This is a genomic window from Candidatus Thiothrix phosphatis, from assembly GCF_035668035.1.
GTDB classification, from domain to species: Bacteria; Pseudomonadota; Gammaproteobacteria; order Thiotrichales; family Thiotrichaceae; genus Thiothrix; species Thiothrix phosphatis.
The window spans coordinates 1-57,343 of sequence record NZ_JAYMYJ010000122.1; the positions used below are offsets into that span (position 1 = coordinate 1).

General features: G+C 54.5%; 55 protein-coding genes, 1 tRNA gene, 1 other RNA gene and 1 pseudogene. 12 read left to right on the plus strand and 46 right to left on the minus strand.

From position 1 onward, the window contains the following. Window positions 1-227 precede the first annotated feature (227 nt). From rplS to ffh, 9 genes are all read right to left on the minus strand, one after another. Window positions 228-572 (minus strand): 50S ribosomal protein L19, encoded by a 345-nt coding sequence (gene rplS / locus VSS37_RS13815; protein WP_324696153.1) that lies wholly within the window; start codon window positions 570-572, stop codon window positions 228-230. Window positions 573-581: 9 nt separating this feature from the next. Further along, window positions 582-1,331, minus strand: a complete 750-nt coding sequence (gene trmD / locus VSS37_RS13820) for a tRNA (guanosine(37)-N1)-methyltransferase TrmD (protein ID WP_324696155.1) — start codon at window positions 1,329-1,331, stop codon at window positions 582-584. A gap of 5 nt (window positions 1,332-1,336) precedes the next feature. Continuing rightward, on the minus strand, window positions 1,337-1,843 hold the full coding sequence (rimM, locus tag VSS37_RS13825; RefSeq protein WP_324696156.1) for a ribosome maturation factor RimM: 507 nt from the start codon (window positions 1,841-1,843) through the stop codon (window positions 1,337-1,339). A gap of 6 nt (window positions 1,844-1,849) precedes the next feature. After that, window positions 1,850-2,104, minus strand: a complete 255-nt coding sequence (gene rpsP, locus VSS37_RS13830) for a 30S ribosomal protein S16 (protein ID WP_324696158.1) — start codon at window positions 2,102-2,104, stop codon at window positions 1,850-1,852. Window positions 2,105-2,273: 169 nt separating this feature from the next. After that, on the minus strand, window positions 2,274-2,987 hold the full coding sequence (locus VSS37_RS13835) for a DUF1287 domain-containing protein (protein WP_324696159.1): 714 nt from the start codon (window positions 2,985-2,987) through the stop codon (window positions 2,274-2,276). A 125-nt stretch (window positions 2,988-3,112) separates the two neighbouring features. Further along, window positions 3,113-4,447: a hypothetical protein gene (locus VSS37_RS13840; protein ID WP_324696160.1), complete on the minus strand. Its 1,335-nt coding sequence runs from the start codon at window positions 4,445-4,447 to the stop codon at window positions 3,113-3,115. 140 nt (window positions 4,448-4,587) lie between these two features. Further along, the gene (locus tag VSS37_RS13845) at window positions 4,588-4,962 is read right to left on the minus strand and encodes a hypothetical protein (protein ID WP_324696162.1); all 375 of its coding nucleotides are present in this window, start codon (window positions 4,960-4,962) and stop codon (window positions 4,588-4,590) included. Window positions 4,963-5,247: 285 nt separating this feature from the next. Beyond that, window positions 5,248-5,628, minus strand: coding sequence for a hypothetical protein (locus VSS37_RS13850; RefSeq protein WP_324696163.1), 381 nt, complete (start codon window positions 5,626-5,628; stop codon window positions 5,248-5,250). An 83-nt stretch (window positions 5,629-5,711) separates the two neighbouring features. Beyond that, window positions 5,712-7,094 (minus strand): signal recognition particle protein, encoded by a 1,383-nt coding sequence (gene ffh / locus VSS37_RS13855; RefSeq protein ID WP_324696165.1) that lies wholly within the window; start codon window positions 7,092-7,094, stop codon window positions 5,712-5,714. Between the two features lie 137 nt (window positions 7,095-7,231). On the opposite strand from ffh, the gene VSS37_RS13860 reads away from it, so the two are divergent. The 5 genes from VSS37_RS13860 to VSS37_RS13880 all read left to right on the plus strand — a co-directional run bounded on the left by VSS37_RS13860 (window position 7,232) and on the right by VSS37_RS13880 (window position 12,676). Continuing rightward, on the plus strand, window positions 7,232-8,041 hold the full coding sequence (locus tag VSS37_RS13860; RefSeq protein ID WP_324696166.1) for a cytochrome C assembly family protein: 810 nt from the start codon (window positions 7,232-7,234) through the stop codon (window positions 8,039-8,041). Then, window positions 8,038-9,327, plus strand: a complete 1,290-nt coding sequence (locus VSS37_RS13865; protein ID WP_324696168.1) for an HlyC/CorC family transporter — start codon at window positions 8,038-8,040, stop codon at window positions 9,325-9,327. Before VSS37_RS13860 ends, VSS37_RS13865 begins: the two co-directional genes overlap by 4 nt. After that, entirely contained in the window at window positions 9,320-10,681 is a 1,362-nt protein-coding gene (radA, locus tag VSS37_RS13870) for a DNA repair protein RadA (RefSeq protein ID WP_324696169.1), read from the plus strand. Before VSS37_RS13865 ends, radA begins: the two co-directional genes overlap by 8 nt. Window positions 10,682-10,882: 201 nt before the next feature. Then, on the plus strand, window positions 10,883-12,457 hold the full coding sequence (locus VSS37_RS13875; RefSeq protein ID WP_324696171.1) for a DEAD/DEAH box helicase: 1,575 nt from the start codon (window positions 10,883-10,885) through the stop codon (window positions 12,455-12,457). Window positions 12,458-12,472: 15 nt separating this feature from the next. After that, on the plus strand, window positions 12,473-12,676 hold the full coding sequence (locus VSS37_RS13880) for a YdcH family protein (protein ID WP_324696172.1): 204 nt from the start codon (window positions 12,473-12,475) through the stop codon (window positions 12,674-12,676). On the opposite strand, the gene VSS37_RS13885 is transcribed toward VSS37_RS13880, so the two are convergent. The 4 genes from VSS37_RS13885 to VSS37_RS13900 form a co-directional block, all read right to left on the minus strand. Beyond that, window positions 12,677-13,642, minus strand: coding sequence for a Nudix family hydrolase (locus tag VSS37_RS13885; protein ID WP_324696174.1), 966 nt, complete (start codon window positions 13,640-13,642; stop codon window positions 12,677-12,679). Continuing rightward, window positions 13,623-14,831, minus strand: coding sequence for a bifunctional glutamate N-acetyltransferase/amino-acid acetyltransferase ArgJ (argJ, locus tag VSS37_RS13890; RefSeq protein ID WP_324696176.1), 1,209 nt, complete (start codon window positions 14,829-14,831; stop codon window positions 13,623-13,625). Before argJ ends, VSS37_RS13885 begins: the two co-directional genes overlap by 20 nt. Before the next feature lie 37 nt (window positions 14,832-14,868). Further along, window positions 14,869-17,571 carry a preprotein translocase subunit SecA gene (gene secA, locus VSS37_RS13895; protein ID WP_324696177.1) on the minus strand — a complete coding sequence of 901 codons (2,703 nt, stop codon included), beginning with the start codon at window positions 17,569-17,571 and terminating at the stop codon, window positions 14,869-14,871. A gap of 115 nt (window positions 17,572-17,686) precedes the next feature. After that, complete coding sequence (locus tag VSS37_RS13900) at window positions 17,687-18,502, minus strand: peptidoglycan DD-metalloendopeptidase family protein (protein WP_324696179.1); 816 nt, start codon at window positions 18,500-18,502, stop codon at window positions 17,687-17,689. Window positions 18,503-18,742: 240 nt separating this feature from the next. Here VSS37_RS13900 and VSS37_RS13905 point away from each other — a divergent pair, with 240 nt between their 5' ends. Next, the gene (locus VSS37_RS13905; RefSeq protein ID WP_324696181.1) at window positions 18,743-19,168 is read left to right on the plus strand and encodes a hypothetical protein; all 426 of its coding nucleotides are present in this window, start codon (window positions 18,743-18,745) and stop codon (window positions 19,166-19,168) included. On the opposite strand, the gene lpxC is transcribed toward VSS37_RS13905, so the two are convergent. From lpxC to VSS37_RS13995, 18 genes are all read right to left on the minus strand, one after another. Then, window positions 19,165-20,082 (minus strand): UDP-3-O-acyl-N-acetylglucosamine deacetylase, encoded by a 918-nt coding sequence (gene lpxC / locus VSS37_RS13910; RefSeq protein ID WP_324696183.1) that lies wholly within the window; start codon window positions 20,080-20,082, stop codon window positions 19,165-19,167. The genes VSS37_RS13905 and lpxC overlap by 4 nt on opposite strands. 246 nt (window positions 20,083-20,328) lie before the next feature. After that, window positions 20,329-21,486, minus strand: a complete 1,158-nt coding sequence (gene ftsZ / locus VSS37_RS13915) for a cell division protein FtsZ (RefSeq protein WP_324696185.1) — start codon at window positions 21,484-21,486, stop codon at window positions 20,329-20,331. Window positions 21,487-21,504: 18 nt separating this feature from the next. Then, window positions 21,505-22,749, minus strand: a complete 1,245-nt coding sequence (ftsA, locus tag VSS37_RS13920) for a cell division protein FtsA (RefSeq protein ID WP_324696186.1) — start codon at window positions 22,747-22,749, stop codon at window positions 21,505-21,507. Next, window positions 22,730-23,554: a cell division protein FtsQ/DivIB gene (locus tag VSS37_RS13925; protein WP_324696188.1), complete on the minus strand. Its 825-nt coding sequence runs from the start codon at window positions 23,552-23,554 to the stop codon at window positions 22,730-22,732. The genes ftsA and VSS37_RS13925 overlap by 20 nt, the downstream gene beginning before the upstream one ends. Beyond that, window positions 23,554-24,474 (minus strand): D-alanine--D-alanine ligase, encoded by a 921-nt coding sequence (locus VSS37_RS13930; protein WP_324696189.1) that lies wholly within the window; start codon window positions 24,472-24,474, stop codon window positions 23,554-23,556. Before VSS37_RS13930 ends, VSS37_RS13925 begins: the two co-directional genes overlap by 1 nt. Next, the gene (gene murC, locus VSS37_RS13935) at window positions 24,471-25,907 is read right to left on the minus strand and encodes a UDP-N-acetylmuramate--L-alanine ligase (protein ID WP_324696191.1); all 1,437 of its coding nucleotides are present in this window, start codon (window positions 25,905-25,907) and stop codon (window positions 24,471-24,473) included. Before murC ends, VSS37_RS13930 begins: the two co-directional genes overlap by 4 nt. Further along, window positions 25,908-27,029, minus strand: a complete 1,122-nt coding sequence (murG, locus tag VSS37_RS13940) for an undecaprenyldiphospho-muramoylpentapeptide beta-N-acetylglucosaminyltransferase (RefSeq protein ID WP_324696193.1) — start codon at window positions 27,027-27,029, stop codon at window positions 25,908-25,910. It lies immediately after the preceding gene. Continuing rightward, window positions 27,022-28,251 carry a putative lipid II flippase FtsW gene (ftsW, locus tag VSS37_RS13945; RefSeq protein ID WP_324696194.1) on the minus strand — a complete coding sequence of 410 codons (1,230 nt, stop codon included), beginning with the start codon at window positions 28,249-28,251 and terminating at the stop codon, window positions 27,022-27,024. The genes murG and ftsW overlap by 8 nt, the downstream gene beginning before the upstream one ends. Next, window positions 28,248-29,585: a UDP-N-acetylmuramoyl-L-alanine--D-glutamate ligase gene (murD, locus tag VSS37_RS13950; protein ID WP_324696196.1), complete on the minus strand. Its 1,338-nt coding sequence runs from the start codon at window positions 29,583-29,585 to the stop codon at window positions 28,248-28,250. The genes ftsW and murD overlap by 4 nt, the downstream gene beginning before the upstream one ends. Window positions 29,586-29,601: 16 nt before the next feature. Then, window positions 29,602-30,681: a phospho-N-acetylmuramoyl-pentapeptide-transferase gene (mraY, locus tag VSS37_RS13955; protein ID WP_324696197.1), complete on the minus strand. Its 1,080-nt coding sequence runs from the start codon at window positions 30,679-30,681 to the stop codon at window positions 29,602-29,604. After that, window positions 30,681-32,027, minus strand: coding sequence for a UDP-N-acetylmuramoyl-tripeptide--D-alanyl-D-alanine ligase (locus VSS37_RS13960; protein WP_324696201.1), 1,347 nt, complete (start codon window positions 32,025-32,027; stop codon window positions 30,681-30,683). The genes mraY and VSS37_RS13960 overlap by 1 nt, the downstream gene beginning before the upstream one ends. Further along, the gene (locus VSS37_RS13965; protein WP_324696203.1) at window positions 32,024-33,517 is read right to left on the minus strand and encodes a UDP-N-acetylmuramoyl-L-alanyl-D-glutamate--2,6-diaminopimelate ligase; all 1,494 of its coding nucleotides are present in this window, start codon (window positions 33,515-33,517) and stop codon (window positions 32,024-32,026) included. Before VSS37_RS13965 ends, VSS37_RS13960 begins: the two co-directional genes overlap by 4 nt. Then, window positions 33,518-35,377: a peptidoglycan D,D-transpeptidase FtsI family protein gene (locus VSS37_RS13970; protein ID WP_324696204.1), complete on the minus strand. Its 1,860-nt coding sequence runs from the start codon at window positions 35,375-35,377 to the stop codon at window positions 33,518-33,520. Continuing rightward, the gene (gene ftsL, locus VSS37_RS13975; RefSeq protein WP_324696205.1) at window positions 35,374-35,646 is read right to left on the minus strand and encodes a cell division protein FtsL; all 273 of its coding nucleotides are present in this window, start codon (window positions 35,644-35,646) and stop codon (window positions 35,374-35,376) included. Before ftsL ends, VSS37_RS13970 begins: the two co-directional genes overlap by 4 nt. Continuing rightward, window positions 35,643-36,578 carry a 16S rRNA (cytosine(1402)-N(4))-methyltransferase RsmH gene (gene rsmH / locus VSS37_RS13980; RefSeq protein WP_324696206.1) on the minus strand — a complete coding sequence of 312 codons (936 nt, stop codon included), beginning with the start codon at window positions 36,576-36,578 and terminating at the stop codon, window positions 35,643-35,645. Before rsmH ends, ftsL begins: the two co-directional genes overlap by 4 nt. A gap of 12 nt (window positions 36,579-36,590) precedes the next feature. Continuing rightward, window positions 36,591-37,046: a division/cell wall cluster transcriptional repressor MraZ gene (gene mraZ / locus VSS37_RS13985; RefSeq protein ID WP_324696208.1), complete on the minus strand. Its 456-nt coding sequence runs from the start codon at window positions 37,044-37,046 to the stop codon at window positions 36,591-36,593. 275 nt (window positions 37,047-37,321) lie between these two features. After that, window positions 37,322-37,676: RNase P RNA component class A (rnpB, locus tag VSS37_RS13990), an RNA gene on the minus strand. 308 nt (window positions 37,677-37,984) lie between these two features. Further along, a tRNA-Leu gene (locus tag VSS37_RS13995) sits at window positions 37,985-38,069 on the minus strand. Between the two features lie 139 nt (window positions 38,070-38,208). Between VSS37_RS13995 and rnr the strand changes: the two genes are divergently transcribed. Next, window positions 38,209-40,536, plus strand: coding sequence for a ribonuclease R (gene rnr, locus VSS37_RS14000; protein WP_324696209.1), 2,328 nt, complete (start codon window positions 38,209-38,211; stop codon window positions 40,534-40,536). Continuing rightward, a complete protein-coding gene (gene rlmB / locus VSS37_RS14005) occupies window positions 40,536-41,282 on the plus strand; it encodes a 23S rRNA (guanosine(2251)-2'-O)-methyltransferase RlmB (protein ID WP_324696211.1) in 747 nt (248 codons plus the stop codon). Before rnr ends, rlmB begins: the two co-directional genes overlap by 1 nt. A 19-nt stretch (window positions 41,283-41,301) precedes the next feature. Here the strand turns inward: rlmB and VSS37_RS14010 are convergent, their stop codons facing one another. From VSS37_RS14010 to gph, 4 genes are read right to left on the minus strand one after another with little or no spacing between them, the layout of a single operon-like run. After that, window positions 41,302-42,261 carry a hypothetical protein gene (locus tag VSS37_RS14010; RefSeq protein ID WP_324696212.1) on the minus strand — a complete coding sequence of 320 codons (960 nt, stop codon included), beginning with the start codon at window positions 42,259-42,261 and terminating at the stop codon, window positions 41,302-41,304. Then, window positions 42,258-43,196, minus strand: coding sequence for a hypothetical protein (locus VSS37_RS14015; protein WP_324696213.1), 939 nt, complete (start codon window positions 43,194-43,196; stop codon window positions 42,258-42,260). The genes VSS37_RS14010 and VSS37_RS14015 overlap by 4 nt, the downstream gene beginning before the upstream one ends. Further along, the gene (locus VSS37_RS14020) at window positions 43,180-44,490 is read right to left on the minus strand and encodes a DNA recombination protein RmuC (RefSeq protein ID WP_324696215.1); all 1,311 of its coding nucleotides are present in this window, start codon (window positions 44,488-44,490) and stop codon (window positions 43,180-43,182) included. Before VSS37_RS14020 ends, VSS37_RS14015 begins: the two co-directional genes overlap by 17 nt. Then, a complete protein-coding gene (gene gph / locus VSS37_RS14025) occupies window positions 44,490-45,125 on the minus strand; it encodes a phosphoglycolate phosphatase (RefSeq protein WP_324696217.1) in 636 nt (211 codons plus the stop codon). The genes VSS37_RS14020 and gph overlap by 1 nt, the downstream gene beginning before the upstream one ends. A 104-nt stretch (window positions 45,126-45,229) precedes the next feature. On the opposite strand from gph, the gene VSS37_RS14030 reads away from it, so the two are divergent. Further along, the gene (locus VSS37_RS14030; RefSeq protein ID WP_324696218.1) at window positions 45,230-45,739 is read left to right on the plus strand and encodes a TlpA family protein disulfide reductase; all 510 of its coding nucleotides are present in this window, start codon (window positions 45,230-45,232) and stop codon (window positions 45,737-45,739) included. 30 nt (window positions 45,740-45,769) lie between these two features. Here VSS37_RS14030 and minE read toward each other — a convergent pair whose 3' ends face one another. The 3 genes from minE to minC form a co-directional block, all read right to left on the minus strand. Further along, window positions 45,770-46,027, minus strand: coding sequence for a cell division topological specificity factor MinE (gene minE / locus VSS37_RS14035; protein ID WP_324696219.1), 258 nt, complete (start codon window positions 46,025-46,027; stop codon window positions 45,770-45,772). A 3-nt stretch (window positions 46,028-46,030) separates the two neighbouring features. Further along, a complete protein-coding gene (minD, locus tag VSS37_RS14040) occupies window positions 46,031-46,840 on the minus strand; it encodes a septum site-determining protein MinD (protein WP_324696221.1) in 810 nt (269 codons plus the stop codon). 103 nt (window positions 46,841-46,943) lie between these two features. After that, entirely contained in the window at window positions 46,944-47,654 is a 711-nt protein-coding gene (gene minC, locus VSS37_RS14045; RefSeq protein WP_324696222.1) for a septum site-determining protein MinC, read from the minus strand. A 242-nt stretch (window positions 47,655-47,896) separates the two neighbouring features. Between minC and VSS37_RS14050 the strand changes: the two genes are divergently transcribed. The 3 genes from VSS37_RS14050 to VSS37_RS14060 all read left to right on the plus strand — a co-directional run bounded on the left by VSS37_RS14050 (window position 47,897) and on the right by VSS37_RS14060 (window position 52,964). Further along, a complete protein-coding gene (locus VSS37_RS14050; RefSeq protein ID WP_324696224.1) occupies window positions 47,897-49,216 on the plus strand; it encodes an SEL1-like repeat protein in 1,320 nt (439 codons plus the stop codon). 33 nt (window positions 49,217-49,249) lie between these two features. Then, window positions 49,250-52,681, plus strand: a complete 3,432-nt coding sequence (gene mfd / locus VSS37_RS14055) for a transcription-repair coupling factor (protein ID WP_324696225.1) — start codon at window positions 49,250-49,252, stop codon at window positions 52,679-52,681. A 112-nt stretch (window positions 52,682-52,793) separates the two neighbouring features. After that, window positions 52,794-52,964, plus strand: a complete 171-nt coding sequence (locus VSS37_RS14060; protein WP_324696227.1) for a hypothetical protein — start codon at window positions 52,794-52,796, stop codon at window positions 52,962-52,964. Window positions 52,965-52,988: 24 nt separating this feature from the next. Here the strand turns inward: VSS37_RS14060 and VSS37_RS14065 are convergent, their stop codons facing one another. The 8 genes and pseudogenes from VSS37_RS14065 to VSS37_RS14100 form a co-directional block, all read right to left on the minus strand. Beyond that, the gene (locus tag VSS37_RS14065) at window positions 52,989-53,261 is read right to left on the minus strand and encodes a hypothetical protein (RefSeq protein ID WP_324696229.1); all 273 of its coding nucleotides are present in this window, start codon (window positions 53,259-53,261) and stop codon (window positions 52,989-52,991) included. 47 nt (window positions 53,262-53,308) lie between these two features. Beyond that, window positions 53,309-53,782 carry a S1 RNA-binding domain-containing protein gene (locus VSS37_RS14070; protein WP_324696231.1) on the minus strand — a complete coding sequence of 158 codons (474 nt, stop codon included), beginning with the start codon at window positions 53,780-53,782 and terminating at the stop codon, window positions 53,309-53,311. 35 nt (window positions 53,783-53,817) lie between these two features. Continuing rightward, window positions 53,818-54,273 carry a hypothetical protein gene (locus VSS37_RS14075; protein WP_324696233.1) on the minus strand — a complete coding sequence of 152 codons (456 nt, stop codon included), beginning with the start codon at window positions 54,271-54,273 and terminating at the stop codon, window positions 53,818-53,820. A gap of 30 nt (window positions 54,274-54,303) precedes the next feature. After that, window positions 54,304-55,521: pseudogene (locus VSS37_RS14080) on the minus strand (RHS repeat-associated core domain-containing protein); the annotation flags it as partial. A gap of 21 nt (window positions 55,522-55,542) precedes the next feature. After that, the gene (locus VSS37_RS14085) at window positions 55,543-55,950 is read right to left on the minus strand and encodes a hypothetical protein (RefSeq protein ID WP_324696235.1); all 408 of its coding nucleotides are present in this window, start codon (window positions 55,948-55,950) and stop codon (window positions 55,543-55,545) included. Window positions 55,951-55,953: 3 nt separating this feature from the next. Continuing rightward, window positions 55,954-56,451: a hypothetical protein gene (locus tag VSS37_RS14090; RefSeq protein WP_324696237.1), complete on the minus strand. Its 498-nt coding sequence runs from the start codon at window positions 56,449-56,451 to the stop codon at window positions 55,954-55,956. Between the two features lie 48 nt (window positions 56,452-56,499). After that, window positions 56,500-56,943 (minus strand): IS200/IS605 family transposase, encoded by a 444-nt coding sequence (tnpA, locus tag VSS37_RS14095; RefSeq protein ID WP_324696239.1) that lies wholly within the window; start codon window positions 56,941-56,943, stop codon window positions 56,500-56,502. Further along, window positions 56,940-57,343: SH3 domain-containing protein (locus tag VSS37_RS14100; RefSeq protein WP_324696241.1), on the minus strand; the 404-nt coding region annotated here is incomplete at its 5' end. The genes tnpA and VSS37_RS14100, both read right to left, overlap by 4 nt.

Sequence of the window (57,343 nt, forward strand, 5' to 3'; positions counted from 1 at the left end):
AAAACTATTGAATTTATTTGTTAATCAATAAGTTAATATTTTGGAATAATGTCTACTTTTTATAAACTATAATTTCGGTGCTAAATAGTAGGCTTATAAGCCACTGCCTGTACAGTTTTAGCGATGAAGTGATTCGGGGAAAGGCCGTCAGACCTACAAACAATGGGCGCAAAAAAACCACCTGCATCTATAGATGCAGGTGGATCATTAAATCCAAAAATAAAGGATTAGACTTTTTCTTTAATGCGAGCTGACTTACCGGTACGGCCACGCAAGTAATACAGCTTGGCACGGCGCACATCACCACGGCGCTTCACTTCAATGCCAGCAATGCTGTTGCTGAACGTTTGGAAAACACGCTCAACACCTTCACCGTAAGAGATTTTACGCACCGTAAAAGAAGAGTTCAGACCACGATTTTTCTTCGCAATCACAACCCCTTCATAAGCCTGTTGACGTTCTTTGTCACCTTCCTTGACCCGTACCTGAACGATGACAGTATCGCCAGGACTGAATTCAGGAATGGCTTTGCTCATTTGCTCTTGTTCAAGTTGTTGAATAATCGTACTCATGATAATCCTCTAATACAGCTTTTTACTGCTTTCAAACTCATTTATATACTCGTCAAGCAATACACGCTCACTGCTTGTCAACTGCCGCGCCTGTAACAACTCCGGCCTGCATCGCCATGTTTTTCCTAACGCCTGTTTCTTGCGCCAGCGGGCAATCTCCGCATGATTACCACTTTTTAAGACCATCGGCACTTCATACCCTTCCAAAATATCAGGGCGTGTATAGTGCGGACAGTCCAATAATCCGTCAAAAAAGGAATCCTGCGCGGCTGACTCGTGGTGCCCTAACGCCCCCGGCAATAAGCGGGTCAGCACATCAATCAGCACCATCGCCCCCAACTCGCCACCGCTGAGAACATAATCACCAATCGAGCACTCCATATCCACTTCTAGCTTAATGACCCGTTCGTCAATACCTTCATACCGGCCACACAGTAGAATCAGGCTATTCTCAATCAGCAAATCATGAGCCAATGATTGGCTCAAAGGCAAACCTTGAGGGCTCAGGTAAACTACCTTGCCCGGATTCTTTTGACGAGCAGCGCGTATTGCCTGCAACAGGCATTCACCTGTCATGACCATACCCGGCCCACCGCCATAGGGACGACCATCTACAGTGCGGTGCACATCAACCGCATAGTCGCGTGGATTCCACAATTCCAGTGAAATGAGACCACGCTCCGCAGCCCGTCCAGTAATACCGCATCTGACTACAGCATCAACCAGTTCCGGGAACAATGTAACAACATCGAATTGCATGGCGACTAGAAATCCACATCCCAATCAACCACAATAAGCCTGTTAGCCAATGAAACTGACTTGATGACGTGATCCATCACCCAGGGCAGCAAACGTTCCCGTTCCCCCTCAATGACCAAAACATCATTAGCACCAGTTTCAAATAAGTGGTTTACCTTGCCCAGACAGATACCGGTAGTTGTTACAACTTCCATGCCTATCAGATCAATCCAGTAATACTCACCCGCTTCCAGCTCATGCAACTGTTCTCGTGGAATGGCAATATCACAACCTATTAGCTTTTCTGCAGCTGTCCGGTCTGTTATCCCTTCCAACAAAGCAACGATACCCTTCCCTTGTGCTTTCCCCTCAATGACTTTATAAGCCTTCCAATCACCAGCAACCTGCAGGAACCATGGTGTGTATTTTAAGATTCCTGCAAACTGAGCAGTATGGGAAAACACCTTGACCCAACCCTTGATGCCAAACGCGCCAGAAACCCTTCCCAGCGAAATCATCTCAGACTGGACCATACTGAATTAAGCCGCAGCAGTTTCCGCTGTTTCTTTCAGCAATTTAGCGACACGATCACTCGGTTGCGCACCACAACCCAACCAATAAGCAACACGATCCTGCTCAATGTGCAGACGCACTTCTTGGCCACGCGCCACAGGGTTGAAATAACCGATACGCTCAATATAACCACTGTCACGTGGCTTGCGTTTGTCGCTAACAACGATATGATAAAATGGACGCTTTTTCGCGCCACCTCTTGCCAGACGAATATTGACCATTATAGAACCTTACAAAAAACAGTTAACATAGGGCAAACCAAGCCTGCCCGAAGTAAACGCGCAATTCTACGTTAATTTCAGAAAAAGTGAAGCATTGATTAACTGCTTAACAACAAAAAGCCCCTGAGTTCAGGGGCTTTTTGTTAAATTGCTGAATTAGTACCGTTTTTTACTCAACAGAGGCATATTTTGTCCCTGCCCCCATACCTCCAGGAAAATAACGGAAATGGCCGGTGATAGGCATGGCGAACAAGACGTCCTCCATTTTTTCCCCTTCACCAATATTATGCACAATCATGTAGCGATTGGGGTCAGCAGGAGACTTACGGTTTACCACAACCCCAATATGCTCCTGCCCTTCCCCTAGGTTCCAGGTAACAAGATCACCAGGACGATAATCCGTAGCATTGCCTGTTATAGGGAGATTGGCACCATGCCGGACAAAAAACGCCTTCAAATTATATACCCGACGATGGTCAATATTACTATCGGGCCCGCTTAATCCCCACTTTGCCAAATTGGGGTAAGCATAAAAATTGCGTGCCATATCTTCATGCACTAGCCGCTGAAGATCTATCCCCAGCTTCCTATAGGAGCGGATTACTGTATCCGTACATACCCCAACATTGGCTGGCACATCACCATTCGGGTAAGAAATCTGAAAATAGCGGCCATCGTACACCACATGATGACGCAGCCGATCAAGTGCTGCATACGATAACCGATCCGGCGTCGCCACATTGTTCCGGGCAGTGCCCGAACGCTTTACATCAGCCACCTGCTGTGTTGAGCACCCGGCCAATCCAGAGACCAACACAACCCCCAACAACAAAACCGCCCCGTACACACGTGAGCGCCCCACTACACTGAAAACACTACTCATTTACCCCACTCCTGTTCCGCATGTATTGAGTAATACAGACTCCTTCATAAATTAAATATTCTAATATTTATTCACAATAATTAATATAAGAATTCCAGATTAACTCGGCATAAGAGTACCCAAGCTTAATAGGCCGGGCACCCTGAATTAAATGGCGCTTTTGTGATGCCCCAACGGAATGGCAACGGCGCATGAGGATCTGAAACCAACGCTCCCGCATCCACATTCTGGCGCAGCTCCCGCAAGGTCATGTAATACTCTTCCCCTAATGTCAGCTGTACCATGCAAAAATTATTCAGGCTCTGCATTTCCTGCGGCGGGGGTTGATCATTGGAGAATACAGCTTTCGCCCACCGCGCTGGCTGTGAACGTGGATCAAACCGGCCGACATGATCCAAATGGCGACGGATAGAATCAAAGAACATCTTCAAACGCTTGTCGCGCCCCGGCGTCGAATGGTCATCGTATTCCTTTGCATTCATGCAATGCCGCCCGTCGTTACGAATTTTCTGCAAATACCACAATGCGTCATACACATAAACCGCCCGGTCATTGGCATACATGCATAAGGCCAGCAACAAACGCTGAGTTTTTTCATCAGCGGTTTCCGGACGCTTGGCCAATTTATGGGAAATAATATCGGTAAAAGCAACATAATCGTAATTTAGATCAGCCGCCAATTGAAATTGTTCCTCACTGTAGCCAGGTTGCTGATTAGCTGGCTTCTGGATATTTTGAGGCTCCTTGAACCGTCGGTAACCATCACCCAACGTCTTGCTTTCCGGCACATAAAAAGGAAATGAAGGGGTACGCAACAAATAGCGCGCCTGTTTCGGCGTAGTGGACGCCATTACCTCTGCAATACCAGCATCCGTCACATCTGCAATCTGGTAAGAATGTACGCCAGGAGCCACATAAATATCGCCTGGCTTGATGTCATTCAACGCAATGGGATAAGTGTCATGCGGCAAGGATGCGCTACTCGTCATATCAGCGACATAATCCAGGAATTGGCGGACACGCTGCGGCGGCGGCAAATTATCCCATGTAGACATATTATTGCTGATCACCCCCCCTGCTTTGTCACGGTTATTGATGGCAAACGGCAAGCGATTCTCAAATGAGAAAATAAGGCGCATGGCATATACCGCATCCGCACAGTCATTCTCAAACTTGTAATAGATAGGCTTGGCGGGGTCCATGAAAATATCATCCTTCCAGTTAGTGCGCACCCACTGGCGATAACGATCTTCCCATGTGTCATTCCACTCATTCTCATTCGGCCAGACACTAGCAGACGCCATAGAAGGCAAAAACGAGACGACGGCAAACAACAATGCCAAAGCAGATATTTTTTTCATGAAATCCACAACTTGGTTCGGTTGATCAGAAAGAACACTGGATAGTATAAGCGCCCATTTGGCTTTCCCCTGCCTTGGATGACAGGAAAAAACACCCATAAGTTCCCGAAGGTTGCTAGACTAGTTCGACTTATTGAGAATTTCAACAAAAAACTGCCCTGTTACGTCGTAACAGGGCAGCTATTCCCTAGCCATTGATAATATGGACTCAACAGCCTATGGCCACCAGCAAACAGAAATTATTTCTGATATTGCTGCATAACCTCTTTGGAAGACTGATCCATCATGATAGGCCCTTTATAGTTACCTTTGGCTTTAACATGAGGAATCATTGGGCGTTGACCGCCTTTGCAGCCATAAGTGTGAGTATGGTTAGGATTGGTATATGGATGGCTATGCGTAATAGAATTGGTGCAACCAGGAATAGGTGGATGAGTGTGGCACCATTTGTCGCTCTTATCGCATGCTCCAGTTTGTGCTGGAGTTGTTGTAGCGGCTTCTGTAGTAGAGGCTGTAGCTTGTTGAGCAGTTTGTTGGCTCATTTGTTGGCAGCCAGTAGCAAACATGCCCGCAACAATCAGGGTTGCAAGTGTCAGTTGAGATTTAATTTTCATCGTCTTGGTCTCTTTCATTGTTTAAGGGAAAGCACTCAGATTGTAGCAAAGAATCATGCATTTCTTTACTAGAAATCAAGCAAATTTAACATGAATCAATACCCTGCAGCTTAAGCCGCAAATCTGTTAATAGGTTGCAGCAAATTCAGGAAAGGTTCAAACCAAGCCGGAACCACACAATCTATAAATAATTTTTATTTAAAAACCCAATAAAAAAGCCTCTTGCATTAACAAGAGGCTTTTCGAACATCTCATCCTGAGACAGGATGTTTTTCAGCCCAGCAATTACTTCTGATACTGCTGCATGGTAGCTGCAGAAGCTGGATCCATCATGACAGGACCTTTGTAGTTGCCCTTTGCCTTAACATGAGGAACAACTGGGACTGGAGCTGGAGCTGGAACAACTGGAGCCGGAGCTGGAACGACCGGAGCTGGAGCTGGAGCTGGCTCAGATACTTGCTGGCCACCAGTAGATTGCTGTTGGCTACAACCAGTTGCCAGCAGGCCAGCGAACAGCAGACCAGCGATAACCACTTGAGATTTCATTTTCATAGTAGTAAAACTCTCTAAACAATTGATTTGGAAAGGGAAATCTTTATCTCGCCCATACTGGCGCCGATACAGACCATAATCCAGACCATGATACCTCTGGATGAAGCGCATCATACAACCAGACAATTCACTAGGCAAACCCATCTTATCGTAAAAATCCAGTGAGCATCATAAAAAATGCAACAAGTTATACCAGATCAACCAGGAAAGCCCCCCATGGGAGGAAAGCCGCCGCCCATCGGTGCCTTGCCCTTCAGCCCTCCCATCAGTTTGCGTAGCCCCCCTTTAGAAAACTGCTTCATCACACGACTCATCTGCAAATGCTGTTTGAGCAAACGGTTCACATCTTGCACTTGCAAGCCACAACCTGCAGCAATTCTCCGTTTGCGGGAGGCTTTGATAATGTCAGGGTTACGGCGTTCCTCCAATGTCATGGAGTTGATAATAGCGATCATACGCCGAATCTCCTTGTCATTCGCCTGTTCTTTGAGATTCGCAGGAAGGCTACCCGCACCTGGCAACTTATCAAGCAACCCAGCCATACCCCCCATTTTCAACATTTGCTGCATCTGGTCACGCAAATCCTCAAAATCGAAGGACTTGCCCTTGTTCAATTTCTTAGCCAGTTGCTGGGCTTTCTTGTGGTCGACCTTACGTTGGGCATCTTCAATCAGGCTGAGCACATCCCCCATACCGAGAATGCGCGAAGCCATCCTGTCAGGATGGAATGGCTCCAACGCGTCAAGCTTTTCTCCTATCCCGATAAACTTGATCGGCTTACCCGTAATTTGGCGCACGGAAAGCGCAGCCCCGCCCCGCGCATCGCCATCAGCTTTGGTCAACACCACCCCAGTCAGTGGGAGCGCATCGCCAAAAGCCTTCGCGGTGTTAGCGGCGTCTTGGCCTGTCATGCTGTCCACTACAAACAGGGTTTCAACCGGCGTCACTGCTGCATGAATATCCTGAATCTCGGCCATCATCTCAGCATCAATATGCAAACGTCCTGCCGTATCGATAATCAGCACATCAGCATATTTACGCTTCGCCTGTTCCAAAGCGGCACGGGCAATATCCACCGGCTTCTGTGACGGTTCACTGGGAAAGAAAATCCCACCTGTCTGCCCAGCAATGGTTTCAAGCTGCTTGATCGCCGCCGGGCGGTAAACATCACAACTGGCCACCATCACGGATTTGTTCTGGCGTTCCTTCAGAAAACGGGTCAGTTTGCCCACAGTAGTGGTTTTACCCGCCCCTTGCAACCCAGCCATCAAAACGACCGCTGGCGGCTGGGCGTTCAGTGACAGATTCTCATTGGCCCGCCCCATGATGGTGATAAGCTCGTCATTTACCACCTTGATCAAGGCCTGCCCTGGACTTAGGCTTTCCAGCACTTCCTGCCCAACAGCCCGCTCACGCACCCGGTTAGTAAACTCACGCACCACCGGCAGCGCGACATCCGCCTCCAACAAGGCCATCCGCACATCACGCAGAGCGTCCTTGATATTGTCATCCGTCAGACGCGCTTGGCCACGTAATTTTTTTACTGTCTGCGAGAGACGTTCACTCAAATTCTCAAACATGATTGACTTCTTTCTAGTCCCATCTGGACACAAGTTGCTATCATAGCATTAAAGTTTAACGCAAAAGTGAATGCCTTCTTCAAGGAAGGGCACTTAAATATTGATTTTTTAGTTAACCAGACGAAACCTGTTTGAGAATGACAATAACGATCAACCTGCTGGCGACACTGGCATGGCTGGCGACATGGCTGTTGATTGGTGTGCGCTTGCGTAACCGATTGGGGGCAAAACCACCACAATACCGGCATATGCTGATTGTGGCCTGGATATTGGCGTTGGGGATGCATGGCTGGACAATTCTGCATAATATCTGGCAGCCAGATGAAATTTCCATCAACTTTACGGCTGCTGGTTCCATTGTCATGTGGTTATCCAATTTATTGCTGTTTGTGGCAATGTTAAGCCGTCCACTGGAAACGCTGGGGATTTTTGCAACGCCGTTCACCCTCACAGCCATGCTGTTGCCATTATTGGACTCCAATCACACAGCGGCAATCCACCTGAACAATGGGTTGGGCGTACATATTTTCACATCCCTGCTAGCCTATAGCATGCTGACACTGGCCGCGTTACAGGCATTGCTGCTGGCATGGCAAAACCGACATCTGCACAATCATCATCCTGGCGGATTGATTCGCACCCTTCCGCCCTTACTGGATATGGAATCACTGCTGTTCAAGCTGATCCTGCTGGGCGTCATCCTGCTATCATTCGGACTTTTGAGCGGCGCGTTATATATTGACAACTTGTTTAGCCAACACTTGGTGCATAAAACAGTCCTCTCGATTGTGGCATGGATTGTGTTCGCCGCCCTGCTGCTCGGGCATTGGTTTTATGGGTGGCGCGGGCGTATTGCCATCCGTTGGACCCTAAGCGGTTTTTTTCTTTTGATGCTGGCGTTTTTTGGCAGCAAGTTTGTACTGGAATTCTTGGTTAAACCAACGTGAAACTCGACGACATACCGTTAAGCATCCTGCTTCTATTTCTGCTGGTTCTGTTCATGTTATCAGCATTCTTCTCCGGTTCAGAAACAGCCTTGATGTCACTGAACCGTTACAAGCTGCGCCATCAAGCGGACAAAGGCCATGCAGGGGCAAAGCTTGCCCAAAAACTGCTGGACAAGCCTGACCGGCTGATCAGTTTGATTTTGTTATGCAACAACTTTGTCAACATCCTGATCACCCAAATTTCCACTCTCCTAGGTTATCAGATGTTCGGGGACGCAGGCCTCGCGGCCGCAACCGGCTTTCTGACTTTTATATTATTGATTTTTGGGGAAATCACACCAAAAACACTGGCTGCCATGCGGCCGGAGAAAATTGCCTTTGTGTCCTCGCACATTTACGTCGTCCTGATGAAAATCATGTGGCCTTTCATCTGGTTGCTGAACCTGATCACCAACAATCTGTTGCGCCTGCTGGGGGCTCACAGCGATGACAGCAGCCGGGTGGCCTTGAGCCACGAAGAATTACGCAGCGTGGTCAGCTCTGCCGGAACCCATATTCCGCAGAACCATCTGGACATGCTGCTGCGCGTCATGGACTTGGAAAGCACCACAGTCGAAGACATCATGATCCCGCGCAGCCAACTCGTCGGGCTTGACCTGGATGATGACTGGAATGAACTGGAAGAGCAGATTGTCAACAGCAATTTCACCCGCCTGCTGGCATATCGGGAAAACCTCGACAACGTGCTCGGTTTTGTCCACTTGCGCAAGCTACTGCCCCTGTTCCGTGACGGCCACCTTGAGCGGGAACGTTTTGAAGCCAGTATTCGCCCTGCCTATTTCATTCCAGAAAGCACCACCCTGCCCCAGCAACTGTTAAATTTTCAGAAAGAAAATCGCCGCATAGCCTTGGTTGTGGATGAATACGGTGAAATTCTCGGCCTGATAGCCCTGGAAGATATTCTGGAGGAAATAGTCGGCGAGTTCTCCACCGTCCCTTCCAACCAAACGCGCGAAATCCGTCAAATGGAAGATGGTGGTTATTGGGTGGATGGCTCCATACCCATCCGCGACATCAACCGCGAATTGGGCAGCAATTTCTCAGCCGAAGAGGCAAAAACCATCAACGGCCTGATCCTGGAATACCTGGAATCCATTCCTGTTCCGGGTATGACCGTACTGATCGACGATTACCCAATGGAAATCCGCAAAACCCGCAACAATGCGGTCAAAACCTTGATTATCCATCCCAAAATCCAGCGTATACGGCCAGAACCGGATGAGTAAGGCCAAACTCCAGTACTATTGCACCGCCTGCGGCAGCCTGCACAGCAAATGGAGCGGGCAATGCGGCGATTGCGGCGCATGGAACACGTTGGAAGAAAGCGTCACCCTCACTGCCGCCAAACATCCACACAACCGCACTGGCGGGTATGCTGGCGAGCAAGCCGTGATCCGCTCATTGAATGACGTTAGCCTGAGCGAAGACCCACGCATCCCGACCCACCAGCCAGAATTGGATCGGGTGCTGGGCGGCGGTCTGGTCGCTGGGTCTGTCGTGCTGATTGGTGGCGACCCCGGCATTGGCAAGTCCACTATCCTGTTGCAAACACTCGCCACCCTGACGGAATTAAAAAGCTTGTATGTCACCGGCGAAGAATCCCTTCAGCAGGTTGGCCTGCGCGCCCGGCGGCTGGGTTTGCCCACGGATAACCTGCGCCTGCTGACGGAAACCTGCGTGGAAAGCATCCTATCACTGGCGACTCAGGAACAACCCGGCTTGATGGTCATTGACTCCATCCAAACCATTTTCACCGACAATTTGCAATCCGCACCCGGCTCCGTCAGCCAGATCCGTGAATCCGCCGCCAAGTTGGTGCGTTTCGCCAAACAAACCCAAACCGCCATGTTCCTGGTCGGCCATGTCACCAAGGAAGGCACACTAGCCGGTCCGCGGGTGCTTGAGCATATGGTGGACACCGTATTGTATTTTGAGGGCGACCCTGGTGGACGTTACCGCATTTTGCGCGCCGTCAAAAACCGTTTTGGCGCTGTCAACGAACTTGGTGTCTTCGCCATGACTGAGCAAGGGCTGAAAGGCGTCAGCAACCCTTCGGCCATTTTTCTCTCCCGACACGAAGGGCCAGTCTCTGGCAGCGTCATCATGGTCACACGCGAAGGCACACGCCCGTTGATGGTGGAAGTGCAGGCGCTGGTGGATGAAAGCCATGGCTCGGCGCCCCGCCGGGTCACCCTTGGATTGGAACAAAACCGCCTCGCCATGCTGCTGGCGGTATTACATCGGCATGGCGGAATTTCAATGTTTGACCAAGACGTATTCATAAATGTTGTCGGTGGTGTTAAGATTTCAGAAACCGCAGCCGATTTATCATTGTTGCTGGCGGCGCTCTCAAGTTTTCGCAACCGTCCTCTGCCTGCTGATCTGGTGGTTTTCGGAGAGGTTGGGCTGGCTGGCGAAATTCGCCCCGTTCCAAACGGCGAGGAGCGTTTGCGTGAAGCCGCCAAACACGGTTTTAAACAGGCGATCGTGGCGAAAGGAAATAAACCACGTCATCCGATTGAAGGCATAAAGGTAGTAGCCATTGCAAGGTTGGAGAAAGCAATCGAAATTGTGATGTAAATGCACGACAATAACGTACATAATCGTTGACTCCCCGCAACAGATATAATAATTTTATTATCGGTTCGGGCCGCAATTTACGTTACAAATACGGGTTACGGGCAACAATTGAGGGCACGTTTTGCTGGCTTCCTCTCTCCATTTCGACAGTATTTATTTTTTATTACTCTCACCCACATCCATAGACGGGGAGTATGTGTCTTGTCTTTTTCAGAATTAGGCTTAAATCCAGAGTTTGCAGCCAAAATCAAGGCTGCCGGGTACGAAAACCCGACTGAACTGCAAAAACAGTTGATTCCACTGATGGCCCAGAACAAAAGCGTTATCGTCTGGACCCAATCAGCTTCTGGCAAAACCGGGGCATTCCTGATACCTGCCATTGATTACGTGATGACCCACCCGCTGGAAGAGCACCGACATACACGCATTCTGGTTTTGACTTCACGCCGCGACCGGGTCAATCAAATCAACTATACAATCAAGCGCCTGACAGGGGATGAGCAGCAAATTCGTTCTGGTTTCATCGTCAGTGGCCGCCCTTACCAGCCACAAATGCGCCTGCTACGCCGTCCGCTTGACCTGATGATCGCCACCCCTGGCCGCCTGAATGACTTGGTTGACAACAACAAAGCAGACTTTTCCAAGCTGGAAATGCTGGTTATTGATGATTTGAGCGCCATTTACCACAAGGGCTTGCATGGCCTGATCAATAAAATCCTGTCGGAACGCTCCACCGCCTGCCCTGTTATTGCATTTGTGCGCCAGGAAGACGAAATCGCCACTTATGCCAGGGCAGTATTGGCCGGTGCCGCAGAACTGGAAGTGGAAGACGACCGCAACCCATTGCTGCAAATACCGCAAGTCGTGCATCTGGCCGATGACTACACCCACAAGATTGCACTGATGGATCATTTGTTGGATGAATTTTCCGGCGAACCAACCATCATTTTCACCATTAGCGCCAAAACCGCCAAGGCGTTGGCCGAAAGCCTCGCCAACCATGGACATAGCGCAGAAATCGCCGCTGACCTACCAGCAGAAGAACGCAACGGCTCATCTTGCCCCATTTTGATTTACGCGGATCAAGATGGCCTGCTGCCAAATTTGCATGGCGAAGAACATATCATCAACTTCGAGCTCCCCCCCAAAGTGGAGGACTATGAAGCCCGCCTGCAAGGCATTTCAGCTGACTCCCGCGAAGAATCCGTCATTGCCATTGTGCTGCCGCGTGAACGTGAAAACCTGAAAAAGATTGAAGACTTTCTCGGCGACTCCATTGAACAATGCACACTGCCTGGCTTGGCTCCCTTGGAACATACTTCCGGGTTTACGCCAGCCGTCCGTTCCCCGCGCTCCAACAATGGCAAGCAACAGCATAAGAAAAACGGCTACAGCCAGCAATCCCAGCCGGGTGGCAAAAGCAAGCACCAGCAAAGCCAACCTCATGCCGCAGGGCAAAACAAGGGGCGCAACCCAAATGCCCAACGAGGGAGCAGCGGCAAAAACGAGCCGCCACAACAACCCACACCAGAGCAACAACGCCAGCGCAAAGGGCCTTATGGCCGCCTTAATGGCGGGGCGCAGCGCAAACGTGATGGCAACGGCAGTGCCCCACATTCAACTTTCAATCCTGCTGCCCGCCGTGATAACGGTGGCTCTTATGAAATCGGTAGTTGGGAAAAAGCAGACTATATGCCGCAACAGAATGACAAACCTAAAGAAAAACAGGTTGTTATTCGCTACAAGGAAAAGAAGCGCCGTATTTTGACCAAATAAACGCCAAAGAAACCCATGCATTTAGACACGGAAGCATTGCATAGCAAACTGGCGGCGCTCACTCAGGAGCATAGGGAGCTTGACGCAGCGATTAGCGCCTTAATGCAGGAATCAAGTTATGACCAATTCAGGGTTTCTCGCATGAAAAAGCGCAAGTTGCTGATCAAGGACATGATTTCACGCATCAACAGCCAATTGATACCTGATCTTAACGCTTGATTACTGTCCTTCCTCAAACCATAAGCTGCGAATAGCCGCTATGCCCTGCCCACCGTATCGGCGCGCCATCAACGCATCGCGCCGAGCCATTCCGCCTAAAGCGTAAACTGGGAAATTAACCCCTTCCACAGCCTCAGCGAATGCGTCCCAGCCCAAGCCAGCCGCCTCCGGATGTGACAGAGTGGGCAATACCGGCGACAGCAACGCAAAATCCACGCCCACCTCCGCCGCCCGACGCAACTCCTGCCCATTGTGGCAGGAAGCCGACAGCCATTGTCCATTCTGGCGCAGGAAAGCAGGCATTTGCCACAACTGACGGCTAGTCAGATGCAGGCCATTTGCCTCCTTCAGCATCACCGGCGGGGAATTCAACATAATTTTGGCAGTGAATGATTGGGCCAAGCTGACAGCGTCTTGGGCTAACGCCAGATAGCTGTCAGCAGACAATGTCTTTGCCCGAAACTGCACCAAACGGACGCCAGACCGCAACGCCCTCTCCAACTGCTGCAGGAACGCAGCATGACCTTCCACAGGCTCAGGGGTGATCAGGCAATGTGCGGGTAAGCGGGCGGCGGTGATGATAGGATAATTAGCGGGAGGAAACTCCAGCATTGGCAACTGTTCAGGCTCAAGCCATGCAACCGGCTGCCCTTCACGCCCATGCGGATCACCGGAAAACGCCGTCACTTCCCAAACATCCAGCAACACAGCCCGCTCAGGGTATACATGCCTGACCTTGATCAAGGGCTTGGCTTGCAAAACCGTGATGCCAAGCTCTTCCTCCAGTTCACGGTTTAAAGCCTGTGCAGGAGCCTCACCAACTTCCAACTTGCCGCCGGGAAACTCCCACTTGCCACCCTGATGTTTGTTGGCCGGACGTTGCGCCAACAGGATATTGCCAACTTCATCCCGGATGACTGCCGCCACGACGTGCAGGTAGCCCGCATCAGGAACGGTATTCGGCATTAATCTTGACGTAATCGTAGGAAAAATCACATGTCCAGGTCGTGGCGCAGGCGTCACCACGCCCCAAGTGGATGCGGATGTTAATTTCATCACGCCCCATCTCAACCTGACCCAACTCCTCATGATAGCTGGCAGCAGGTTCGCCATTCTCAATCAGCAAGGTTTCACCCAACCAGATGCTGATACGGCTGACATCCAGCATATCAACAGGGCTGCGCCCAACAGCAGCCAAAATCCGCCCCCAATTGGGGTCGCTGGCGAACAGCGCAGTCTTGACCAGCGGGGATAAAGCGACGGTGTTGCCAACAGTGCGCGCTTCCGCACGGGTAGATGCCCCATCCACTTCAATGCCAATGAACTTGGTTGCCCCCTCGCCATCACGCACAATTGCCTGCGCCAGATACAGGCAAACATCCAACAGCGCCTGCCGGAACGCCGCCAGACCATCACCGCCCACATAGACGCCAGAACTGCCTGTCGCAACTACGACCAGCGAATCATTGGTGGATGTATCGCCATCAACAGTGATGCAATTGAAAGTTTCTTCCACCACCTCATCCAACAGCCTTTGCAGGACAGCCGTCTCCACCAGCGCATCCGTGGCCACAAACGCCAACATGGTCGCCATATTGGGGTGGATCATACCGGCACCTTTGGCAATCCCCGTAATGGTGACAGTCTCACCAAAAATTTTCGCTTGGCGGCTGATGGCCTTGGCGACCGTATCGGTGGTCATGATGGTGCGGGAAGCTTCCAACCAACCATTTTCCTCGAGCTTGGCGAAAGCGTCCGGCAAAGCGGCGGAAATCTTTTCCACCGGCAGTTGCATGCCGATCACGCCGGTAGAAAACGGCAACACCTGCTCCGCCCAACACGCCCCCTGCTGGGCAACCTGCTCACAACAACCGCGCGCCGCTTGCATTCCCTGCTCACCCGTGCCCGCGTTGGCGTTGCCTGCATTGACCAGCAGGTAACGGGGATTGGAATGTTGCAGGTTATACCGGCACACATGCACCGGCGCGGCACAAAAAGCGTTGCGCGTAAAAACGGCGGCAGTATGGCTGCCCGGCTCAAGCTCAATCAAGAGCAAATCGTTACGGTTTTTATAGCGGATGCCCGCATCAACCGACGCCAGCCGCACACCGGCTACAGGCAATAGGGTTTCAGGCGTATGTAAGTTGACAGCCATGTTGCTTACTCCTACAGAAACCGTTGAATAATATTGCTTAACTCAACTTGCCGTGGCACTGCTTGTATTTCTTGCCAGAACCACAAGGGCAAGGATCGTTGCGCCCCACCTTGGCTTCTTCCCGTTGGTAAGTGTCGCCGCCCACAACAGCGTCCACGACTTCTTCCTCAGATTCAAAGCTGTTGGCATCAGGATGGGAAAACTCCATCGGCTGCTCCGGACGCTCCTCCAGATCCGCCATGGCTTTTTGTGGCTCCTGCAACTGGATGCGCATCAGGAAGGCGACCACATCATGCTTGATGCGCTCCAACAGCTGTTCGAACATTTCGAAAGCTTCGCGCTTGTATTCCTGCTTGGGATTTTTTTGCGCATATCCACGCAGGCCAACGCTCTGGCGCAAATAATCCATTGCCACCAGATGTTCCTTCCATTCGGTATCCAGCACATGCAACATGACATCGCGTTCCAGCCGACGCATGTTGGGCGCACCAATCATGTCCTCTTTCTGCTTGAGTGCTGCGGCGGTTTTTTCCTGGATACGGTCACGCAGGGATTCCTCATACAGGCTCCGGTCTTCCGCCAGCCAAGCCTTGATCGGCAAATCCAAGCCGAAGTCGGTGTACAGTTGTTTGTAGAGGCCATCCAGATCCCATTGTTCGTCAACACTCCCCGGCGGGATATGAAAAGCAAACGCGGTGTCAATCACATCCTCACGGATGGCATCGATGGTTTCCTTAATGTCTTCCGCCTCCAGCAAATCATTGCGTTGGGCGTAAATCACCTTGCGCTGGTCATTGGCGACATCATCGTATTCCAGCAAGTGCTTGCGGATGTCATAGTTATGCGCTTCCACCTTGCGTTGGGCATTTTCGATGGACTTGGACACCAGCCCGGCCTCAATCGCCTGGCCTTGCTCCATCCCCAGCTTCTGCATCATGCTCTTGACCCGGTCGGATGCAAAAATACGCATCAAGTTGTCTTCCAACGACAGGAAGAAACGTGAAGAGCCAGGGTCACCCTGACGTCCGGAACGGCCACGCAACTGGTTGTCGATACGGCGGGATTCATGGCGCTCGGTGCCGAGAATATGCAAACCGCCGGATTCAACCACTGCGTCATGACGTTTTTGCCACAAGGCACGGATTTTGGCGACCGCATCAGGATCTGGATTTTCACCCAGTTGGTGAATTTCCTCATCAACACTGCCACCCAGCACAATGTCAGTGCCCCGCCCCGCCATATTGGTGGCGATCGTGACGGCGCATGGGCGACCTGCATTGGCGACAATATGTGCCTCGCGTTCATGCTGTTTGGCATTGAGGACTTCATGCGGAATCCGTAACGCTTTCAGCTTGTTGGAAACCAGCTCAGAGGTTTCGATGGAGGCAGTGCCCACCAGCACCGGCCTGTTCTTGCCGACCTGCTCCTGGATTTCCTGGATAATGGCTTCGTATTTTTCCTCCGCCGTCAGATAGACCAAATCGTTGGAATCGATCCGGATCATCGAACGGTGGGTTGGAATGACAACAACCTCCAAGCCATAGATTTGCTGCAACTCATAAGCTTCCGTGTCAGCAGTGCCCGTCATCCCTGAAAGCTTTTCGTACAAACGGAAGTAGTTCTGGAACGTGATGGATGCCAGCGTCTGGTTTTCCGCCTGAATTTCCACCTGCTCCTTGGCTTCGATCGCTTGATGCAGCCCTTCTGACCAACGCCGACCCGGCATAGTCCGCCCGGTGAATTCATCGACAATAATGATCTTGCCATCACGCACGATGTAATCAACATTGCGCTGGAACAAGGCATGGGCACGCAACGCCGCATTCAGGTGATGGAGAATGCTGATGCTGACAGTATCGTATAAGCCCTGCCCTTCCGGCAGAACGCCCGCTGTCTGCAACAACTGCTCCGCGCGTTCCTGACCTGCCTCGGTCAAATAAACCTGACGGGCTTTTTCATCTACGGAATAATCACCAGGCCCATCCTCTTGCTGCTGTTTTGTCAGTTCGGGAATCAGCTTGTCAATGGCGATGTACAATTGGGAGGCATCGTGGCTGGGGCCGGAGATGATCAGCGGAGTACGCGCCTCATCAATCAGGATTGAGTCCACTTCGTCCACAATCGCATAATTCAACGGACGCTGCACACGGTCTTCCTTGCGGAAGGCCATATTGTCACGCAGATAGTCGAAGCCAAATTCGTTGTTTGTGCCATAGGTAATGTCGGCTGCGTAAGCAACGCGGCGTTCTTCTGAATTCAAGCTATTCGTGATGACGCCGGTGGACATGCCCAAAAAGCCATACACCTTACCCATTTGCGCAGCGTCGCGCTGGGCAAGGTAATCATTGACAGTGATGACATGCATCCCTTTACCGGGCAGCGCATTCAGATAAGCCGCAAGCGTTGCCACCAAGGTTTTGCCTTCACCCGTTTTCATCTCGGCGATCTTGCCGTCATTCAACACCATGCCGCCAATCATCTGCACATCATAATGGCGCATCCCCAACACCCGTTGGCTGGCCTCACGCACAACGGCAAAGGCTTCAGGCAGCAGGTTATCCAACGGCTCGTCCTGTTGCAGGCGGTTACGGAACTCAGTGGTTTTTGCAGCTAATTGGACATTTGACAGGGATTTGTATTGCTCTTCCAGAGCATTGATTTTTTTGACTGTTTTGGAATAAGACTTGACCAGGCGGTCATTGCGGCTGCCAAAAATCTTTTTGGCTACAGAACCCAGCATACGTTTCTCTCTATATCCTTTCCAAATAGAAAGTCCGGTGCAGCACCACTTGGGCTTAGGCGCTACACCGGACGGCTTAATCCATTATATACGGATTAACTGGCTGTACGGTGAATTATTCTTCGTACCCAAGGTATTCGCGTGGATTGACTTGCTCACCATTTTTCAGCACTTCCAAATGCAGGTGAGGGCCGGTGGAGCGGCCAGTATTTCCCATCCAGGCAATCATGTCGCCTTTTTTAACAACCTGCCCAGCCTTGGCCTTAGTAGAACTCAGGTGAGCGTAACGGCTGATGAGGCCATCACCATGGTCAATTTCCACCACATTGCCATAACCATTTTTGGGGCCAACATAGGAAACAACGCCCGCCCCGACAGCGTAAATGTCCGTACCAACCGGCCCGGCGAAATCAATGCCCTTGTGCAAACGCCGGTATCCATTGAAAGGGTCGCGCCTGAAACCGAATTCAGACGAAATGTACCCACTGTGTACTGGACGCCCAGATGGCATGACCTCCGCCTGTAGGGTCAACCCCTCCAGAATCTGGTCCAGTGTCGCCAGCATGCCCTTTTCCCTATCGACCCTACTTTCAGCTGTCTGAAAAGCCATCAACAATTCATTTGATGAGATTTTCTGCCGCAGCACACCTGGGTCATCCAGATCCACACCGCCCCGCCCTGGTTCCGCATCCAGGGAAAACTCTTTTGGATCAAGCTTCGCCTTATTTGCAACCCGTTTCGCCAACGCGTTCAGGCGCGCAATTTCGGCCTCCAGCGTACCCAAGCGGACAGAGAGGGTGTCAACATCAACGGTATAGTTGGCATACGCCTTTTTGATCTGGTCGACTGTTGAAATCTGCTGCTCCAGCGCCGACAACAGCTTGCCTGCATCATTCCGGGAAATATCGGCGTTCTGCGGTGTTGAATCCAAACGGTACAAACCTAGCATTTGGTTAATGGAAAGACCCAACAGCAGCAAAGCAATAACACCCGCTGGAATGATCAAATGTTGCCATGGTTGTAGAATGAAAGAGGTACGGCGCGAACCATCATCACTTAGACAGATTACCTGCATGGTAGAAAATCTCTCAGATTCCTTGTAAGTTCAAAAAATGCGATCATCGGTTCTCAATGATAGTAGGGGGCAGCAACGTTGGGAGAGAAAAACAGCATGAAAAGAGTTAATCAACTGATTAATAAAGATATTGATGAAAGACTCCATCAACTTGATGAACTGACTGAAGTAATTGCTCACTTCTTTTCCATCCCCGCTGAAAACCGCTTTTGGCCTTTACTAAAAAACCAGCGCATAACACTACTGACCGATGACCCTCATTTTGCGACACAGGCCCGCTTCCAGCAGAACCTGTTGTGTAAACATTTAAGCAAATACTTAAACACTAAAATTCGCAATGCCGATATTAAGGTGATCGGCTTACCCGTTGCAAGTTTTGAACAAGAAATGGGCAAATTTAGATTTTCAAGCAACACTGCAAACATTGTGCAAAGCATTGCCCAAAGCATTGATGATAAAGAGCTTCAAACAGCTATTCGACAGTTGGCTAGAACTGCCAGCCGTCTGCCCCCCGATGCCTAGATTCCTGCGAAAACATAACTGTCGACAAAAATGGCCTGTTCTTTTTGTTTGGCTGCCAGTGTCACCATCTCCCATGCATCTTGCTGCTGCAACAAGGCGCGAACCAGCAGATTATTAATTGCATGGCCTGATTTATGACCCTGATAAGCACCGATAATTCCATGCCCCAACGTATACAGATCGCCGATAGCGTCCAGGATTTTGTGGCGGATAAATTCATCCGCATAGCGCAACCCATCCTGATTCAACACCCTGAACTCATCCAGCACGATAGCGTTTTCCAAACTACCGCCCAACCCCAGATTGCGGGAACGCAGCATTTCCACATCACGCATGAAACCGAACGTGCGGGCTCGGGCTATTTCACTGGCATAGGCCTGACGGGAAAAATCGATTTCCAACGATTGGGCCGTCGCGCTAACCGCAGGATGGTCAAATTCAATTTCGAAACTAGCTTTAAACCCTTCATAAGGAAGCAACTTTGCCCAAGCATCCCCCTTGCCTGCCTCAATGGGTTGTTTGATACGGATGAAACGTTTGGGCGCTTTAAGCTCTTCAATGCCAACTGACAATAGCAGGTACAGAAACGGCGCGGCACTGCCATCCATGATAGGAATTTCCGCCGCATCCAAATCGACGTACAGGTTGTCGATGCCCAAACCCGCCAAAGCTGACAACAAATGCTCGACAGTCGCCACCTTCATCTCCCCGTCGACCAAGGCGGTGCACAGCATGGTTTCGCCTACCCGTTCAGGATGCAATTCAAGCAAGGTTGGAGGGTTCATGTCGACCCGGCGGAATACAATGCCGGTGTTAGAAGAAGCAGGGCGTAAGGTCATGGAAACCTTCTTTCCTGAGTGCAGGCCGATACCCACTGTTGATACCGTTGCCTTCAATGTCCGTTGCCTTAACAAGGTATACTCCCTTTCGTTGTTGGCGCATTATTTTTTTAGAATGTTCCGGATTCCAGAATTCTAGCCAATATGACCAGCCGGAATCTGAACGACTATAGCCCAAAAACGAAAAATCGCCTGAAAATCGACTTATGGAGGTGGATTTTCGGCTGATCCTGTCAGCAACACTGCTCGAATAACGGCCAGAACATCGCTGCCCTGGCCGTTAGGGGCATGTTTATTCTTCAAACGCAGCTCCGATAGAGCCTAGTCTGCCTGTTTACGCAGGAAGGCTGGGATATCCAAGTTGTTTTCGCTGCTCTGACGCACATAGGTTGGAATATCCAGCACATTTTCGTATCGGCCTCTTCCTCCGACCGCAACTTTTTGCACGGGTTCCAACTGCACCGACTGCAACTTGGCGACACGCGGCTGTTCAACGGGCTTTTTTGGCATTGCCGCCGTGCCAGTTTCTTCAAGGCCAGTCGCCACGATAGTGACACGGATCTTGTCGCCCAACGTCTCATCCATGGTCGTGCCAATAATGACGTTGGCGTCATCTGATGCAAACTGGCTAATAACGGCACCCACTTCTTCAAATTCGTGCATGGTCATATCCATGCCGCCGCTGATGCTGACCAAAATGCCGCTGGATCCATCCAAACGAATATCTTCCAACAATGGGCTGGAAATCGCCATCGTAGCCGCTTTGGAAGCCCGGTCTTCACCCTGGGCTTCACCGGTTCCCATCATCGTGACGCCGCCATTAGACATAACTGCTTTCACGTCGGCAAAGTCCACATTGATCAGGCCAGGGCTGGTGATCAGCTCAGAAATGCCCTGCACCGCATTCAGCAACACGTCATTAGCTGCTGCAAATGCGGCCTGCATGGATACATTCTTGCCCAGTGAAGTCAGCAGTTTCTGGTTTGGGATAGTGATCAATGAATCGACAAACTTGCCCAACTCCCCAATGCCGTAGTCCGCTGATTGTTTACGACGCAAACCTTCCAGCATGAACGGGCGGGTCACGACCGCCACCGTCAGGATACCCATATCCCGCGCGATTTCAGCAATCACTGGGGCAGCGCCAGTGCCGGTGCCACCACCCATGCCTGCGGTGATGAACAGCATATCCGTGCCACTGATCAGTTCACGGATACGGTCACGATCTTCTATAGCTGCCTCCCGTCCGATATCCGGCTTGGCTCCTGCGCCCAACCCTTTGGTCAGCGAAGCGCCCAATTGCAAAACACTTTTGATGCCCATTCCCTGCAACGCTTGGGCGTCAGTATTGGCGCAAATATATTCAACGCCTTCGATCCCGGACTCAGCCATGTGCTTGACGGCATTTCCGCCGCCTCCGCCCACCCCGATCACCTTGATTACAGCACCTTTTGCTGCGCTATCCATTAATTCAAACATGCCCGTACTCTCCGACTGTTAAAAATTACCGTTAAACCAGTTCCTCAAACGTCCCCACCAGCCATCTTCCGTTGATATGATGCTTGCAGTGGATGGACCGTGTTTGATTCCGTAAGCCTGCTGCGCCATCCCGTACAGCAGTAACCCTACCCCAGTGGAATGGATAGGATTTTCGACTTCACCCCGCAAACCGCCGACATTTCGCGGCATGCCGATGCGCACAGGCATATGGAACACCTCTTCGGCCAACTCGCGCACCCCTTTCATCTTAGAGGAGCCACCTGTCAGCACGATGCCTGCACCAATCCGTTCTTCATAACCGCTACGACGCAGTTCCTGCAGAACGAGTGAAAACAGTTCTTCATAGCGGGGTTCAATGACCGACGCAAGAGTCTGGACAGACAGACTGCGCGGTTCACGCTCCCCGACACCCGGCACTTCGATCAGCTCGTCATCATCGACCAGCTGACGCAACGCCCGGCCATATTTGATCTTGATTTCTTCTGCATATTGGGTAGGCGTCCGCACCGCCACCGCGATGTCATTGGTCACCTGGTCACCTGCAATGGGAATGACCGCAGTATGGTGAATGGAGCCATTCATAAAAACTGCAATGTCACTAGTGCCCCCGCCGAGGTCGACCAAACAGACGCCCAACTCCTTTTCATCCTCTTCCAATACAGCATAGCTAGACGCCACCTGCTCCAGAATGATGTCTTCGACATTCAAGCCGCAGCGCTCCACGCACTTGACCAAGTTTTGGGCGGCACTATGGGCGGCTGTCACCAGATGCACCCGCGCCTCCAAGCGCACCCCCGACATGCCGACCGGCTCACGAATGCCTTCCTGCTGGTCAATCACGTATTCCTGCGGCAACACATGCAGAATACGCTGGTCAGCAGGAATCGCCACCGCCCGCGCGGCATCCATCACCCGCTCGACATCGTTGTTGGTCACTTCCTTGTCCTTGATCGCCACAATGCCGTGGGAGTTAAGGCTACGCACATGGCTGCCAGCAATTCCGACGTAGACCGAACGGATCTGTACGCCCGCCATCAACTCGGCCTCTTCCACCGCCCGCTGAATAGACTGGATAGTGGATTCGATGTTGACCACCACGCCTTTTTTCATGCCACGGGAAGGATATGAACCAATTCCGATGATTTCCAGGCGTCCTGCGTCATTGATTTCACCAACCAAGGCAACCACCTTCGAGGTGCCCAAGTCCAGTGCGACAATCACGTTATGCTCTTTCTTTGACATCTCTCACTCCTGCGACTCCGCCTGTTGAACCCCGCGAACCGATTGGGGATTGCTTCCATTCCACTGCAAAACCGTTGGTATAGCGCAGATCCACCCGCCGCAGATTGCCAAGTTTGCTGGCCAATTCCCGCTGAAAACCAACCTTGAACCGTTCAATCCGGCGCTCCTGATTTTCGTTGCCAATAAGGACTTCCGGCCCCCCCTTGATCTTTAACCGCCAAGAGCCGCCTTCATCTTCTGTCAGTTCCGAAATTTCCAGCGGCAAACCCTTCAGCCATCCCTTGACTTGGATATATCGCTCACCCATTTCCCGGCCTTTGTCTTCCGGACTGTAGAGAGTTGGAAAAATACCACGCATGGCGGGTAGGTCAGCAGCGAACAGTTCGCCATACTGGTTCATCAGCCGTTCTTTTCCCCAAAAAGCCACCGGGTGTTGCTCTTCGACGGACACGATCAACTGATCTGGCCATGCTTTGCGCAAATTAACCGCACGAACCCATGGTAACGTTTCAAGATCAGCTTCCAGGGCGTCGGTATCCAGAAGATACAGGTTGGTATGCGTGTATTTTTCAATAACTGCCTGTAATTCCGTATCTTTAATAAACTTTCTCTCGCCTTGAACATCAACCCGACTAATGGATAAATTTTCTGGATTATTCAGGAACGCCCGGGCTCCCAGTACAGCGCCCAACAACACCAACGCCAGCGCAAACACAGTGACCAGCCGTAACAGACGTGGGGAAACCTCCGTCAACCGGAAATCTGGTCGAGAATGTTTGGCCGTCTTTCGGCGTGGTTTCGCCATTACAACGTGGTCTCCAGTATGCGCATGACCAGCGCGTTGAAATCCATCCCCGCAACGCGGGCTCCCATTGGCACCAAGCTATGGTCAGTCATGCCAGGATTGGTGTTGACCTCAATCAACCATGCATTGCCAGCGGCGTCACGCATCATGTCGACCCGCCCCCAGCCACGCCCACCGACCACATCGAACGCCTGCCTGGCCAGTTGCTGCATGGCCTGCTCTTCTGCAGCGTCCAACCCGCACGGACAGAAATAGCGGGTGTCATCTGACAAGTATTTGGCTTCGTAATCGTAAAACTCACCCGGCACTTCCAACCTGATCAACGGCAGGGACTCACCTGCAACGATTCCAGCCGTATATTCCGCTCCCGTAACCCATTGCTCAACCAGCACTGCGGAACTGCATTCCGCAGCCTTGCGGTAGGCACCTTCCAGTTCGCCCGCAACTTTCACCTTGCTCATACCGATGCTGGAGCCTTCGGTGGCGGGCTTCACCATCAGCGGCAGGCCGAGTTCCGCCACCACGCCATCGAAATCGGCATCCGCCGTCAACACCCGGTAAGCAGGGGTCGGCAAGCCAGCGCCCGCCCATAACCGCTTGGTCATGAGCTTATCCATACTGATGGCCGAGGCCATCACACCGCAGCCTGTGTACGGCAAGCCAAGAATTTCCAGCGCCCCTTGCAACACGCCATCCTCACCGCCTGCGCCATGCAGAATGTTGAATACACGGTCGAATTTGCCTGCCTGCAACACACTGATGATATTGCGGCCAACATCAATGCCGTGGGCGTCCACACCACTTGCCTGCAAGGCTTTCAGGACTGCTGCGCCGCTTTTCAAGGAAACCGGGCGTTCAGCCGCCCAACCGCCGTACAGAACCGCCACCTTGCCGAATTTGGCCTTCATGTCCTGACTCATGACATCCCCTCCGCCTTCATGGACAGCTTCTCCGGCAGGCTGGCGGCCAGCCCGCCCACGCTACCTGCGCCCTGCGTCAGGATGATGTCGCCATCTTGCAGGACATGCTTCAGCACTCCCGGCACATCCTCCACATCCGTGACGAAGATCGGGTCAACTTTGCCGCGAATGCGGATGGCCCGAGCCAGTGCGCGCCCATCAGCGCCGGGGATCGGCTGTTCGCTGGCAGGGTAAACATCCATCAGCACCAGCACGTCGGTTTCAGACAGCACTTGGGCGAAATCTTCGAACAGGTCGCGGGTGCGGGTGTAGCGGTGCGGCTGAAACACCTGCACCAAACGGCGTGTGGGCCAGGCGTTACGCACCGCATCCAGGGTGGCTTTCATTTCACGCGGATGATGGCCATAGTCATCAACCAGGGTGGCCTTCTTGCCCACTGCAAACGCAATGTCGCCATACTGCTGGAAGCGGCGACCCACGCCATCAAATTTGCGCAACCCGTCAACAATGGCCTGATCCGGCACATCCAGTTCCGTCGCAATCGCAATCGCCGCCAGCGCATTCAGCACATTATGACGGCCTGGCAGGTTCAGGGTGATCGCCAACGGCGCTTTGCCACGATGGCGGCGCACCGTGAAATGGCTTTGGGTGCCAGCAAAGCGCATCTCCACCGCCTGCAAATCAGCGTCATCGCCAAAGCCATAGGTCACCACCGGACGGCTGACTTCAGGCAGGATTTCACGCACATATTCATCATCCACACACAGCACCGCCAGCCCGTAAAACGGCAGATGGTGCAGGAATTCCACGAAAGTCTGCTTCAGCTTGGCGAAATCGCCACCATAAGTGGACATGTGGTCTTCGTCGATATTGGTCACCACCGCAATCATCGGCTGCAAATACAGGAAGGAGGCGTCACTCTCATCGGCCTCCGCCACCAGATACTCGCCGGTGCCGAGCTTGGAATTGCTGGCGGAACTGTTCAGCTTGCCGCCAATCACATACGTCGGGTCCATGCCACCCTCCACCAGCAGGCTGGTGGTCAGGCTAGTGGTGGTGGTTTTGCCGTGGGTGCCCGCCACCGCGATCCCCTGACGGAAACGCATCAGCTCCGCCAACATTTCGGCGCGGCGCACGATGGGGATGCGCTGTTCACGCGCGGCAATGATTTCCGGGTTGCTGTTGTCAATGGCGGTGGAAACCACAATCACATCCGCGCCTTCGGCCTGCTCCGCCTTATGCCCTTTGTAAACCGTCACGCCCAGCGATTGCAGGCGGCGGGTCATGGCGCTTTCCGCCACGTCAGAGCCGGAAACGCTGTAACCCAGATTGGCGACCACCTCGGCAATGCCGCCCATGCCCGCACCGCCAATGCCAATAAAATGCAGGCGGTTGATGCGTTTACGGGCAAGCTGGTCATTTCCTATCTTCATCTATTGTTTTCCTGTTTTATTATCAAAGTCATAACCAGCGTAGGCAGCACAGATGGCGGCCACCTGCGCGGTAGCGTCAGGCTTGGCCAATTGCCGGGAAGCCATACCCATCTGTCGCAACCTGTCGCGGTCAGAACACAAATCTTGCAACACGCCCGCCAGTTTTTCCGGCGTCAGGTCACGTTGCTGGATCAGCAAGGCGGCATCATTGTCAGCCAGATATTTGCCATTGGCGGTCTGATGGTCATCCACCGCATACGGGAATGGCACCAGCACCGCCGCCACGCCTGCCGCCGCCAGTTCCGCGATGGTCAAGGCACCTGCGCGGCAAATCACCAGATCAGCCCAGGCATAAGCTGCCGCCATGTCTTCGATGAACGGCATGACTTCAGCTGTAACGCCAGCGTCAGCATATTGTTGACTGGCCTCATCGATATTGCGCACACCCGCCTGATGCCGCACCAGCGGACGGATTGATCCATCCAGCTGCGCCAGCGCCTGAGGAACCATTTGGTTCAACGCCTGTGCGCCCAGACTGCCGCCAACCACCAGCACATGCACAGGCTCATCCGCCCGCGCCGCCAGACGCGCTTCCGGCGCTGGCAAGCTGGCGATGTCCAAGCGCACCGGATTGCCGGTCGCCATCACCTTGCCATTGCCAGCGAACGTGTTGGGGAAACCTTCCAGCACCCGGCGGCTGACGGTCGACAACAGCTTGTTGGTCAAACCGGCGACAGCATTTTGCTCATGGATCACCACCGGCTTGCCCATCAGCGCCGCCACCAGACCGCCAGGGCCTGCCACAAACCCACCCATGCCCAGCACCGCCGCCGGTTTGTGCCGCAGCATGATGCTGACGGATTGCACCAGCGCCCGAACCAAGTTGACCGGTGCCATCAGCAGGGTCTGCCAGCCTTTGCCGCGTAAACCATTCACATCCAACCATGCCATTTCGATGCCTGCCTCGGGGATGACGCGCGCCTCCAGCCCCTTGCGGGTTCCCATCCACACCACTGGGATGCCTTGCGCCATCAGGGCGCGGGCGACTGCCAAGCCGGGATAAACGTGGCCGCCGGTGCCGCCCGCAGTGATCATGATGGGACGTTGCGTCTGTTCAGCCACGGGCAGTCCTCCTGACAGGCCGGGATGCGCGCCATCCCGCAAGATGTTTTTCAGGCAGCCCCATCAAGGCGGACTGGGTTTCACGGTGCACACGCATCAGCAAAGCCATCGCCACCAGCGTCACCATCAGGCTACTGCCACCATAACTCATCAACGGCAAGGTCAAACCTTTGGGCGGCAGCACCGCCAAATTCACACCAATATGCAAGATGACCTGGAACCCCATCCAGAAACCAACGCCATAGGCGACATAGGCACCAAAATGCCTGCCGGTTTTATCCGCCTGGAAACCGATGACAAACGCCCGCGCCACCAACCAGCCATACAACGACAACACCAGCAGCATGCCGATAAAACCGAACTCTTCCGCCAGTATTGAGAAAATAAAATCGTTATGCGCTTCCGGCAGGTAGAACAGCTTCTGGATACTGCCGCCCAGACCGTTGCCGAACCAGCCGCCATCGCCAATCGCCATTAAGGCGTGCACGGTCTGGTAACCCTTATCGGCTTCATGCGCCCAGGGGTTCATCAACGCATCCCAGCGGGCACTGCGGTAACCCATCATCGACACCGGAATCATCACCAGGACAGCCCCACCCAGCAACAGCGCCAACCGTTTCAATGGCACGCCGCCCAGGAACAGCAACGCCAATCCGGTGACAAAAATAACGATGGTTGACCCGAAGTCCGGCTCCAGCAGCAACAATCCACCACTGACACCCAGCACCAGCAAAGGGATCAGCAATGGCTGGTAAGAAGGCGAAACCGACAGATTTTTCCCATGCCGGACCATGTAGCCGGACAAGTACAGCAGCATGATCAGTTTGGCGAGCTCCGACACCTGAACCGACATGAAGCCAAAACTCAGCCAGCGACGGCTGCCATTCACTTCCTTGCCAATCCCCGGAATCAACACCAGCACCAGCAACGCCAGCACGATTGGCAGCAAGCGGACACCCAATTGCTGCCAAAAATCCACCCTGATCTGGTACATGGCCACAGCGAGCAAGATGCCCAGCGCCAGATAAATCGCCTGACGCTGCAAATAATAGTAAGGGTCGCCATATTGTTTTTCCGCCACCCACATGGAAGCCGACGCCAACATGACAATGCCAATGCCGATAATGGCCAGTAACGCGACCAGCAGATCCCGGTCGAAGTAGCGCGCCCACGGATTGCTGTTCGGCACATCATGCAACATGGCGGTGACCTTGCGGCTCATGGCAACCCCCTGACAGCTTCGCTGAACACGTCGCCACGGTGCGCATAGCCTTTAAACATGTCGAAACTGGCGCAGGCAGGTGAAAGCAGCACATTGTCACCCGCTTGCGCCAATTCGGCGGCAGCCTTCACGGCGTCCGCCATGTCATCGGCAAACACATAAGCAGCGTAGCCTTCCACCACCGCGGCGATCTTGTCACGGTCTTCGCCGATCAGCACCAGCGCACGCGCCTTGTCGGCGGCCACCGGGCGCAAAGGGGAAAAATCCGCCCCTTTGCCCTGCCCACCGGCAATCAGCACGGTTTTGCCCGGCAGGCCAGCCAGCGCCGCCAGCGTTGCGCCGACATTGGTGCCTTTGGAGTCGTTGAACCAGTTCACCCCATGCCGTTCCCGCACCCATTGGGTCCGGTGCGGCAATCCGGTGAACTCACGCAGCGCCGCCAGCATGCCTGCAAGCGGAATGCCCGCAGCTTCGCCCAACGCCAGTGCGGCCAGCGCATTGGCATAGTTGTGCTCGCCCGGCAGCCGCATGTCATTGACTGCCAACAGCAAGCTTTCGCCTTTCGCCAGCCAGCGCCCGCCATCCTGCTCACGTACCCCGTACTGACCGGCGGCAGGCGCATCCAGGCCGAAAGAAACCGCCGCGCCCGTCACCATTGCCATCACCAGCGGATCATCCCGATTGACCACGGCGCAGGCCGCATCCCGGTAAACCACCTGTTTGGCAGCAGCGTAATCCGCGTAGCTGGCGTAACGGTCCATATGGTCTTCGCTGACATTCAGCACCACCGCTGCCACCGCCCGCAATGAATGCGTGGTTTCCAACTGGAAGCTGGACAGTTCCATCACATACAAGTCGAGCGTCGGCTGTTCCAGCAAATCCAATGCGGCGTAACCCAGATTGCCGCCTGCGTAGGATTTCATGCCCGCCTTTTTCGCCATCAGATCCACCAGCGTGGTGACGCTGCTCTTGCCGTTGGAGCCAGTGATCGCCACCACTGGCGCTTTGGCCGCACGCACGAACAGTTCAATATCACCAATCAATTCCGCGCCGCGTGCGCCCGCCGCCTGGATTTCCGGGGTTGCGATGGCGATGCCGGGGCTGACAACCAACGTGGCAGCTTGGGCAAACAGCTCCGGAGCCTCCGCAAATGCGCCAAAGTGATAAGGTGCCGCCGGGAACCGTTCCAGCAACTCATCCTTGCCGGGTGGGTTGGCGCGGCTGTCAACCACGGCGAACGCCACGCCCTGCCTCTGCAAATAACGCGCAACCGAAAGCCCTGTCTGGCCAAGGCCGACAATCAGCGTTTCCCAGTTGTCAGTTTGCATATTCATGCGTTACCGCCACCCATTAACGAATCTTCAAGGTTGCCAAGCCAATCATCACCAGAATGACGGTGATGATCCAGAAGCGGACGATGACCCTAGGCTCGGGCCAACCCTTTTTCTCATAGTGATGATGCAGGGGAGCCATGCGGAATATCCGCTTGCCGCCCGTGGCCTTGAAATAACCGACCTGCAAGATCACCGACAGGGTTTCCAGCACAAAAACGCCACCCATGATCGCCAGCACGACCTCCTGCCGCACCACAACCGCCACAATGCCCAACGCAGCGCCCAACGCCAGCGCGCCGACATCGCCCATGAACACCTGCGCCGGGTAGGTGTTGAACCACAGGAACCCCAACCCTGCGCCGAAAATGGCGCCGCAGAACACCACGACCTCACCTGCGCCGGGGATGCGCGGAATCCCAAGGTACTGGGAAATGGTCGCATGCCCGCTGACATAAGCGAAAATGGCCAGCCCTCCCGCCACCATAATGGTCGGCATGATCGCCAGCCCATCCAGGCCATCAGTCAGGTTCACCGCATTGCTGGAGCCGACCACGACCAAGTACACCCAAGGAATGAACAGCCACCCCATCTGCCAATGCGCGCCTTTCAGGACAGGCAAAAACAGGGTCGTTTCTGTTGGCCCCGCCACAAGGTACAGGTAGATGGCGGCGGCGAAACCGATCACGGTCAGGCCAGCCGTTTTTTGCCGGGCCGTTAGCCCCAAGTTGCGGCGCTTCTTGAGCTTGATGTAATCATCCAATCCGCCCACCAAGCCAAATCCCAGCGTGACCAGCAGCACCACCCAGACATAGTGGTTGCGCAAATCGGCCCACAGCAAGGTGGAAACCGTGATCGCCAGAATAATCATCACCCCGCCCATGGTCGGCGTCCCCGCCTTCATCTGGTGCTGGGGGCCGTCCTCACGGATGTATTGCCCGATTTTCAGGCGGGTCAACGCCCGGATCATGCCCGGCCCTGTCCACAAGGCGATGAACAGCGCCGTCAACAACCCCAGAATCGCCCGCAAGGTCAGGTACTGGAACACATTGAAGCCACGGTAGAATTCGCCCAGGAATTCAAACAGCCACAACAGCATTACGCGGCCTCCTTGACAGCAGTTGCCGTCAGCGCGTCCACCACCCGCTCCATGCGGGCGGATCGGGAGCCTTTCACCAATACATTTGCACCGTGCTGCAAATCATTCTCCAGCGCAGCCAGCAACGGCTCCAATGCATGGAAAGCCAGTTCCGGCCTGCCAAATGCGGCGCTGGCGTTGGCGCTCAAATCGCCAAGCGTGTAAACGGCACCAATACCGGCCTTTGCCGCCTGCAAGCCAATATCCGCATGCAGTTGCGCACCGTTTTCACCCAGCTCCCCCATATCGCCAAGCACAAGGATCTTATCGCCATGCATGCCCGCCAGCACTTCCACCGCCGCCGCAGTTGACGTGGGGTTGGCATTGTAGGTGTCGTCAATCACCATCCCGCCATGCTTGCCGTGTTTGGGGTTCAGCCGCCCCTTGACCGGCTGCAAAGTTTCCAGCCCGCTGCGGATGACATCCAGCCCCATTCCCAGCGCCGCAGCCGCAGCCGCAGCCGCCAACGCATTCATCTGGTTATGCCGCCCCAGCAATTTCAGGCTGACCGCCGCTTCCTGGCCATCAAGCTGTAGATAAAACTGGTTATTTTCATCCACCCGGCCTTGCACATCCGCCGGATGCCGCATGCCGAAGCCCACCACCTTGCGGCCTGGGTTCAAACCCCGCCAATAGTCGGCGTAAGCGTCATCCGCATTGATGACCGCCACACCCTGACCGGCCAGGCCATTGAAAATTTCACCCTTAGCACGGGCCACGCCAGCGATGTCGCCGAAACCTTCCAGGTGCGCAGCCCCGGCATTGTTAAGCACGGCCACATCCGGACACGCGATCCGGGTCAGGTAGTCAATTTCACCAAAATGGCTGGTGCCCATTTCAATCACGGCGTAATCATCTTCCGCGCGCAAACGCAATAAGGTCAGGGGCATGCCAATGTCGTTGTTGAGATTGCCCGCCGTCGCCAGGGTACGACCCTGTTGCGCAAGGATAGCCGTCAGCATTTCTTTCAGGGTCGTTTTGCCATTGCTGCCGGTCAGCCCAACCAGCGGGCGTTGAAACTGCTTGCGCCAAGCAGCCGCCAGCCGCCCCAACGCCAGCCGCACATCATCCACCACAACTTGGGGGATCGCGGCATCCACAACCGTCGAAACCAGGGCGGCGCTGGCCTTGCCAGCCACTTGCGGCACAAAGTCATGCGCGTCGAAACGTTCGCCTTTCAACGCCAGAAACAAGTCGCCGTGCTGCGCCTGCCGGGAGTCGCGTTCAACACGCCCCACCGCCACATCTTCACCGCGCAACTCGCCGCCAGTCATCCGGGCTATGTCAGAAAGCAGCAGCCAGGTCATGCGGCGCACTCCCGCAATGCTTGCATTGCCTGGACACGGTCATCGAACGGCGTTACGCCATTGGCTAGAATCTGTACGGCTTCATGGCCTTTGCCCGCAATCAATACGGTGTCGCCCGGCTGTGCCTGACTGATGGCAAGACGGATAGCCCTTGAGCGATCGTGCTCACACGTCACGCCCTTTTTGTTAGTGATGCCCTGCATGATGTCCTCAAATATTTGCTGTGAATCTTCGGAGCGCGGATTATCGTCGGTTATGATCACCACGTCAGCTCCTGATTCCGCCTTTTGGGCCATCAATGGGCGCTTGCCCCTGTCACGGTCACCACCACAACCGAACACACACAGCAAGCGGCCACGGGTATGTACGCGCACGGCCTGCAACACTTGTTCCAAAGCACCTGGCGTATGGGCGTAATCCACCACCACCAGCTGCCCAGTCGCATCGCTGGCGGTAACACGCTCCATGCGTCCAGGCACCACCTGCACCCGCTGCAAGCGCTGCAAGGCATCAGAAAAATCCATACCAGCCGCCAACAGGACACCCAGAGCAGCCAGCAGGTTATGCAAATTGAACCTGCCGAGCACCGGTGCTGACAGCTGGCCCCGGTGTTGACCGGCAACGACTGTGGCGCTGATCCCGGCATGGTCAAACACCGGGTCAACTGCCACCAATGTGTCAGGGGGATAGGCGCCAGGGTCGCCGACACCGTAGCCAATCAGCCGCACGGGCTTCTCTCGCAACTCCTCCGCCAACCGGCAGCCAAAAGGGTCATCAAGATTTAGGACGGCGGCTTTCAGATCTGGCCAATGGAACAGCCTGCGCTTGGCTTCGGCATAAGCTTCGACAGTGCCATGGTAATCCAGGTGATCGCGGGTCAGATTGGTCAGCACCGCCACATCAAAACGGACGCCATTGACCCTGCCCTGATCCAGCGCATGGGAAGAAACCTCCATCGCCACCGAGCTAAAACCTTCCTCGCGCAACTCACGCAACAAGGCATGGACTGTCAGTGCATCCGGCGTGGTATGGGTGGCCGGTTTCAACGCACCAGGCAAGCCAATGCCCAAGGTGCCAATGACCGCCGAGGCTGGCGCACCCGCCGCGTTCATGGCTTCGGCGACAAAATGGCTGACGGAGGTTTTCCCATCCGTCCCGGTTACGCCCACCATGAACAAACTGGCGCTGGGGCTGGAATTAAAACGGTCGGCGAGGGTGCCCAAGTGCTCCCGCAAGGAAGGCACAGGCACCAACTCAACCGACAAGGGTGGCTGTTGCAAACCATTTTCCGGTTCATATAACACGGCCACTGCACCAGCGCGCACCGCTGCCTCGGCATGATCCAGGCCGTGTTGACGGGTTCCGCGCACGGCGACGAAAACCATGCCCGGTTGAATTTTGCGATTATCCAGCGTCAGCCCGCTCACCTTTATATCGGGGGCCGATTCAACAAACCCAGCCAACAAGGTGCTTAACGGCATTGTTGTCATTTATGTCGCCCCTCCCGTCTTGGCCTGCTGAGGCTGTTGTTGCAGTGTCTGTGCCGCCTGTTTGCTTTCAGGCAGGTTGTCGGGTGGCACGTCCAGCAAACGCAACGCCTCCGCCATCACCTTGGAAAAAACCGGTGCCGCCGCCCGGCCGCCGCTGTCATCAATTTTAGGTTCATCAATCTGCACCGACACCACTAACCGGGGACGACTGGCGGGGGCAACGCCGATAAAGCTGGTCATATAGCGATCATTACGATACTTGCCATCGATAAATTTATAGGCTGTGCCGGTTTTGCCCGCCACGCGGTAGCCATCCACCATCGCCTTTTCGCCTGTGCCGCCTTTTTGCACCACGGCCTCCATCATCCGCACAATCGCACGCGCAGTGCCCGACCCCATGACTTGCTGGCCAATAACGGGCTTGTCCAGCTTGTAGATGCTGGCGGGCATCAACACCCCGTTGGCGGCAAATGGCGCATAAGCATGGGTCAGTTGCAGCAAACTGGTTGACAACCCATAACCGTAACCATGCGATGCCCGGTCAACTTTTCCCCATTGGGTGTAACTGGTCAGCTCGCCCGCACTTTCCCCAGGAAAACCGGCGTCAGGCACACGGCCAAAGCCAACCCGGCTCAGGAACATCCACTGGTCGCGCGCATTCATCAACAACGCAACCCGGCTGGCACCCACGTTACTGGACTTCGCCAGCAAGGTGGGCAGGCTGATGGGGCCGTAATCATGCGGGTCCCGGACACTGTACTTGCCAAAATTGATATAGCCGGGCGAGGTGTTGACTTCCACATCCGGCCCAATGACCCGCGCCTCCAAAGCCGCCGCCAGCGTCAGCGGCTTCAGGGTGGAACCTGGCTCCGACTTGTCCGTCACCGCCCGGTTGCGGTAGAGGGAGGGCTGCAATTCCTTACGGTTGTTCGGATTGAAAGACGGCACATTCGCCATCGCCAGGATTTCCCCACTATGTGCATCCAACACAATCAGGGAGCCTGCCTTGGCGTTCAACCCATAAACCCGGGTCTTGAGCTCTTTGTAAGCCAAGTACTGGATGCGGCGGTCAATACTGAGCCGCACGTCCTGCCCTGGCTGCATTTCTTCCATATTGACGATGCTTTCAACCAGCTTGCCTTTGGCGTCGCGCACCACCCTGGTTTTGCCATCTTTGCCTGCCAGCACATCATTGCGGGCTTTTTCAACACCCTCAATGCCCACACCGTCAATATTGGTCATGCCGACGACATGGCCAGCGGTTTCCGCCAAAGGATAATAACGCCGGTATTCACGGGTTCCCGCGACACCGGGCAACTCCAAGTCAAGGATTTCATCCGCCACTTCCAATGGCAGCTGACGGCCAAGGTAGAAAAACTGCTTATTGCTCGCCTGCTGTAACTTTGTCAGCAAACTGCCTTCATCCATTTCCAGTTCACGCTCGATATGGCGAAAGCCTTCCTCCAATCGGGCGAAACGGCTGGCAGCCAAGTTTTTCGCTTCCTGCGCTTCTGCATCGGTGTTTCCTGCGGTAGCGTCAGCCACCTTCTGCGCCAATTCATAGTCACGCCGCAGATCCTCGCGCGCCTGCAACAAATCCTGCGGATTGCACCACAAGGACGTCACCGGCGAGCTGACCGCCATCGGTTCGCCGTTGCGGTCAGTGATCATGCCCCGGTAAGCCTGCACAGTGACTTCCCGCATCTGGCGTTTGTCGGCTTGCTTTTGCAGCCACTCCTGCTGGAACACTTCCAGCCATACGGCCCGTAGCATCAGGATGCCGATCACAATCAGCAAAGCAAGCATCAGGAACAGGCGTCTTCCCTGAAAAACCGGCGATTTGAGTTGTCTACGTTTCACTCGCGTATGATCCTGATATTGTCAGCAGAAGGCTTCTGCATTTTCAATTCATCCCGTGCGCGTGTTTCCACTTGCACCTGGTTCAACAACGTACTTTGCTCAAGTTTCAAACGGCTCCATTCAGCACCAAGTTCATCACGCTCTTTTTCCAGTTTTTGCAACTCAGCGAACAATTGGCGCGCATGATGGCGGTTCGCCACGACCATCAGGGCCATGGCAATCACCAGCACATACAGCAACGACAAGCCCAGCAAGCCGCCCCTGCTCATCTGCGCTCACCCACCCGCATAATGGCGCTACGGGCACGGACATTGGAGCCAACTTCCACTGCTGATGGACGCACAGCCTTGCCAATGGTTTTCATCGGCGTCTGGATAGACTCCTGCATTACAGGCAACCCTTTGGGAATATCGGGGGGTAAGGAAGCTTTGCGCAGGAAGTGTTTGACAATGCGGTCTTCCAGGGAATGGAAACTGATGGCCACCAGCCTCCCTCCTGGAGCAAGAAATTCAACTGACTGTTGCAAACACTCTTCAACATCATCCAGTTCCTGATTTACTTTTATCCTTATTGCCTGAAAACTGCGGGTAGCGGGGTGCTTCCCAGGTTCACGCTTACGTACAACGCCTGCAATCAGGGCAGCCAATTGTGTTGTTGTCTCAACAGGCCGCGCCGCCCGCACCTGCACAATTTCGCGTGCAATCTGCCGGGAAAAACGCTCTTCACCATAACGCCATAGCACATCGGCGATTTCCGCCTCATCCGACTGGTTTATCCATTGCGCCGCGCTTTTGCCGTTGGATACATCCATCCGCATATCCAGCGGCCCTTCACGCACAAAACTGAAACCGCGTTCAGCGTCATCCAATTGCGGGGACGAAACCCCAAGATCCAGCAACAACCCCTGAATCCTGTCCTTTATGCCAGCTGCAACTAGCGCCTGCGGAAAATCACGGAATGAACCATGCCATGCCAAAACGCGTGGGTCATCCCGCCAGCGTTCCTGCGCATGCGCAATGGCGGCCGGATCCTTATCAATGACAACCAAGCGGCCATCCCTACCCAGTTGTTCCAAAATCATGGCGGAATGCCCACCCCGGCCATAAGTACCGTCGACGTAAACGCCATCCTGCTGCACATGCAAAGCGTCAAGTGCTTCCCTCAACAGCACTGACTCATGCTTCCACATCGGCTCACTCATATTTCACCGTCATCACATGGAAACCTGGTTAAGGACTTCGCTGGCGTCAGCATCTTCCTGCGCTTCACGCAGCCATACTTCCCGGGCGGCTTCCCAAACATCCGCATCCCACAATTCCAACTTATTAGCCTGGCCGACAAGCACCGCTTTTTTATCCAATCCGGCATATTCACGCAATGGGGCTGGCAACAACACCCGCCCCTGCGAGTCCATCTCCAGCTCCGCCGCATGCCCCAGAATCAGACGTTGTAAATTACGCACCCGTCGGTTCATATTGGGAAGCGACATCAAGGTCTTTTCCACTTTCACCCACTGACCCATGGGATATATGAGGAGACATTTATCTGTGTGGTCGATAGTGATCACAAGCTGCCCATTGGCGTTTTCAACAATATCGTCACGATATTTGGCAGGCATCGCCAGCCTACCCTTGACATCAATCGATATGTTGGAAATGCCGCGAAACATACCTGCTAATCCCACTTAAAAATGGGAAACTTACCCACTTTTCTCCACTTTCCGCCACCTACGAGGAAATATAGGCAGACATCCCCACTCTGTCAATAAAATCCAGCAGAAATTACTTTAAACTGCAATTATTTAGCCTTTAACTTAATAAAAGATAAAACCAGCAAAATTAATATTTTTTGTTTTCAAGGAATTAGAAAACAAAAGCAAGAAACCGCTTTAACTGGTTTCGATGCAGGCTTTCAAAAAAGAGGGGGAATAAAAAGAATGAAAAAGAAATGAGCTGATCTATAAGCCGGGTTCTGTCGTGGACAATCATTCATCTGGGATACACGTCACCATGCACCTCTAGCAACCTACCCGGATGCAGCGCGGGTCACGCCATTGCATCCCTATTTGGTTTTGCTCCAGACGGGGTTTGCCGTGCCGTCAACTGTTGCCAGTGACGCGGTGCGCTCTTACCGCACCATTTCACCCTTACCTCCGGCAAGCCGGGTGGCGGTATCATTTCTGTGGCACTTTCCGTCGGCTCACGCCGCCCAGGCGTTACCTGGCGTCTTACCCTATGGAGCCCGGACTTTCCTCCCTTCCACACTTGAGGCATGGAACAGCGATTGCCCAATCAGCTCGGGAGCCACACTAACAGATAAGCACCAAGGTTGCACCTTCACAACAGCAGAAACTAGGGCAGTCGCTTAAAAACATGGATGATTATTAGACATAACAGGAAATTTGCCGAATTTCCCCACATATCCATTACCCCCCCTGAGCAGCTTCCTGGGACAGATCGCTCCATGATGGGGTGATTGTGACGCATCCACCAGACCTTGCACCCGGTGGCAAGCACATCAAGATAGAATCTCTAGACAACAAAAAAGGCTTAAACCTTTTGGATTTAAGCCTTTTTGGACTAACCTAGACTTGGTTAGATTTCGATCTGGTGCCGAGAAGAGGACTCGAACCTCCACGGGTCGCCCCACTAATACCTGAAACTAGCGCGTCTACCAATTCCGCCACCTCGGCATTCACCAGCATTGCTGCGTTGTGAGAGGCGCATCTTATAGAGCTTGCCGTACCTTGTCAAATATGAAACAGCACTTTCATGACATTTTTTTGCTATGCTTGCCGCACACGAAATACAACACTACAAAGGGACACCTGATTGAAGTTTCAAGACCCTCACAGCCAGCGCGAAGCCGACAAATACGATAACCCCATCCCCAGCCGCGAACTGATCCTGCAAGTGCTGGATCAAAGCGGCCAGCCGCTGGACTTTGCCGATTTATCCGACAAATTACGCCTGAAGGAAGAACGCGACCTCGACGCATTGAAAAAACGCCTGCGCGCCATGGAGCGTGATGGGCAACTGCTCTATAACCGCCGCCGCCAATATGTGCCAATCGCCCACACCGACCTGATCGCCGGACGCGTGATCGGCCACCCGGATGGCTTCGGCTTCCTGAAACCGGACGACGGCACCCCCGACCTGTTCCTGCACGCCAAGCAAATGCGCAGCCTGCTGCACGGCGACCGGGCGCTGGTCAGTGTGCGCGGGCTCGACCCCAAAGGCCGCCGCGAAGGTGCCGTGGTGGAAATCCTCGAACGTGGCACCGCCCAAGTGGTCGGGCGCTATTTCCAGGAAGGCGGCATCGGCTTTGTCGCGCCGGACAATTCCCGCATCAGCCAAGACATCCTCATCCCCAATGACGCCAAAGGCGACGCCAAGCCTGGGCAAATTGTGGTGGCCGCCATTGTCGAGCAGCCTTCCAAATACGCCCAGCCCAAGGGCAAAATTGTGGAAGTGCTGGGCGACCACATGGCTCCCGGCATGGAAATTGATGTCGCCATCCGCAGCCATCAGCTACCGTTTGAATGGTCGCCGGAAATCCGCGAGGAATCTGACCAGTTCGGCTACGAAGTGCCGGAAGACGCCAAGCAAGGCCGCGTCGACCTGCGCAATACGCCGTTGGTGACCATCGACGGTGAAGACGCCAAAGATTTCGACGACGCCGTTTACTGCGAGCGCGAAGGCAACAACTGGCGCTTGCTGGTGGCGATTGCCGACGTATCCCACTACGTGCGCCCCGGCATGGCGATCGACAAGGAAGCGCAGGAACGTGGCACTTCAGTCTATTTCCCCGGCAAAGTCATCCCGATGCTGCCGGAAATCCTCTCCAACGGCCTGTGTTCCCTCAACCCGCACGTCGACCGCCTGTGCATGGTGTGCGAAGTGCGGGTCGGCTCGCGCGGCAAGCTGATCAGCTACCAGTTCATGGAAGGCGTGATGCATTCCGCCGCCCGCCTGACCTACACCAAAATGGCCAAAATCGTGGTCGATCGCGACCTGGAAGCCCGTAGCGGATATTCACCGGAACTGTGCGGCCACCTCGACGACTTATACGAACTGTACAAAATTCTGCGCAAAGCCCGTGACCGGCGCGGTGCCATCGACTTCGAAACCGAAGAAACCCGCATCATTTTCGACGCCGGACGCAAGATCGAAGCGATTGTGCCGACCGAGCGCAACGACGCCCACAAACTGATCGAGGAGTGCATGATCCTCGCCAATGTGTGCGCCGCGAAATTCCTGACCAAATACCGGATTCCGGCGCTGCACCGTGTGCACGAAGGCCCGACAATGGAAAAGCTGGAAGACCTGCGCCAATTCCTCGGCGGGCTGGGGCTTTCCCTCGGCGGCGGCGATGAACCTACCCCGGCGGACTACACCAAACTGCTCGACAGCCTCGGTGAGCGCCCTGACCGGCACATGATCCAGACCGTGTTGCTGCGCTCCATGTCGCAGGCGGTCTATAGCCCGGAGGCCACCGGCCATTTCGGGCTGGCGCAATCGCATTACGCGCATTTCACCTCGCCGATCCGCCGCTACCCCGATTTGCTGGTGCATCGCGCCATCCGCCATATCCTGGGCGGCGGCAAGGTCAACGGCTTCATCTACAAATACAAGGAAATGGTGGCGCTGGGCGAACACTGTTCCATGACCGAACGCCGCGCCGATGACGCCACCCGCGATGTCACCGCCTGGCTGAAATGCGAATACATGCAGGAACACGTCGGCGACAGCTTTACCGGCGTCATTTCCGGCGTTACCGGCTTCGGCCTGTTTGTGGAACTGACCGACATCTATGTGGAAGGTTTGGTGCATGTCACCGCCCTGACCAGCGATTACTACCGCTTCGACCCCGCCCGCCACCAGTTGGTGGGGGAAAACTCCGGGCGCATTTACCGCCTCGGCGACACCCTGCAAGTCACTGTGGCGCGGGTGGATCTGGACGAACGCAAGATTGATTTCGTGATTGCCAAAACGGAAGGCGAACAGGAACGGAAACCCACCGGCAAAAACCGCAACACCAGCAACAAGGGCAAGAGACCAGCCCAGCCGGACAAAAAACCTGCTGGCAAAACCAAAGCGAAACCCACCGCCAAAAAGCCGTCCAACCGCAAACCCCGCAAGAAGAAACCGAAAACCTGATGGCAAAATCGACCATTTACGGCATCCACGCCGTCGAAACCGCGCTACGCAATGATGCAGACAATTTGGGGCAAATCTGGCTGGACAAGCGCAGCCGCAATGACCGCCTGAAAAAGCTGGAAAAACTGGCGGCGGACAGCGGCTTGCAGACAATCCCGGCCGACCCGGAGCGGCTGGACAAAATGGCGGGGCATAACCGCCATCAAGGTGTGGTCGCCGAGTATTACAAGCTCAAATCCTATACTGAAAATGACTTGTACGACCTGCTGGATGCGCTGGAGGAAACCCCGTTCCTGTTGGTGCTGGATGGCGTCACCGACCCGCACAACCTCGGCGCTTGCCTGCGCGCGGCGGAAGGCGCTGGCGTGCACGCAGTCATTGCGCCCAAGGACAACGCCGCCAGCATCACCCCCACCGTGCGCAAGGTGGCCTCCGGCGCGGCGGAAGTGGTGCCTTTCATCCCCGTCACCAACCTTGCCCGCACCCTGGACACCCTCAAGGAACGCGGTGTCTGGCTGACCGGAACCAGCGACAAGGCCAAACAGGACTTGTATCAGGCTGACCTGAAAGGCCCGCTGGCGTTAGTGATGGGCGCGGAAGGCGCTGGCATCCGCCGCCTGACGGAAGAACGCTGTGATTTCCTGATCTCGATACCCATGCAGGGGCAAGTGTCCAGCCTGAATGTGTCAGTGGCCACCGGCGTGTGTTTGTATGAGGCGCTCAGGCAGCGGCGACCACAGGCATGAATCCCCCAGCAAACCGCCGCTACTCCGCCGGTTTGCTGTTGTCTGGCTGGTGGTAATAGTCATACTTGCCCAGCATGTCGTTGGTAAACCGCCATGCTTCGTTATACGACAATCCACTGTCATTGGGGATAATGACCTTGACATACAGTTCGGAACCGTACTGGTTTTTCAAGCCCGCCAGTTCGTTTTCCAAAGCGCTACGGCTGGTGCTGCGCGAGCTGCTTTCCCCCGGTTTGCGGATGCTGTAACCGGATTTGCTGTAGACCACTTCCACCACCTGCTTGCCTTTGGCGGAACGCGCTGGCCGTAACAGTTTCTGGTACTTGCTGTCGAGTTCGGTGTATTCGCCTTGCAGGCTCAACAGTTGTTTTTCGCTTTCGTCGGCTTTGGCACGTAGCGTGGCCAGTTCGCTTTCCTTGCTGGCGGCGCTGTCACGGGCATCGGCGAGTTCCGATTGGGTGCGTTCACGCTCCACCATGATGCTGGCAAATTGCTTTTGCAAGTCATCCAGGGTCTTGTCGCGGGTGGCAAGCGCACTCTCCTGTTCCTGAGCCTTGTTTTGCAATTCCGTCAGTGCTGCATCCTTATCGGCGCTGGTGGTGCGTGCCTGTTCGGCTTCGGCGCGGCTGCGCAACAGCTCCATTTCCAGCGAGGAAGTGCGCTGTTGCAGGTAGTCAAGCTGCTCTTCCAGCGTGGCATTGGCCTTGAGCTGGAATTCGGCCTGCCGTGTTGCCTGCTGCGCCTGTTCGGCAGCTTTTTGGGCCTCAAGATTGGCCTGCTCGGCTGCCTGCCTGGCGGAATCCTTCGCCCGCACGCTGTTCTGCAAGTCTTCCAGCAAGTTACGGTTGTTCAGGGCCATCAGCACAATCACCAGCAGGAATATCTTGAGGATGACCATCATCACATTGCTGAAGGATGACCAGAAGCCTTCCTCCAAATCTTCATGCGAGCCAGTCAGGGAGGGGAAACCATTGCTCATGACGGTTGCTTACCTCCCGCTACTGGCAGGCGGAAGCCTTCCCGCACCGAATCACGGATAATGCGGATGTTGTCCCCACTTTGCGCCACGGCACTTTGCAGGTCGTCCACCGCCAATTGCAAACGCTCCCCGGCATGCAGGAAACGGTCTTCTATCTGGGTGACGGCCTCCGCCGCCCGGCGCAGTTCCGCCGCCAGCACCGCGACATCATGCAGCAGGTTGTTTTCCGCATGCTTGAAGCGCGGCAGGATATACAACGCGGTCACGTCCTCAATATTGGCCAGCAACTGCGTGCGGGCGTCCTGCAAGCGCAGATAGAAATAGGCGAAAAACAGGTAACAGACAATGGCCGTCACGGTCGTGCTCAAGGAGTTGGACATGCCGCCGATGATGTCCCACATGTTTTTCATATTGTCGGCGGTGTTCATCAGCCCCGCCGCGCCCATCAGCGCCACTGCCAGGGAAATCACCGTGCCCAATACCCCGGCCAGGATCAGGATGCTGTTGACGAAGCGCACCAGCGTGAACTGCGCCACCTGACCCGCCATCAGGGTGGAAGCCAGCGCCGCCTGGTTGACCTCGGCATTCTGGCGGGCGATGGTCTGCACGGCGTAATAGCGGTTCACCACCAGCGCCGTTTCCGGCAGGCCGTAAACAGGGTTGGCGGCGTTGTCTTCCGCCCGCCGGATAAAGCGCAGCAATACGCCCTGTTCATGGGTGTAGCTCAGGAACAGCCAGATCATGCGCGCCAGCCCAAGCAGAAAGATCAACAGGATAATGCCATTCAGCACGACCCCGAGCATGCCCGCCCGGGTGGTGTGGAAGAATTCCAGCAACTGGTCTTTGCCCAACAGCACCGCAGCCGCCATCAACAGCAAAATGGCCAGCATCTGGAACAGGGTCAGGTAATAGTGTGTTTTAATCGGTTTCAGCATCGGTTTCGGTATCCTTGACGTATGGCCGCCGTGGTATGGTTTCGACCGGCGCAGGCTCCGCAATGTTCCGTCCTGAGGAAATCCCCAGTTCCGACAGCCTGCGCGCCCCCGGCAGCACACTGCGTTCCAGCGACCCCAGCGCCTTGTTGTAGGTGTCCACGCTGCTGCCGAGATTACGCCCCAGACGCTCCAAATGGTCAAGAAAAACTGTCAGGCGCTTGTGCAGTTCTTCACCCAGATCGCGCACTTTGCCCGCATTTTCAGCAAGCACCGCCTGTTTCCAGCCGAACGCCACTGCCCGCAACAGAGCCACCAGCGTACTTGGCGTCGCCAGGATCACCTTGTCGTTGAGGGAATCGTGCAGCAAGGTTTTGTCCTGCTCCAGCGCTGCGCCGAGGAACTGTTCACCGGGAATGAACAACACCACAAAATCAGGCGAATGCTCAAACTGCTCCCAGTAACGCTTGCCCGCCAGCACCCGCACATGCTCACGCACATGCCGGGCGTGGCGTTGTAGGTGGCGCTTGCGGCTATCCTCATTGTCGGCGCTGACCGCATCCAAGTAGGCGTCCATCGGTGCCTTGGCGTCGACGATCATTTCGCGCTCATCCGGCATCCGCACCACCATGTCCGGGCGGATGGTGCGCTCGGCGTTGCTGCGCTGCGCCTGCTCGATAAAATCGCAGTGTTCGACCATCCCGGACAGTTCGGCGATGCGGCGCAGGCTCAATTCCCCCCATTGCCCGCGAATGCCGGGTGTGCGCAAGGCGGAAGCCAGCCGCCCGGTTTCATCACGTAAGGCCGCCTGGTCATTCATCATGCCGCGAATCTGCTGGCTGAGGACACCGAAACTGGTCTGGCGCTCCTTCTCGATTTCACGGATCTGGTTTTCAGTTTTGGCCAACGCATCGCGGATCGGGTCGACCAGATGCTGGATGGAACGCTGCCGCTGCTCAAGGTCGGCGCGCGACTCCACCTGGAAACGCCCCATGGTTTCCTGCGCCAGTTGCAGGAACTGGGTGTTGTTTTCACGCAGGGCGCGCTGGGAAAGCGCCGCGAAAGTGTTGTAGAGGCGGTCTTGCGCATCATCCAGGGTTTGCAGGCGTTCCTCGTGCAACTGTTCCTCGGTCTGCAACTGCAATTGCAGGCGCTCAAGTTCACGGCGCGCCTGCCGCAAAGGGGTGTTGTAAACGAGATGCGCCGCCAGCAGGCCCAGGACAAACATCGTCACCGCCGTGAAAAACACAATATGCGCATCAATTAATGCGCCTAACTGGAAAGGTGCGGCCCCCATCAACCCAACCACCCGAATATGTCGGCGGGGCTGGCGATAACGCCATCCGCCCGCCAATCGAGGTGCGCACCGTCCGCCTCCAGATACCCCCAGCCAGCCACCAGCGTCTTCATGCCTGCATTGCGCCCGGCGGCGATGTCGCGCTCGGCATCGCCGAGATACAGGCAAGCGTCAGGCACTACGCCGCATTGCTGCGCCGCCATCAGCAAGGGTTGGGGATGTGGCTTGGCGACATCCAACGTATCGCCGCCGATAATGCTGCTGGCCCGGGCGCGCAAACCCAGCGCCTCCAGTAAGGGAAACGTCAGGTATTCCGGCTTGTTGGTGACGATCCCCCACGGCATGCCTGCCGTTTCCAGGGTTTCCAGCACTTCCGGCATCCCATCAAACAAGCGGGTGTGGCGGCTGATATTGGCGGCGTAATAATCAAGGAACAGGCTGCGGCGGCGTTGCAGGTCAGCCGCTGACTGGCCTGCGCCAAAAGCGAACTCCAGCATCATCTGGCTGCCGTGGGAAACCGTGTGCCGCGCCTGTTGCAGCGTACAACCGGCGCGCCCTTCCGCCGCCAGCACCGCGTTCAGCGCCGCCACCAGATCGGGGGCGGTGTCCAGCAAGGTTCCATCCAGGTCAAACAAAATACACTTTATCGGGGAAAAAGAACTTGTCGGCATCATGCGCATCCATACAATCAGCAAGTTTCTATCAAACCCGCCATTGTATGCTTTTGGGAGAAGATTTCATGTTACCAATCAAAGCAGCCTCCATTATCTCCGTATTGGCTTGCCTTGCGCTATTCACCCCGCCTGCTTCCGCCCTGACGGACATGCATGGCAAAACCGCCAATCTGGAAACGTTGGTTGGCCAGGGCAAATGGACGGTGGTGGAGGTTTGGGCGTCGGATTGCCGCGCCTGCCGTGGCAGCATCCACCATACGGTGGATTTTGAAACCGCCAACCCGGATGTGGATGTGCTCGGCATTTCGCTGGATGGTGCTGACGGCAAAGCCAACGCTGAAAAATTCATTGACGAATTTGGCCTAGATTTTCCCAACCTGCTCAGTAGCGCTTCTGAAATTGACCAGTACCTCTACAGCACTGCGAAGGAAAGCTTCATCGGCACGCCGACTTTCATGCTCTACAACCCACAGGGTAAATTATTGGCGGTGCAACCGGGCGTGGTGACGGAAGAAGAGTTGGGTGCCTTTATCCACAAGCAGGATGCGCAATCCCAACCCCAGCCAGCGGGTTAACGCTTCTGCGTCCAAGTATTGTTTTTATCGTTAACGGGTGCGTTCAGGCAGGGCAATGTTCAGTTCCAAGACATCGTAATCGGCACCTTTTTCAAACTGGACATTGACCTGTTCTTCTTTGATGGGCACATATTTGCGGATCACGTCCATGATGTCGCGGCGCAATTGCGGCAGGTATTCCGGCCCGTTGCGGTCGAGCCGCTCATGGGCAATGACAATCTGCAAACGTTCCTTCGCAACTTGAGCGCTGGTTTGTTTGTCTGTCCTGAAGTAATCAAACCATCCCATGATTTATCCCCCGAACAGCTTCTTGAAAAAGCCTTTTTTCTCCACTTCCATGAAGCGGTGAGGAACCGTTTCACCCAGAAAACGGCGCACAAAATCGTCATAAGCCTGACCGGCGTCACTGTTTTTATCCAGAATCACCGGCGTGCCGCTATTGGACGCCTGCAAGACGCTTTGTGATTCGGGAATCACTCCAATTAGGGGAACCGCCAGAATTTCCAGGATGTCCTCCATCCCCAGCATTTCCCCGGCATTGACCCGCGACGGCGAATAACGGGTAATCAGCAAATGCTCACGCACGTTTTCCCCTTGCTCCGCTTTGTGTGTCTTGCTTTGCAACAGGCCAAGAATGCGGTCGGAATCGCGCACCGACGAGACTTCCGGGTTGGTGACAACGATGGCGTCATCAGCGTAGTACATCGCCATGTGCGCGCCACGTTCAATACCCGCTGGGGAATCGCACACCACATAATCAAAGCCGCTGTCACACAATTCATCCATGACCCGCTTGACCCCCTCGGTGGTCAGGGCGTCTTTATCACGCGTTTGTGACGCAGGCAGAATATGCAGGTTTTCCACATGTTTATCACGGATCAGGGCCTGTTTCAGGGATGCCTCATTATTGATGACATTGACAAAGTCATAAACAACACGGCGTTCACACCCCATAATCAGATCCAGGTTGCGCAACCCGACATCAAAATCAATAACAGCGGTCTTGTATCCCCGCATCGCCAGACCGGTTGCAAATGCCGCGCTTGTGGTCGTTTTGCCAACGCCACCCTTCCCCGAGGTTACGACGATAATTTTGCTCAAAAGAGGCTCCTTTCCATTGACACCTTAAAACCGGCCTGAGTGACGGATTTTACCTAGTAATTTTAACAGATCCGGGGCGGTATTCAGTATTAAATTGTAACGGTCAGAATATCGGCGCAATTTTTAGCTTCCCGTTTTCCAGCCAAACCATGGCGGGCGATCCTTTCAGGTCTGTATCAATATCATCCAATAAACGGTAATGCCCGGCGATTGCGACCAACTCCGCCTCCAGCTTCTGGCAGAAAATCCGGGCGCTGACATCCCCCAGGATCCCAGCCAACACCCTTCCACGCAGAGAACCATAAACATGCACTGACCCACCCGCCAGGATTTCCGAACCGGCGCTGGTGTGTTGCAAAACAACCACATTGCCATCAGGGAAATACACCTGTTGGCCAGAACGCACCGGACGGTCAACCACTTTCACGCTGTCGCCCGCCCTGACGGGAGCCTCCGACTCATTAGCCGACGAACGTTCAGCGCGAACCGGCGTGCTGGCTCCCCTTCCCGCCCGCAACAAGGCCCATCCCGCCTCAACCGCCTGAGCGCTGCGGGCTTCGTCCAACCCGCGAATGCCAATGGGTATAAAGCCAAGCTCCTGAATGGTTTCCCGTAACCGCACCATATCCAGCTGTTGACAGGCTTCACCTAACTGGCTGCCATCAACCACCAACGGACTGTTGGCAAACAAGTGCGGCAAACTGTCACGCTTGCCCTGCAACCCCTGCCTAATCAGGTCCACATCAGCAGATGCCAGATGCAACACACCCAGCAACAGCATCTCACCCTTTATTTCAACCAGCTCTGTCGCCACACCTCTAACTCCTCATGCCAAACCGACCAACTTGATGATAAATCTACCCGATATTTGACATAGCCCGAAAGATATAACTTGTTCCGAATCGTTTTATTTATAGACTCTTTAGTCTATAATTTTATTGTATAAGTGTAGTAGTTGATTTAATTCTAATTTTTCCGGGGCTTTTTACCATGTTCAGGGGCACATTATTCACCTCACCATGCCTTACTATAGCAATAAGCTTATTCCTTACGCTGGTGTCACCGACATTCGCCCACGCTGAACTGACGAAAACAGCTTCATCTCCAGAATCAGCCGCCACTGCCAACGCCAGCAACCCCACCCAGGAAACTGACAGCGCCCCCCCTTCCAGCCCCGCCGAACAATTTGCCACAGCACGCCGCCTGTTTAATGGCGAAAAAGGTGCCGCCGACCCCAAGCGCGGCCTTGAACTGCTGAAGCAAGCCGCAGAGCAAAACTACCCGCCTGCGTTGTATGAGCTGGCGTATTTATATGAAACCGGAGCCTATGTGGGCCAGGATGATGACAAAGCCGCCAGCCTGTATGAACAAGCGGCGAAGCAAGGGCATGCCGACTCCCAGTACAACCTTGGCGTCCTGTATCTGCGGGTCTTCAAGGACACGGAAAAAGCACGCTACTGGCTTGAGCAGGCCGCCCAGCAACAAGATGTCGAAGCCCAGTACAACCTCGCCCTGCTGTATGATTTTTCCCAAGGCAAGCAGGCCAATCCGGAAGAAGCCACCTACTGGTACACCCAAGCCGCCCAGCATGGCCACAAGAACGCCCAGTTTGACTTGGGGGTGCGCTACCTGGAAGGCAAAGTGCTAACCAAAAACCTGTCGCAAGCCGCCCACTGGTTCCGTGAGGCCGCAGAACAAGGCGACCCCGCTGCCGCCTTCAATCTGGCGCTGATGTACGATGATGGGGAAGGGGTGGCGAACAACCCCCAGGAAGCCATCCACTGGTACCGCGAAGCCGCGCAACAAGGGGAAGCTGGCGCCCAATACAACCTTGGGATCAAATACCTGCTGGGTGAAAACCTGCCGCCAGACCATGACAAAGGCGTCAGTTGGATCCGCAAAGCGGCTGAAGGCGGCAACCCCGCCGCCCAATACACGCTGGCATTCATGCTGGATCAGGGCAAAGACTTGCCCAAAGATGACAACCAGGCATTGTACTGGTACCGGCAGGCCGCCGACCAAGGCTACACCGACGCGGAAGTCGGGCTGGCGATCATGTTCGCCAACGGCCAGGGCGTGGCTGCTGACCCGGTGGAGGCTGTCCGCTGGTTCCAGAAGGCCGCCAATGCTGGCAACGCCAGCGCGCAATTCAACCTGGGCACGTACATGATCCACGGCATCGGGGTCGCCAAGGATCTGCCATCCGCCGCCTACTGGCTATCCCTCGCCGCCGAACAAGGCCATGAACACGCTGCCGCCAACCGTGATTACGTGCTGCAATTGTTGAGTGACAACGAGCGCGCCGCGCTTGAACAGCGCCTGAAAAGCGCCCCCGAAACCGGCAGCCAGCAGGACAATCAAGCCGCTATCCATTAAAATGCCGGATTTCAAGAAAACAAGCCCGGTCTCATGTCTGCATTGCCCAAACCCCAATATCCCACCACCCCGAATAGCGCCATCCGTTGGGGGCAACTCTACGGCTGTTCCCGCGAATGGCTGATTGCGCAGGCGGCGCAGGATTTCGGCGGGCTGGCGCTGTTGGTGACGCCAGACGTCCATTCCGCCTTCCAGATGGAAGCCGCGCTGCAATTCTTCGCGCCGGAGATTCCACGCCACATTTTCCCCGACTGGGAAACCCTGCCTTATGACGTGTTTTCACCGCACGAAGACATTGTTTCCGAGCGCCTGAAAACGCTGGCCACGCTGGAAAACCTCCAGCGCGGCGTACTGATTGTGCCCGCCACCACCCTGCTGCACCGGCTGGCGCCCACCAGTTATGTGCACGGGCACACTTTCATGGTGCGCAAGGGCGCGCCGCTCAACATCGACAAACTGCGCAAACAGCTGGAGGAGGCAGGCTACCGCAACGTCAGCCAGGTGATGCAGCACGGTGAATACGCCACGCGCGGCTCATTGGTCGACCTGTTTCCGATGGGCAGCCACACCCCCTACCGCATCGACCTGTTTGACGATGAAATCGATTCAATCCGCACCTTCAACCCGGAAAACCAGCGCACCGAAGACCTGGTGGACAACATCGAACTGCTGCCCGCCCGCGAATTCCCGCTGGATGAGGCAGGCGTCAAACGGTTCCGGCAAAACTACCGCGCGCAGGTGGAAGGCGACCTGAGCCGCAGCTTTATCTACGAAAGCGTCAGCCAGGGCAAACCGCCAGCGGGGATCGAGTATTACCTGCCGCTATTCTTCGAGCATACCGCCACCCTGTTTGACTACCTGCCGAAAAAGACGCTGCTGATCCTGAGCGAAGGCGTGGCCGCCGCCGTCGCGCAATTCCGCGAAACCGTGGCGCACCGTTACGAGCAGCGGCGGCACGACATTGAAAGGCCGTTGCTGGCACCGGACAAATTGTTCCTGACGGCGGAACTACTGCACAGCCATGTGCAGGAATACGCCCGGATTGAATTGCAAACCTTCAAACTGGAAAGTGGCGGCAGCAACTACCCCATCGCCGCCTTGCCCTCGCTGCTGATCCATGCGCGCCACGAACAGCCATTGTTCCTGCTGGCCAATTTCCTCAAAGACCTGCAAGGCCGGGTGCTGTTCACCGCCGAATCCGCCGGGCGGCGCGAAGCCTTCATGGCGCTGTTGCGCGACAACCAGATCAACCTGCAACCCGTGGACAACTGGCGGGAGTTTCTCGGCGGCAAGCAGGCAATGGCCATCACCGTCGCCCCGCTGGAAGACGGTTTCTGGCTGCCGGACGCGCATCTCGCCGTCATCCCCGAAAGCCTGCTGCATGGCGTGCAAATCCAGCAGCAGCGGCGGCGCAAGAAAATCACCCGCGACGCCGACGCCATTATCCGCAACCTCACCGATCTCAGCGAAGGCGCGCCGGTCGTGCATGAGGAACACGGCGTCGGGCGTTACCTGGGGCTGCAAACCGTCACCGCTGGCGGCGTCACCGCCGAATACCTGCTGATCGAATACGCCAATAACGACCGCCTGTACGTGCCGGTCGCCGCGCTGCACCTAGTCAGCCGTTACACCGGCGCAGACCCCGAACATGCGCCGCTGCACCGCCTCGGCAACGACCAGTGGGACAAGGCCAAACAGAAAGCGGCGGAAAAAGCCCGTGACGTGGCGGCGGAACTGCTCGACATCCACGCCCGCCGCGCCGCGCAGCAAGGGCTCAGTTTCCCGTTCGAAGACAATGATTACCGCCTGTTTGCGGGCGCGTTCCCGTTTGAGGAAACGCCCGACCAGGCGCTGGCGATCGAAAACGTGATCCAGGACATGCGTTCGCCACAGCCGATGGACCGTGTGGTGTGCGGCGATGTCGGTTTCGGCAAGACTGAAGTGGCGATGCGTGCCGCGTTCGTCGCCGCCAATGCAGGCAAGCAGGTGGCGATGGTGGCGCCCACCACCCTGCTGGTGCAGCAGCACCTGAACAATTTCCGCGACCGTTTCGCCGACTGGCCGTTCCGCATCGAATCGCTGTCGCGCTTCAAGACCGGCAAGGAAAGCAGCGCGGCACTGGCCGAACTGGCCGCCGGGAAAATCGACATCGTGATCGGCACCCACAAGCTGTTGCAGGACGATGTGCAGTTCCGGAACCTGGGGCTGGTGATCATCGACGAGGAGCACCGTTTCGGCGTGCGTGACAAGGAGCAGATGAAAAAACTGCGTGCCAACGTCGACATGCTGACCATGACCGCCACACCGATTCCCCGCACCCTGAACATGTCGCTGTCCGGCCTGCGCGACCTGTCGATCATCGCCACCCCGCCAACCCAGCGGCATGCGATCAAGACTTTCGTCACCGAATGGAACAAGACCATCATCCAGGAAGCCTGCGCGCGTGAGCTGTCGCGCGGCGGGCAAGTGTACGTGCTGCACAACGAAGTCAAAACCATCGCCAAAACCGCCGAAGAGCTGGAGGCCATGCTGCCCAACGTCAAGGTGAAATTCGCCCACGGGCAGATGCGCGAACGCGAGCTGGAAAGCATCATGAGCGACTTTTACCACCAGCGTTTCCAGATCCTGGTGGCGACCACCATCATCGAAAGCGGCATCGACGTGCCGACCGCCAACACCATCATCATCAACCGCGCCGACAAGCTGGGGCTGGCGCAATTGCACCAGTTGCGCGGACGGGTCGGGCGCTCGCACCACCGCGCCTACGCCTACCTGATTGCGCCGCCGAAACAGGCGATGACGCCGGATGCGGTCAAACGGCTGGAGGCGATCGAGTCGCTGGAAGATCTGGGCGTCGGTTTCACCCTGGCCACGCACGACCTGGAGATTCGCGGCGCGGGCGAATTGCTGGGCGAAGGCCAGAGCGGGCAGATTCAGGAAATCGGCTTCAACCTGTACAACGACCTGCTGGAGCGGGCGGTCAAGGCGCTCAAATCCGGCAAGGTTCCCGAACTCACCGCCAGCAGCAGCCGCACCACGGTGGAGCTGGGCGCCCCGGCGCTGATCCCGGACGACTACCTGCCGGATGTGCATAGCCGCCTGATCCTTTACAAACGCATCGCCAGCGCACCCGCGCAGGAGGCATTGGATGAATTGCGGGTGGAAATGATCGACCGCTTCGGCCTGCTGCCGGAACCGGCCAAAAACCTGTTCAGCGTCACCCGCGTCAAGCTGGCCGCGCAGGAACTGGGCGTCAAAAAACTGGACATGAACGCCAAGGGCGGGCGGATCATTTTCGACACCAAACCGAATATTGACCCGATGAAGGTGATCACCCTGATCCAGAAACGGCCTTGGGCGTTCAAGCTGGACGGGCAGGACAAATTGCGCTTTGAAATGGAACTCCCCTCCGTGGATGAGCGGGAGGAATGGGTGATCAAGCTGATGGGGGAAATTGGCGCGTAAGTTACCGCCATTTTTTGCACGAACAAACATCCAAAATTGTGGTCACAATCAGCAAATATGGCCACAAATGAGGTAACCCCATGTACGTTGCTGTCCGCGAGCTCAACACAGGTTGACACGTTCCGCACCCAACCTGCAAGCCCGCCCTTCCCAACCGTTGGGTAAACTGGCATGGGTGCGGCGTGGAAATGCTGGCAAAAAACTAGGCTTGCCTGCCACGCAACGCATCCGCTTGACCGATGGCCCCTCCCTGAGCGACTTGCTATCAGAAGACCGTGCATGAATGACGCCAGCATTTTTGCATGGGCTAAAGCTCTAAAAACGATTTTATTCCAGTCACTTCCATGACGGCGGGCATAATAGGGTTTTCCAGTGAACAGGAAAGGCGGCATGTCTTCACAGAAATATTTCTGCGTCCGGCAATCAGAATCCACCTCGGCAAAGGTAACATGTCATACACCAGGTCGCCCGCATCGCTTTTGTAATCCAGGTTGCCGTAACGGTCATGCTCATAGTGCAGGTTGAACCCACCCTGGCCGCTGTCCGTGGTGCGGGTGGCGTCGGCCAGGCGGTCGTACAAGCAGTTACACAGTTCAGATCACTGTCTCAGACTTTATGCCGAGATATTTACAAACACTCAACTATAATCTTATTAGGGAAGGTTTCTTCTACAGTAATGATTTTAATTACAACTATATCTCCTTCGCATAAGATTTTTGGTGCTTTGTTAATTGGGCAGTAAGCATTCAATCCGAACCCAAGATAAATGAAGTAACCATGATCTAAAACCTTTCTCACAACAGCTTCATTTTTGCTGCCACTGGCAAATAACTCTTTATATAACCAAGGATTGCGTTCAGGGGTCACGTCTCGAAGTGATGCTTGAAAGTCATAAAACTGACAAGACTTGATTTCTAGTACTTTAACTTTTATTAGCTCTCCAATTCTATAAAATCTCTTGGCTTCATCACGATAACCTGTCCAAGATAGTCTTAAAACATCTATAAATCCCTTTATTCCGCAATAAGAGATATATAGCCCACGTTCCTCGATATTCTCAATAATAACGTCTATTAATGAACCTTTCTTTATATCCTTCATGAATGTAACTCGTTGACAGGAAGTCATTGTTTTAACTATCGAACATCTTTTTCTAGATCAGCCATTAGTTTACAATTGACCATTATGGCATCTTCATTTTTATTTAAAAAAGCAGATTCCAAAATCTTGGGGGATTTCTCATATTCTATTGAAAAAAGAAACCCTCTTACACTCCAAACACACGCTTTGGTTTTAGTACCTAATGTCGGGTAAGATATGGTAATTTCAGCAACTAGTAATTCATTGCTCTTATTGGGAAAGGTTAAGTTTTCATCAAAAGTTGGCTGGCCATTTTTTATTCGATAAAAATCAACTTCCACTCCATCTGCCACTCTTTGGATTTTATTAATCGCTTCTATTTGTTTCTTCCATAATAGCCTAATCTCCATCGATAAATGATCATGAACCCTATCTAATATGGATTTCTCAAGCATAGATAACGCTGCTTTTCTGCAAAAGATTTTGCTTAATAAATGACTTATTCTAATCATTGGATACCTCCTTCGATTAACATATTTAATTCAATCCCTTGCCACTTCTGCTCCGATAGAGCCATAAACACCACCACCAACTGCACCCTTATAAACATAAGGAAATCGAGTCCATTGCTGCCATGCTTGATTGGGCATTGGATTTTGAGCTTTCCAAGTTCTGGGCATAAAACGATAACGATATGGATCTGATAAAGCATGTATATCTCGCGAAACATAATTGCCATTCCATTTTGAACGTACTCCCCCCCATCTATTTGGTATCCAGTGAGAGAACTCTTTTCCTGCCGCTCTTTCCCCAGCCATTCGCCAGCCAATTGCGCCTCCTGCTGCGATACCATAGCCAACACCTGCCCACTCACCTGCACCATAAGCATCAGAATACTTATTAACTGCACCATTTGTATCCATTAAATCACGAATAATATCGGTTATCCCAAGAGAGATAGTGTCCCCAAAGCCCGCAGCTACATCTACCAGCCCTTGCGGGAGCATTGGTAATCCTTCGTCATTATACAAATGCACCATCGCAGCACTGAGCGCCCCGTCAGAGAAGCTGCCGCCACTGGCCTCTGCCGCCAGCCCGCCGAACACGGCGGCGATGACGGTGCGGCTGACAACACTGCCGACGCCGTGCGCCAGCATGTCCCCGGCGGGCGACAGCCCGCCCGCCACCGAGCCGACGAAGCCGGAGCGGAAGCTGCCGCCACGCAACTGCCCGACCAGCCCCTGGCTGACGCCGTGCGCCAGCCACCGCAGGGTGCCGAAGGGCGAGGACTCCCCCCAGGCGTAGCCGAACGCCCCGCCATGCCCGACGAAACCGGCCACACCCGCCCCGACACCGCCCCAGAACGCGCCCTGCAAGGCCCCCTGCAACGAGCCGGTGCTGGCCAGCCCGCCCACAAAACCGGCCGCCGCACCCCGGATGACGCTGATGGCGAGGCTGCCAGCCGGGCCTAGCGCCGCTTGTAGCGCGATGTTCGCCACCAGCGTGAAGTTGTCGCGTATCCACCCCATTGCGCCCTTCACCGAGTTGGCGAAGTCGTCCCAGCGGTCGCTCAGCCAGCTGTGGCCGCTCGGGTCGGTGTATTTCAGCGGGTTGTTGAGCACATAAATATAGCGGTTGTAGCTGTGCATCAGCCCCGCGTCCGGGACCAGCGTGTCCGGGCTGAGGAAGCGCCCGACCTCCGGGTCATACAGCCGCGCGTTCATGTCCACCAGCCCCAGGCTGTCGAGGTGCTCATGCCCGGTGAAGCCGTGTTTCGCTTATTATAAGAAGACCGTTATTTCTTCAATCTCGGAATCACACAGCTCTTCAAAGTCAGGATCTTCTAATGAAGATATATAAACCTTATCTCCATTAACGGGAACCATAACGCCATCCCAAAAAACATCATCAAATTTCCACTCACAGTTATCCAACAAAGGATTAATCGACATCCCAAGAGCATACTGCCCATAAAGCAATCCTTTGTATCCTCGATGTGCGCTAATTTTTAATATCAAACCAGAGATGCAATCAACACTGATTGAAATACAGCTACCTATTTCATAAAAATAGATACCATAATGTTTTGATATTAATCGCACATCATCACCCAAATCACTAAGTGACGTTCCCAGATGAATACCACCGAGTGACACCCCAGGTATAATTGATGCTGATTTATCAATCATTTTTTATTTAATAGTATGAAAAAAATAAGGAATTCTCTGAGTTCCCAGCGCAGGACCAGAAACCTTCCAGTACGAACCTCCATGCCTCCCCCCTGCAGCAGACCATTGAACTCTAATATTTGCATACTGATCTTGTTGCATAGACCATCCTCCCCGAGCAGCAGTGCGTTCTTGCATTTTACCTGCTTGCCAACCACTTCGCATTAATGAAGAGCGAGCATAACTTTGTGGGATCCATCTTAAAACCGGAGAAGCAGTGGCCAAGCTATCGACAACCCAAAGTGACACCATTCCTTCCATGGCCACTGATGCTCCCATGGATAGTACATTTACCACACCACTAACAAGAATTGCGCCAGCGGTGGCGGGATCATAATGATCAGGATGGTAAACAAGGCTATTGCCATATTCATCAATACCGCCCATTACGTTATTACGATCGTACCCTTGCCCCAATAATCGGCGAATATTAGCCTCATCAATAAATGATCCTCGGGGCAAGCCCTCTCCCGTTGGTCGACTTTCGAGTTCCTCGAAAGCGAGGTATTTTCATAGTAATTTGAGCTGATGATCTTCATGCAGTTTCGTATAAGACTTTCCCTGATTCTTCACATACGTGCTAATCATCGCTTCACTGCCATGCTTACCCACCGTGGAAGCAAAATGGCCATCTGTCCAGAACTCACCACCCCACAACTGTTTTTTCACATGGGGACACTTTTTGAAAACCTCTCGCGCACTTAGGCTCTTGATCAGCCTGACTACCTGGGTCACGCTGTAGGTCGGTACTGACTGCACGAGGAAGTGCACATGATCTTCGTCGGTTCCCACCTCCAAAAAGTGGATCTGATAGCGCTTTTCGATTTCCTGGCAGACATCTGCCAACGCTCTGTCTACCCCTTTGTCGAAAACGGCCCGGCGATATTTCGCCGGAAAAACAAGATGGTATAACAGAACGCTAACATTATGACTTTTATGCAGATACTGGCTCATCTCCCCAGTTTACGCCCCAAGGGGCGGGGAATTGAACCCAGAAGGGATTCAATTTTCACCCATGACCCTGAATAGCCACTGATAAAATCCGCTTTGACATCCTTTTCCAGCACTTTGACTTTGTCGCCTTCTGGCACTGTCCCAATCTTTTTGCCGGTGACATCAGGCGTGCTGCGCACCACCAATACCGGTTTGGCCGTGCTGGTATACCACTCGCCTTGAGTGGCGGTGGAGGTGTTGCTTTGGTTGGCGCCATTGGCGGGCCGGGGTATTTTCTCCAGTTCATCCGCCCGTTTGATAACCGCCTTGAAAACACACTCGGCAATTCCCATTCCGTCGGCGGCGGGGGTTTCATCCGTCAATTTGCCGCAGTCGGCATTGCGCTTTTCCAACCACGCTT

Excerpts from the sequence above, each read along its gene's own strand:
- VSS37_RS14075 (WP_324696233.1), bottom strand. The coding sequence starts at position 54,273 with ATGATTAGAATAAGTCATTTATTAAGCAAAATCTTTTGCAGAAAAGCA.
- rlmB (WP_324696211.1), top strand. The coding sequence starts at position 40,536 with ATGGCAAAATCGACCATTTACGGCATCCACGCCGTCGAAACCGCGCTA.
- VSS37_RS14015 (WP_324696213.1), bottom strand. The coding sequence starts at position 43,196 with ATGCTGAAACCGATTAAAACACACTATTACCTGACCCTGTTCCAGATG.
- VSS37_RS13885 (WP_324696174.1), bottom strand. The coding sequence starts at position 13,642 with ATGCCGAATACCGTTCCTGATGCGGGCTACCTGCACGTCGTGGCGGCA.
- VSS37_RS13960 (WP_324696201.1), bottom strand. The coding sequence starts at position 32,027 with ATGACCTGGCTGCTGCTTTCTGACATAGCCCGGATGACTGGCGGCGAG.
- VSS37_RS13840 (WP_324696160.1), bottom strand. The coding sequence starts at position 4,447 with ATGGGTGTTTTTTCCTGTCATCCAAGGCAGGGGAAAGCCAAATGGGCG.
- argJ (WP_324696176.1), bottom strand. The coding sequence starts at position 14,831 with ATGGCTGTCAACTTACATACGCCTGAAACCCTATTGCCTGTAGCCGGT.
- secA (WP_324696177.1), bottom strand. The coding sequence starts at position 17,571 with ATGCTGGGTTCTGTAGCCAAAAAGATTTTTGGCAGCCGCAATGACCGC.
- minE (WP_324696219.1), bottom strand. The coding sequence starts at position 46,027 with ATGGGATGGTTTGATTACTTCAGGACAGACAAACAAACCAGCGCTCAA.
- rpsP (WP_324696158.1), bottom strand. The coding sequence starts at position 2,104 with ATGGTCAATATTCGTCTGGCAAGAGGTGGCGCGAAAAAGCGTCCATTT.
- ftsZ (WP_324696185.1), bottom strand. The coding sequence starts at position 21,486 with ATGTTTGAATTAATGGATAGCGCAGCAAAAGGTGCTGTAATCAAGGTG.
- mraZ (WP_324696208.1), bottom strand. The coding sequence starts at position 37,046 with ATGTTTCGCGGCATTTCCAACATATCGATTGATGTCAAGGGTAGGCTG.
- radA (WP_324696169.1), top strand. The coding sequence starts at position 9,320 with ATGAGTAAGGCCAAACTCCAGTACTATTGCACCGCCTGCGGCAGCCTG.
- VSS37_RS13860 (WP_324696166.1), top strand. The coding sequence starts at position 7,232 with ATGACAATAACGATCAACCTGCTGGCGACACTGGCATGGCTGGCGACA.
- VSS37_RS14070 (WP_324696231.1), bottom strand. The coding sequence starts at position 53,782 with ATGAAGGATATAAAGAAAGGTTCATTAATAGACGTTATTATTGAGAAT.
- VSS37_RS13925 (WP_324696188.1), bottom strand. The coding sequence starts at position 23,554 with ATGGCGAAACCACGCCGAAAGACGGCCAAACATTCTCGACCAGATTTC.
- rsmH (WP_324696206.1), bottom strand. The coding sequence starts at position 36,578 with ATGAGTGAGCCGATGTGGAAGCATGAGTCAGTGCTGTTGAGGGAAGCA.
- VSS37_RS13850 (WP_324696163.1), bottom strand. The coding sequence starts at position 5,628 with ATGATGCGCTTCATCCAGAGGTATCATGGTCTGGATTATGGTCTGTAT.
- VSS37_RS14085 (WP_324696235.1), bottom strand. The coding sequence starts at position 55,950 with ATGATTGATAAATCAGCATCAATTATACCTGGGGTGTCACTCGGTGGT.
- ftsW (WP_324696194.1), bottom strand. The coding sequence starts at position 28,251 with ATGAGCCGCAAGGTCACCGCCATGTTGCATGATGTGCCGAACAGCAAT.
- rimM (WP_324696156.1), bottom strand. The coding sequence starts at position 1,843 with ATGGTCCAGTCTGAGATGATTTCGCTGGGAAGGGTTTCTGGCGCGTTT.
- VSS37_RS13930 (WP_324696189.1), bottom strand. The coding sequence starts at position 24,474 with ATGAGTCAGGACATGAAGGCCAAATTCGGCAAGGTGGCGGTTCTGTAC.
- VSS37_RS13845 (WP_324696162.1), bottom strand. The coding sequence starts at position 4,962 with ATGAAAATTAAATCTCAACTGACACTTGCAACCCTGATTGTTGCGGGC.
- VSS37_RS13965 (WP_324696203.1), bottom strand. The coding sequence starts at position 33,517 with ATGACAACAATGCCGTTAAGCACCTTGTTGGCTGGGTTTGTTGAATCG.
- VSS37_RS14020 (WP_324696215.1), bottom strand. The coding sequence starts at position 44,490 with ATGGGGGCCGCACCTTTCCAGTTAGGCGCATTAATTGATGCGCATATT.
- VSS37_RS14010 (WP_324696212.1), bottom strand. The coding sequence starts at position 42,261 with ATGAGCAATGGTTTCCCCTCCCTGACTGGCTCGCATGAAGATTTGGAG.
- ftsA (WP_324696186.1), bottom strand. The coding sequence starts at position 22,749 with ATGTCAAAGAAAGAGCATAACGTGATTGTCGCACTGGACTTGGGCACC.
- murC (WP_324696191.1), bottom strand. The coding sequence starts at position 25,907 with ATGAAGATAGGAAATGACCAGCTTGCCCGTAAACGCATCAACCGCCTG.
- murD (WP_324696196.1), bottom strand. The coding sequence starts at position 29,585 with ATGAATATGCAAACTGACAACTGGGAAACGCTGATTGTCGGCCTTGGC.
- mraY (WP_324696197.1), bottom strand. The coding sequence starts at position 30,681 with ATGCTGTTGTGGCTGTTTGAATTCCTGGGCGAATTCTACCGTGGCTTC.
- tnpA (WP_324696239.1), bottom strand. The coding sequence starts at position 56,943 with ATGAGCCAGTATCTGCATAAAAGTCATAATGTTAGCGTTCTGTTATAC.
- mfd (WP_324696225.1), top strand. The coding sequence starts at position 49,250 with ATGTCTGCATTGCCCAAACCCCAATATCCCACCACCCCGAATAGCGCC.
- ffh (WP_324696165.1), bottom strand. The coding sequence starts at position 7,094 with ATGTTTGAGAATTTGAGTGAACGTCTCTCGCAGACAGTAAAAAAATTA.
- VSS37_RS14030 (WP_324696218.1), top strand. The coding sequence starts at position 45,230 with ATGTTACCAATCAAAGCAGCCTCCATTATCTCCGTATTGGCTTGCCTT.
- trmD (WP_324696155.1), bottom strand. The coding sequence starts at position 1,331 with ATGCAATTCGATGTTGTTACATTGTTCCCGGAACTGGTTGATGCTGTA.
- rplS (WP_324696153.1), bottom strand. The coding sequence starts at position 572 with ATGAGTACGATTATTCAACAACTTGAACAAGAGCAAATGAGCAAAGCC.
- VSS37_RS13880 (WP_324696172.1), top strand. The coding sequence starts at position 12,473 with ATGCATTTAGACACGGAAGCATTGCATAGCAAACTGGCGGCGCTCACT.
- VSS37_RS13905 (WP_324696181.1), top strand. The coding sequence starts at position 18,743 with ATGAAAAGAGTTAATCAACTGATTAATAAAGATATTGATGAAAGACTC.
- VSS37_RS13835 (WP_324696159.1), bottom strand. The coding sequence starts at position 2,987 with ATGAGTAGTGTTTTCAGTGTAGTGGGGCGCTCACGTGTGTACGGGGCG.
- ftsL (WP_324696205.1), bottom strand. The coding sequence starts at position 35,646 with ATGAGCAGGGGCGGCTTGCTGGGCTTGTCGTTGCTGTATGTGCTGGTG.